Here is a 57,671-nt window from a genome sequence, read left to right as displayed (position 1 = left end):
ACATTTGTTGCTGTTCTTGCACCCTATATCAGCCTGCATGACCCGCTTGAACAAAATCGGGGAAACAGGTTATTATCCCCTTCTTTTGAGTATCCTTTCGGTACGGATAATCTGGGTAGGTGTGTTTTTTCAAGATTAGTCCTCGGTACCAGATACTCTCTTGGAATAGGAGTACTGGTAGTTGCTATATCTTCTTTTATAGGTACTACCCTGGGCATAATTTCAGGATACAGCCGGGGAATTATTGATGAAACCATAATGAGATTTGTAGATATAGTGCTGGCATTCCCAAGCATTATACTTGCTCTGGTGATTGCCGGAGCTCTTGGTCCAAGTTTATCGAATGTGGTAATCGCTCTTGCTCTGACTCACTGGCCAGCTTATACAAGACTTGTAAGAGGAATAGCGTTTTCATTGAGGGAAAAGGAGTTTGTCGAAGCTGCAAAAGCTTTGAGAGCTTCTGATATCTATATTATGCGTCGCCATATTTTCCCGAACTGCATAAATCCTATCATAGTACTTGCAACACTTGATATTGCAAATGCAATTATCTTTGCAACAGCCCTGAGCTTCCTTGGTCTTGGAATCCAGCCTCCTACTCCTGAATGGGGTTCAATGCTCAAGGCAGGAATTCCCTTTATGCGAACATCTCCGCTTCTTACGATATTTCCCGGTATTGCCATAATGACAATTGTTCTTGCTTTTAATTTTTTAGGCGATGGCCTGCGAGACATGCTTGATCCAAAAGGAAACGAACTGATGCTGGTGAATGAATGAGCTTGCTGAAAATTGAGGGACTCCGGGTATTTTTCAGGTCAGGGAATCGAACTGTTAAAGCCAACAACAGCATTGATCTGGAAGTCATGAATAATGAGACAATCGGCATCATTGGCGAGACAGGATGTGGAAAATCCATACTTGGCCGGGCAATTATGACCTTGCTTTCGGAAAACACGGAGATAAGTGGAAGGATCATCTACAAAGGTGAGGATCTGCTTTCCCTGTCTGAAAATAAATTACGGGATGTCAGGGGAAAAAACATTGGTATTATACTTCAAAATCCAGCGGCTGCATTAAATCCTGTTCTCAGTATAGGTGACCAGATTTCAGAGGTCTTCCGGTATCATGACAAAATGAGCAAGCAGGACGCAAGAATAAAAACCGCCGGCATACTTGAAATGGTAGGCATTGATCCCGACAGGATGGGTGAGTTTCCTCATCAGTTCAGCGGAGGAATGAAGCAGCGAATTATGATTGCAATGGGAATGGCTTTCAGCCCTGAACTATTGATAGCTGATGAACCCACAAAAGGTCTTGATCCTGAAACAAAGAAAAGTATTGTGAATCTTCTTCAAAATCTGGTTCGAAGCAAGAATATGAGCATGATTCTTATCACACACGATCTTGATGTTGCAGAAAAGATTTGTGATCGTGTTGCTGTGATGTATGCAGGTGAAATTATTGAACTTGCATCCGTTAATGATATCCTGGCAGAACCAGGACATCCGTATACTCAGGTGCTGTTAAGTTCTCTCCCTAAGAAAGGGTTAAGATCGATTTCTGGAGAGAGTCCCAGTCTTAGTTCTCCTCCGTCCGGATGCCGTTTTCATCCAAGATGTGAGTATGCTATGGATATATGTAAGCAAGTTCATCCGGATATGTTTTTGACAGATATTGAAACAGAGGTCAGGTGTTTCCTGTATAATGGAGGCCAGGATAAGCCATGAACTTATTATCAGTTACAGGTCTTAAAAAATACCATTACTCCGGGATTCTTAACAGAAAGGAGATAAGAGCAGTCGATGGTGTTGATTTTGAAATTGGCAAAGGTAAAGCTTTGGGACTAGTGGGAAACAGTGGATGTGGAAAAACAACAGTTGCCAGAACAGTGCTGCGATTGACAGAACCCACGGCAGGAAGCATACTTTTCGAGGGGATTGATATTACAGGGCTAAGAGGTCGAAGTCTTAAACCTCTTGGCAGGCAGATGCAGATTATTTTCCAGAATCCCGAGTCTTCTCTCAATCCCAGGATGAGGGTTTACGATGCTCTTCTGGAGCCGCTTAGAATACATAAACTGTGCAGGTCAGATGAGGAAGAACAGAAGGTCCTGGATTTGATTGAAACTGTCAATTTGAATGAAGAACTTCTGTTCCGTTATCCACATGAACTAAGTGGCGGACAATTACAGCGAGTGGTTATTGCCCGTGTTTTAAGTCTTAATCCAAAACTGATAGTTGCAGACGAGGTTACATCAATGCTTGATCCACTTGTTCAGTCGCAGATACTGAATTTACTGAAAGATCTGCAAAACAGGTTGGGTATAAGCTATCTGTTCATTTCTCACGATATGGACGTTGTGGAATGGATGTGCGACGATATTGCAGTGATGGACAAAGGAAAGATCGTGGAATGGAAATGATCATTTTATTAGTTATTTAAAAATCTAACAACAGGATGTTAAAATATGAATTCAGCAAAGGAATTGATGAAAAGGCCGGAAGTATGTTCTGATGAATTAATTAAATTTATAGACGATTCCATGAATGGTTTCAGAAAATATAAGATTCTCACAACAGCTGTAAAACTACAGCTTTTTGAATACACAAAAGATCCTGTCTCATCTGAAGAACTGGCAGCTAAGATGGGATGCAACCCGGAAATGGTGCCATTGCTTTGTGATGTTCTTTGTGAATGTGGTCTTCTCGTGTTAAACGGGGAGAAATATTCGAATACCGGATTAACCAATACTTATCTTGTCAGTGATTCACCGTTTTCCCAGTTAAATTATCTCCGGGATATGGAGCGAAGCATAGCAATGTGGGAAAAGCTGGATGAGATTATCACCAATGGTCCGGTAATCGTTGATAAACAGAGTTTCTTTGGTGACGGGATAATACATTCCATGGCAGAGAATGCAAAATGCGGAATGCTTCAGGAAGTTGTTGAAACTGTCACAGAGGACATTGATTTTGACAGTTCGAGGAAAATGATTGATCTTGGTGGTGGTCATGGACTGTATTCCATAGCTCTTACAGGTCAGAATGAAAACCTAAAAGCATTTGTTTTTGATCTTCCTCAGGTGACCGAGCATACAAAGAAGTATGCTGAAAAATATGGAACTGATCAGGTTGACGTAATACCGGGTAATTTCTTTACAGATGATATTGGTTCTGAGTATGATATTGTATTTTCATCATTAAATCCGGGAGGAAAAGTTCCGGATCTAATTCCCAAAATCGTATCAGCATTAAAAACAGGTGGAGTCTTTGTTAACAGGCAGGTGCCTGGTGAAGATGCCAACGCAATGGAAGCCCTTAACTGGAATATGTGGACATTCGATGATACGAAAAAAAGTAGTGCATTATACAGCTTTGAAAACAGTGTTTCCTTAGAAGAATACATTGACATCCTGAAAACAAATGGGTTTGATGTTTTTAAGGAACTTGATCTTACGGACGGTTCCAGAATTATCTTTTCACGAAAGGTATGATATCTTTCTATATTTTTTGTTGTAGGTTTGCCGATGATTATGAAAATCATTGGCAACTTCACTTTTGATTTAGTTTAATTTGGAAGCGTGTTTTCTACACAATTAGTAGGCAGCGCAGTTATGTGTTACGTAAAATCCCTCGAGTATAGATTCATCCATAACTTTTTCATAAACTGTTTAACTTTGACACTGAACTATATATGGTAGGCATAGGAGAAATGGCCAATCACTTGAGGTATTCAGTGAGTTGGCCATATTAACAAGTCAAACCGGCTGCCACGAGCTAACATTAAACCTATGTGAAAATGTTATTCTGGAGAACAATTAGATTACTTTTAGCATTTGACCTGTCATGTTCTAATAGATATTCTTTATATTTGAATCTTACGAAACTAGGTAAAAGTATTAATTAATAAGTAGGGAATAATTATAGTTATTACTAAAATAAGTGCATTTATCCGGATAATTAACCCAATTTTAGAATAATGGGACAACAAACCAAATTTAAGAATACAAATTAATGGAGGGACTTAAAATGTCATCTGAAACAGGGAGAAATATTGTTAAAAAAACAGTGAAGGTAACGACATGTAATACAGGAAGAGCAAAGGAGAGATTCGATGCATTAGTTGCTGATGGATTTGAATTGAATGGCCGTCAGATCTCCGTAGATCCTTTGAAAAATGAGGTCAAAAACGATAGATATGCAATGTCCTGCAAAATCTGGGGACGCGATATTCAAAAGATAAACGAACAAATTAAAACGCTTTGTGAATCAATGCTTGCTTATTGCATATCAAACAACGTGGGTTGCAGTAGTGTTCGTTTTATCAATGAGACTGACTCTTTTGTAGAAGGTCGTAGATGGATTCAGTGTGAACATCCGTTTATTGATGAAGAGAACTGATGTACTCTCGTACCTACAAAGTCGACAACTTTCCATTTTTCAGTAAAGATGCATTGTCAGGCATAAACCTGATTACCTTTTTAGTTAGATAAGGAATACTCTTTTATATCTAGAGATTTCATAATGGAAACGTTGGCGAAAAAAGTCAACATAATTGTTTCAATTAAAGATATGAAACATCTGATATATTCCTGAAATTCTAAATGAAAGAGAGGATTAATTTTGTTCCCAAGTAAAAAAGTCCAGAAATTAGTTGGATCCAAGGTCCAGGTAGAAATGAAAGGTGACCTTCACCTTCTCGAAGGAACTTTAAAAAGTGCAGACGATTATATGAATCTCCATATGGTCGATACTGTAGAGGTCGCAAACGGTGAGCGTCTGCGTTCCCTTGGTTCTGTCGTGTTGCGTGGAAACAATATCATTCTTGTTGTTCCTATGGAAGAATAAACTCTCAGTGGAAACTAGTATGAGTATCGAAGAGACTGCATACAATCTTATTCGTGACAGCAAAGAAGGTATTTTCCAGAATGAACTCTGGAAGATGCTGGAGATTGATAGTCGAAAATGCTCCAGGGTTGTCTCTAAGCTTCTTAATGAGGATCTTATTACCCGTGAGCAGGCTGTTTCGAATGGAGCCAGGACTTACCTTCTGAAAGTCAAAGAAGAGGAGAAGCCCTGCTTTGATCTCCTGTTATCAGGAGAAATGTTCTCTCCTTGCGCCGGATGCAGGGATGCATGCCAGCCAGAGATCTGTGGAAAGCTTACTGCATGGGTCGAAAACCTCAATGATGATGCAGAAACAGGTGAAATGTGCTGATTAAGGCGAAAGGTATAAATACAATATCTGCTATGTTGGAGTCGCTTCACTAAAGCGAAATCAACGTGCTCCGGTAGTGTAGTCCGGCCAATCATTCCGGCCTTTCGAGCCGAAGACTCGGGTTCGAATCCCGGCCGGAGCACCATACAATTTTTTAAATAAATTATTGAAGTTAGCATTTTCATTTTCTGTTAAGATTTTGACTGTTTAACTTTGTTGATATCGTTTGTGTAGAAATAAAAGCATAATCGATAAATTAACGGATATTTATGAATTTCACATTGTAGACGCCAATATGTCTCTTAAATCTAATTCTACTGAATTCAAACGAGGTTCACATGTCATTTGATGATCTTAATCTAATTTACCCGCTTCAGCGCGCATTAAAAGAGGAAGGGTACACAAGCCCTACGCCCATTCAGCAGCAGTCCATTCCACATCTCCTTGGAGGTAAGGACATGATAGGTATTGCCCAGACAGGTACAGGTAAGACTGCTTCATTCATATTACCTATTCTGCACAACATGTCAGGTGCTCGTAAAAAAACACGACGTGGAAGTCCACGTGTACTGGTGCTTGCACCAACAAGGGAACTTGCAGCGCAGATAGGGGATAGCTTCTCAACATATGGAAAATACACTCAGTTCAAACACACGGTCATTTTTGGCGGTGTAGGTCAGAGCCCGCAGGTCAGAGCTATCTCAAAGGGTGTAGATTCACTTGTAGCGACTCCGGGACGTTTACTTGACCTGGTGGACCAGGGACATGTAGATCTTTCTGCAGTCGAGTATTTTGTACTTGATGAAGCAGACAGGATGCTTGACATGGGATTTGTCAAGGATGTCTACAAAGTTGTTGAAATGCTGCCACAAAAGAGGCAGTCACTTTTCTTCTCAGCAACTATGTCTCCTGATATCTCTAAACTTGCAAGGAAAATGCTAACAAATCCTGTTACAGTGGAAGTTACCCCCCAGGCAACAACAGTAGAGCGTATAGATCAGTTCGTATTCTTTGTTGATTCAGAGAATAAGAACGAATTGATACTTCAGCTTCTCAGAAGCAAACATCTGGAATGTGTCCTGATCTTTACCAGAACAAAGCACAGGGCTAACAAAGTTGCCCAGATGCTTAACAAAAACAGGATTCCTGCTGATGCCATTCATGGAAACAAGTCCCAGACACACAGAACAAAAGCCCTTCAGGACTTCAGGTCAGGACAGCTTCGTGTGCTGGTGGCAACAGATATCGCAGCCCGTGGAATTGACATTGATGATATTTCCCACGTGATCAACTATGACCTGCCAAACATTTCTGAAAGCTATGTACACCGCATCGGCCGTACAGCAAGAGCAGGAGCCGATGGAACTGCATTCTCATTCTGTGCTGCAGATGAGCGTGATTTCCTCCGTGATATAGAGAAGCTCATCAGAATGGAGATCGAAGTTGCAGAGCATGATTACCATTCTGAAAAAGCAAAGAATGCCACAGGTGACGAGGCAAAACCTGCACCAAGACAATTTGGAAGACAAAGGGGAAACTCTGGTCCTAAAAGGGGACAAGGCAGAGGTAAAAAAGGCGAAGGTAAAGGCAGGAATAGTGGCAGTGGCAGGAAAAGCAGTGGTAACAGTCGAAGCAAGGGTAACAATGCAGGCAATGACACCAGCTCCAGAAAATCTGCACCTAAATCTGCATCAAATGGTTCAGGCAGCAATAAGCCAAAAAGGAATATGAAGGCAAAATCTGTCCAATCCCATAATTCAGGAAGCAATAATAGTTCTTCCAGGCAGAATAAGTCGGGTAAGGGTAAAAAGAGTGGCTCTCCTTCTAAATTTGGAAACAGGAGATGATCTGAAAACAGGTGCAAACCTGTTTCTTTGTTATTAGTATTTTAGTACCTGTTCATTCTTATAAATCTTTGAAACTTGCAGCTACTTCATGTGAACCGAAAATACTAATATCTGCTACGGACCTTATAGCGTTTCATCAGGCTGCAAAGAACGCAGCCCTTTAATGATTATAAAAAACGCAAGTGACCTTAAATGAAATATATTATCCAGTTCGCCATCATCCTGGCAATATGCTATCTTGGTGACCTGATACACAGTTATTTACCAATTCCAGTTCCTGGAAGTGTCCTTGGAATGGTTTTGCTTTTAGTACTGCTTCTTACAGGAGTTGTCAAGCTCTCTATGATTGAGGATGTAAGCAATTTCCTGCTGAAACACCTGTCATTTTTCTTCATACCGGCTGCAGTAGGACTAATTACATGTTTCACGGTACTTGAAGGAAAATGGACTGCACTTTTTATAATCTCGGTGGTTTCTACCTTTATAATTGCAGTTGTTACCGGCGCAACGGTACAGCTACTTATCAAAAGGAGGCAGTCCGTTGAGTGAACTTGTATCTGAGTTTGTGCAGTCTCCTGTATTTGGTATCGGGATTTCTCTGGTGACATTCTATGCAGGTGTCCAGATCTACAAAAAGACAGGCTCACCGCTGATGAACCCACTGGTTCTCAGTATGTTCATGATAATAGCCCTGCTTCTAAGCTTTCACATAAGTTTTGATGACTACAATAATGGAGGCCAGTTCATTTCATTCTTCCTCGGGCCTGCAACGGTTATTCTTGCTGTTCCCCTGTACCGTAAGATAACTCTGCTAAAGGAGAATGTGGTTCCGATCATTGCCGGAATAAGCATTGGTTCAGCGGCAGGAATTGCCAGCATCATTGTTATGTGCAAGATTTTCGGACTTGACGAGATACTCAGTGTTTCCATGATTCCAAAATCAGTTACAACACCAATTGGAATTGAAATATCCAACCAGCTTGGAGGTATGCCTTCTGTAACTGTTGCTGCAATCGTTTTCACAGGTATTGCAGGTGTGTTGCTTGGACCAATGGTTTGCAAGTTGTTTAAAATTGAAGATGAGGTGGCTCTTGGTGTGGCTATCGGTACTTCATCCCATGCTCTTGGAACTACAAAAGCTGTTGAGATTGGAGAGACTGAAGGTGCAATGAGTGGTCTTTCAATCGGTATTGCAGGGCTTGTTACTGTGTTCTTGGCTCCTTTACTGGCAAAGTTATTGTTGTAGTCGCTGTTATTGCTATCATTGCCGCTATAATTACTGCTGTAATTATCGTTATATTTGCAGTAGATAGAAACGATTATCTTCTGAGGATATCATATTTTTACAGGGTAATTCCTATGATCCTTATTCAAAGAAGATATCAGGATGATGTTGAGCAGATCAATGAAGCGGATGTTGACCGCGTTAAGCTGAACCTTGGTATCACAAGGAAAGTCTGCTGTGGCGGCAGGGAAAAGAAAGATTATGATCTTGGATGGATTGAGAATCCAAAGGACATGAAGCTTACCACAGTAAAGGATTATGAGATTAAGGACAGGGTACTTGAGGTCTGGATCGAACCTTAATAGCTAAAAAATTAGAAAAGAAAAAAGTGCTTAAGCTTATTGTAAATTCCTGTCAACCCGTATTTCAGTCCAATTCAATCTCCAGACCACCGGCAAATCCAGCTACAACGTTGAAGATCAATGCTGTTATTATTCCTGAAACAAATCCCAGAACTCCATAGAATATCGGTAGTGCTATTATTGATCCTACTCCGAACAACAATCCTACAAGTGCTCCTTCATTACCCATAAGAGATCCCATTCTTAGTGACATCAATGTCATCAAAGCCCCAGCGATCAATCCTATTATACCATAAAGTGCGCCAAAAATTTTTCCAAGGGATAGTACCCCAATTTTGTTAATGTAATGTGTTGCCATAAAACAAACTCCTTATGTTCTTTTAGAATTGATTGAGTTTCTATAAATAGGTTATCTCAATAATTTGCATAGTTTCAAAAAAACAGGGGATTGAATGACAGACAGTTTTCTTTTATACAAAAAAGAGAAAGCAATCCTTTCTTTCTATCATTCAAGTTACGTTAATTAAATAGTGTAATCGTACAATAAATCAGCACTTGTCATGCATCCGCAGTTGGAACAATAATAAACAACGTTCACCCCAAGCTTTTGCTTCTTAAGCATGTTCTTACACTTCTTACAGGACATTCCCGGTTGGTTTTCCATTTAGATTCCTCCCTCATAATTTAAGTTTCTTCGCACAATGCCAAAGTGTCTTTTAGTCACTTCTATCACAGGCTGAAATTCCCATTTTCTGCCGGTGCATAACTCAGAAGTAGACTTCCCACCTAATACTATATTACTATATACTCTATTTATAGGTAACTAAATGCTGATAATTATGTCACATGTATGTGATTCTACCTTCATATACCAGTATATCTACTTCTTTAACAGGCAGATAATAAAATCTGTTGAAAAGTAGTAATAACTTGTTATTAAAATTAGGTAAGATATATATACAAATACAACTCAATGTCAATTGTTTATAAATAATTATTGAGGTGATGAGAAATGTTAGAAGCAATATGGGGACTTATTGTCCTAATTTCTGTTATATGGGTTATATATGACGTAGTTACTCAGAATAAAGGTCTAACTTCTGTTATGAAAGTGGTTTGGATACTTGCAGCATTAATATTTGGTATTCTTGGTGCAATTGCATATTACTTCCTGGGAAAGAAATAATAATTTATTGAATGTAGTTACTTTTTTACTTTCTTTTTTTTAGATTTTGAACTAACTGATTTTTGTGTTTTGAGAAGGTTGACAACCTAATATGATTAAATCTCATACTAGAAAATGTTAATAAAAACAGATAATGTTGGCCATAAGGTGTTGAAGGTTATTACTGGATCGGGTTTTACCCCGTCCTGAATTTTTCTTCATTTCAGCCGTACGTTAATGAAGACTGGTTAGGAATCTGGTTTTACCCTGTCCTGATGTCCGCTTCATTAAATTACGCGTAAATGAAGCTTATTACGGAAAAGGTTTAGATTCCGTACTGAATGCTGCTGCTTCATTTTACAGCTTACTCCCTTATGACCAATTTATAGTATGTGGTTTATAGTATAAATCACTGATGGTTATATTACTGTGAATAATTTCATGAAAAGGATTCAAAACTAGAAGTTATGTATCTTAATTTTAATTATGATTGGAATGAGGTGGTTTTTCTATGGTTGATTTCTAGATGAGAAGCAATCAATTAAAACTACTATAAATAAAAAAGACAACCTCCTTTTTTCTCTCACTTTCCCATCCATTTCTCAACTTCTAACACCTTAACCGCAATCTTCATCACAGAATCCGGGTTCAGCGAAATAGAATCAATTCCCTCCCGAACCAAGAACTCCGCAAATTCCGGGTAATCGCTTGGAGCCTGGCCACAAAGACCGCTGTGCTTATTGTTTCGCTTTGCACCCTGCACAGCCATTGACACGATTTTCTTCACAGCTTCGTCTCGTTCATCAAAAGTTGATGCAAGGATCTCGGAATCTCTGTCAACGCCGAGTGTCAGTTGTGTGAGGTCGTTGGAGCCGATTGAGAATCCGTCGAAATACTGGCTGAATTTGTCTATGAGCAGGACATTGCTCGGGATTTCGGTCATCATGTAGACCTGAAGACCATTCTCTCCCCTGACAACCCCGTTCTTTTTCATCTCTTCCAGCACCTTTTTAGCTTCATCAATGCGACGACAGAACGGAATCATAAGTATAAGATTTGTCAGACCCATCTCATCTCTCACTTTTTTCATGGCCTTACACTCAAGAGCGAACCCCTCACGGTATCGCTCATCATAATAACGAGAAGCACCCCTGAAACCTATCATAGGGTTGTTTTCCTCAAACTCAAAATACTCTCCGCCGATAAGGCTCTCATACTCATTGGATTTGAAATCGCTCATACGCACAACCACAGGCTTCGGGTAGAATGCGGCTGTTATTGTAGCAACACCCTGTGCAAGTTTCTCAACGAAAAAATCAGCCTTATTCTCATACCTGCCGGTGAGTTTTTCGATTTCTTCCAGCACTTTCTCGTCCTCAACCTTCTCAGGATGGATAAGAGCCATCGGATGCACCTTGATGTAGCTTGTAATGATAAATTCCAATCTTGCCAGTCCGATGCCATCATTCGGTATCATTGACATGGCAAAAGCCTCCTCTGGATTTCCAAGGTTCATCATAATCTCTGTCCTGGTCTTCTCCAGTCCTTCAAGCTCAACAGTTTCAATATGGAACGGCAGGATTCCATCATATACCCTGCCCGCATCCCCCTCAGCACAGCTCACCGTAACATCCATGCTATCTCTCAGTTTTTCCGTAGCATTCTCCGCCCCAACAACTGCCGGGATACCAAGCTCTCTGCTCACAATGGCAGCATGGCATGTCCTTCCTCCTTTGTTTGTAATGATAGCCGCTGCTTGTTTCATAACAGGTTCCCAGTCAGGGGTTGTGGTATCGGCCACAAGAATCTCACCGGTATTGAACTCATTAAGCCGTGAAACATCCGCAACCACATGCACTTTTCCTGCTGCTATTTTGGAACCAACACTTCTTCCGGTAACAAGGGCATCGCCGCTACTGTCGAGGTAATAGGTCTCCAGCACATCCTTTCTCTTCTGCGACTGCACGGTCTCCGGTCTTGCCTGGACAATAAACAATTCCCCGCTTTCACCGTCTTTTGCCCATTCAATGTCCATGGGCACATGCTTTCCTCTCTTCTGTGAGTAGTGGTTCTCAATGGTCACAGCAAATTTTGCCAGTTGCAGCACCTCGTCATCATTTATACAGTATTGCTTTCTATCAGCTTCAGGAACCTCAACATTACGGGTAAGCACACGGGAATCCCCGCGTCCGTAGATCATCTTGATATCTTTGCTTCCTTTCTGCTTTTTGATTATAGGCTTGAAATTCTCCTTCAGTGTGGGTTTGAAAACATAGAACTCATCAGGATTTACAAGTCCCTGTACCACATTCTCCCCAAGCCCATAAGCTCCTGTAACGAATACAACATTTTCAAAACCGGACTCGGTATCAATGGTAAAAATAACACCACTGGACGCAAGGTCTGAGCGTACCATTTTCATAACACCGATGGAAAGCCCGACCTTAAAGTGGTCAAAGCCGTTGTTCACCCTGTATGATATTGCCCTGTCAGTGAAAAGTGATGCAAAACACCTGTTACAGGCATCTTTTAGTGAATGGTAGCCGTGTACGTTCAGGTAGGTTTCCTGCTGTCCTGCAAAGGATGCATTTGGCAGATCCTCGGCGGTTGCAGAACTGCGAACTGCAACATCAGTATCCTCACCATACTGCTCACAGAGCTTATCATAAGCAGCCTTTATCTCATCCCAAAGGTCATCAGGAATTCCAGAATCTAACACAAGGTTCCTTGCTTTTTTTCCTCTTTTTGCAAGGTCGGCCACATCCTCAATATCAAGTCCTTCGAGTGTTATTTTAAGTTCTTCAAGGACATCTGCTGATTTTAGCACATGCCAGTAGGCATCTGCAGTAATGGCAAAACCGTTTGGTATTTTGATATCCTTGTCTGTCAGTTCCCTGTACATTTCCCCGAGGGAAGCGTTCTTGCCTCCCACGGATGGTATGTCATCAATTGTAATTTCCGAAAACCAGCGAATGTATTTGCTACCTGTCATAATATACCCACACTACACCTAATTTTCTTTAAGTGTAAGTAGTATTGTTTTTGAAGGCTATTATTGTTTATGGGATGTGTTATAAAATCCGGATTTATGCAACAATACTATAAACCAGAGTGCCAATTGAACGGCAGTCAAAATAAATCAGAAACAAAGCAAGGGGCATAGCATGGGCACACAAATAGGAACACTACTCACAAAAAACCCGATAACCTACGAGGAACTCTCTGGAAAAGTAATAGCAATAGATGCATATAACACAATTTATCAGTTCCTCAGTGCCATACGCCAGCGTGACGGTTCAATGCTCATGGATTCCTCAGGTAATCCTGTATCACATCTCACCGGGCTCTTTTCAAGGACAAGCAGGCTCAGGGAAGCAAATATCAAACCGGTTTACATTTTTGACGGTAAGCCACCTGAGATGAAAAAAGAGACTCTTGAAAAACGCAAGGAATGCAAGGAAAATGCAGCCCTTAATTATGAGATTGCAAAGGATGAAGGCAACCTCGAGGACATGAAAAAATATGCCCAGGCAACGTCCCGTATAACTCCCCAGATACTTGCTGAATCAAAAAAGCTTCTTGAACTCATGGGAATCCCCTGGATGCAGGCAGAATCAGAGGCTGAAGCACAGGCATCCTATATGGTTTCCCGTGGAGATGTGGATTTCGTAGGCTCACAGGATTATGATGTTTTCCTGTTTGGAGCCGAGAATGTCATTCGCAATCTTGGAAGCACGGGAAAGCGAAAATTACCGGGACAGAAGAAATACGTTACAAAAACTCCCGAACACATCTCACTTTCTTCCAGTCTTGAAGAACTGGAACTGAGCCGTGAGCAGTTGATTGACCTTGCAATCTGCATAGGTACGGATTTCAACGAGGGAATGCATCGTGTGGGTGCAAAAACCGCTCTGAAACTTATCAAAAAGCACGGTGACATCGAGACACTTATCAGAGAAGAAGACAGGGATATCCGTGCATGTGCTCCGCTTGAAGAGATAAGGGAATTCTTCATGAATCCTCCTGTTACAGAGGATTATAGTTTCAAGTGGAAAAAACCTGATTCAGATTCATTGTTTGATTATCTTGTAAATGATAGGGATTTCTCAGAAAAGCAGGTGTTAAAAAATGTTAAGGTATTAGAAGAACAGACTGCTTCAGAATGCCAGTCATGTTTAGGTGACTGGTAAATTTTTATTAAAAGAATATTTTTTCTTTACCGCTGAATTAAAATATAATAGTGTTGTAGCAGTTGCGGGTATGGTAAATCTTCTCGAAGAAATATCTAAGGCTGGATATTAATGAGAGGGATATAATGACACCACAAAACTACAATATTGTTTTTGCATTTTCATGCATGAATTTGTTTTTAGTTAATGACTCATATTTGCAAGAAAAGATTTTTAAAACTGAAAATGGCATTGATTGTCAGACCTGATAATTACTAAAGAGCAAATATGAAAAAACAAACAGCTTTAGTGTTGAAAGGACTGCTTGTGCTCTCTATTCTTTACATTACTTTAGGAGTTTTACTTGCAACTTGTTGCAATCTTCTCCTATAACAATTTAGCAAAATTTCCGGTGCAGATAATTTACCTGTAAACCATATTCAGAAGCTTGACAGGTTTTTTGCTTGCACGGAAAAGGTGAAATGCCAATGGATATGCCAGAGGACCCAGTATCTCAAAGAGTTTCCTGTTTCGATATGAGTGTTTAAGTCTTTGATGAAGATTCTTTTTTATCAGATCATCATAAGATTCGCCGGTCATAATGCTCCTTGCAGCAAAACTGGCACTTTTGAATGCATATCTCATTCCAAATCCCCAGAGATAATCCTGAAGACCGCCAGCTTCGCCTATGAGCATTGCACCGTTGTCATCATACAGGGATTTCCTGATATCAAAATGCCCATAGCCGCCAAATTTCTTCCCGGTTTTGATCTCTTCCGGATCAATAAAATCTGAAAAATATTCAATGGTATTACGAAGATAATTCTCGGATTCACGTACATCCTTTCTATCAAAAACGGTTGCTACCGTTCCTTCACCATTTTTTACGAGCAGATACGAGTAGAACCCTTTTGCAATATCGCTGCCAAAAGCCATGTGGCAATTGTCAGGTCTTTTAGTATGAAATTTTATACCTTTTGCAAGGACATTTCCTGTGGGTGGTCCTGTTGCAACTATATCAAAATTGATCCCATCAGGTATTGTTCCATGGCGGATATTTACCCCAAGTTCCGATGCCTGCCTGAATAAGGTCATATCTAGACAATCTTTATCAGTACCACGCTTGACAAGATAAGCTGAGTTTACACCACGAATTGTATGGACCTTATCCGAGTAATGAATGTCCAGTTCTGAAACCGGTGCATATTTAAAATCAGTATCAATACCCAATGATCTTATCTCATCAAGTACGTCCAGATCTTCCGACCAGTTTTCAAGTCCCTGCCAGTCGCTGTTAAATCTTGCACCACTATTCTTTCTTTTTTCATAGATATTAGCGTTGTATCCGTTTTTCTGGAGGATGATAGCACATGCAAGTCCGCTTAATCCGCCACCAAGGATATTTACTTCCTTATTCATTTCAACACCCATTCACATCATCAATGTATTCTTCAGCGCTGATGACTTTCGGGTATAAGTATTTGCTCACTAAAAAGGATTTTGGGCTGTATCCTTCTCACTATTTTTCTATTCCAATTCCTACAGGATGCTCAGTAATCACAGACGTTTGCTCAATAAGCTCCATAGCATTAACAATTACAAATACCAGTCCAAGAGCAATGCCTCCAATTCCAAGGAAAGCATATGCATCATAGAGAGTTCCTGTTTTAAGGATTGGCTGGATGATTATGGGACTTACAAGCTGACCGAGGAAAAGAACAGTGGTAAATCCAGAGAATATTTTACCTCGTGAATTTACCGGTGCTATCCTCCCAAGCCAGCTGAGGTTTGTTGCATTGATGATTCCGAATGCGATTCCTGTTATTATCAATCCTGCTATGAGTGATGTCATGTCAGATTTAATGGAAAGGATAAAGATGCCAGCTCCAAGCATGATGAAAAAGAGCAGATTTGTCTTCATCTCTGTGAGGAATCCAGAGACCTTTATCTGCCCGAGTGCTCCAACCGTACCGAAGAGTCCTGGAATTGATATCAAAGCACCAATGAGAAGTGTTGATGTAATACCTTTCTCGTCAAGTACGAAAGGAAGTTTTGTAGGTACTGAAAAGAAGAGCACCATAAGTGTGAATGTAGCTACATAGATAAGAGCAATACTTTTGAGAGGCAGTAGTTTCTTTTTTCCGGAAGTCTCAGCATGTGCATTTTTGTGTCTGTTTTGATTTTCAGAGTCTTTTTTCTTAAAATCCTTAATTGAGACTAATGCTCCCGGAATTATCAGAAGTGCTATAAGGTAAATGAAAAATGGAGCATGCCAGCTTATATCTGCAAGAGCACCGCCGGCCCCTTCAAGAATCACGGCTCTTCTGAATCTATTTTTAAGTTCGCTGTTGTTTTAAAATATTTATATTAGTTATTTACATAACTTCTAGTAATAACTGGAAATTATGAATATAAGAGGACAATGTGGAAACTCTCAGAAAAGATGATGAATTCTCTTCCAGACCTATTAGCAGCAAATGCTTGCATTGAACCCGATATTTAATAATCTGGTGGAGTTTACAGAAAAGGTTCAAAGGGAGATGACTAGAGTATGAAAAGAAATACCGTATCAGTATGTTTGTTCATGTTAACATTGCTACTTATATTGACCGGAGTCACCAGTGTTCAGGCAGAGTCTTCAGGTGATGAATGTTTGAGAGCGGTGGTGGAGGATATAAGTCCAAGTTCGGTGGGCAGGGATGAGGAATTCACGGTGGGGATAAGCCTTGAGAACTGCGGTACCCAGATTCCTGAGGATATCACATTCGAGATAATCAGTGTTCCATCTGATATCATTATTACAGAGGACCTTGTCGCTGAAATTCCGGTATTTGTATATAAGAACAGTGAAAGGCAGTTGCGATACCATATGCGAACAACACCTGATGCCATCCCCGGTCCTCATATTATCAAAATGAAGCTAACTTACGGAAGCGAGGATGTAAAAAGGACAGCATACTATGAAGTTGAGATCATAGTCACAGGTGAACACGCCGAGCCCCGGATATCTTCTGTCATTACCGATCCTAAGTACATTTATGCAGGGGACACGGTTGACCTGGACCTTGAGATCGAGAATTTTGGTGACTCCATAGCAAAATCCGTAGTAGTTAATCTTGATCACGGCTTCAAAGGTATAACAAGTTCCACAATTGGTGCCATTGCACCTGAGGGCAAGCAAACCGCACTTTTCAAGTTCAAGGCAAACAACTCAGGAACTTTTGATATCCCTGTAATCATAGACTATGAAGATGATTATGGCATCCAGAAAGATGAATATTATATTAAGATAACTGTGCTTGACAGGAAAAGCAGCCTGAACCTTGCATCTGTAAAGGTAAATCCAGTTCTTCCTCAAACTGATGACACTGTGGAATTAACCATGAGGATCGAGAACTCAGGTGACAGGACCATTAATTCAATACGTGTCTATGCAGACCATCCATTCCAGGGACTAAAAGAATCCTTTATTGGAACCCTTGATCCTGACGAGGACGGGCCTGCAGTGATAACTTTTGTTGCAGATCAGGCTGGAGAGTTCGAAATTCCTGTAATCATTACATATATCGATGATTTCGGTGAGGAGCAGATCGAAACGAAGGTCAATGTCATAATCATGGAACAGAATGGCGGTGCAGGAACTATTATTATTATTGTATTGTTGCTTTTGGCTGTAATTGGTGGACTGGTCTATAATAATTACAGAACGAAAAAGTCAAAGGATGAGATCATCAAGCAGCTAATGGAAGGTAGCAGCAGCCCCGCTGAGGACACAAAAGAATAGAGGTATCCGGTATGATAGATGATATCAGGGTTGGAGCTCTCATTGCAAGCAGCAGCATAAAGCGAGGGAACAAAAAGACACTTTTATTCATTGTCTTTGTTCTTTCCCTCATTTTTATGAATCTGGTGTTCCTTCCATCAATGATAGGAGGAATGACCGTCCTCTTTACCGGTATCATGCAGGACTACCCCTATGGGGATATTGTGATCGAACCGACAGGTGATAATACCTACATCAACAACGCCGATAATGTCTTGCAGAAGGTTCGGGCTGTTGAAGGAGTAAGGGCTGCAACCAAAAGACTGGATGTTGGGGCATCTATTGAACATAAACAGAATGTTGTGGGAGTGACTGTGACAGGTGTGGTTCCCACAGAGGAATATGAGATCTCACAATATCCGTACATTATCAAAGAAGGGGATTTTCTAGGGGAACTTTCCCGGGATGAGATCATCATTGGTTCTATTATCTCAGGTACAAGTACAACATTTGGTGAAATTTATGATGATCTGGGTGAAACCAGAGTGGGATCACTTGTTGATGTGACATATAGCAATGGTGTGAAAAGGACCTATAAGGTCAAAGGTATCATGGAAGGTAATTTCGAACTTGTGGACCTGAATGCTATGGTTCATTACAAGGAGATAGAAGATGTATATGGTCTGGATAAAGGCAAAGCTACCAGCGTGGTTGTAAGGATCGATGAGCCGGGCACTGAAGATGAAATGAAGGCCAAGATAAGGGAAGCGGGAGTGAACGAGCAGGTCTTCACATGGGCTGATAAATCGGAGACACTTATCAGGCAAGCACTGCAAAGCCTGGGTGCCATTGATGTCATGTCAAAGTTCGTAGGGCTTATCGTGGGTGCAGCATTGATACTTATTATAATCTACATCAATATACTGAACAGGAAAAAAGAGATAGGAATACTGAAGGCTGTTGGTGTAACCCCAAGATCGATAGTGCTGTCATATACTTTCCTCAGTATGTTCTATGTTTCTCTGGGAATCTTTGCCGGGTTGATACTGTACCTGTCACTGATGTTTTACTTCCAGGCAAATCCTGTGACGTTCTACGGGACCATGCAGATAAGACCTCAGATCGATGTAATGCTGATTATCCAGAGTATTGTTACCATGCTTACTCTGTCAGTGATAGCTGGAACGTTGCCTGCATGGAGTGTGTCAAAGGAGAGTATACTGAAAGCCATATGGGGACGTTGAAAATGATCAAGGTAAAGAACCTCAAAAGGTATTATGGTTCAGGCAGCACGACTGTAAAGGCTCTTAATGGCGTTTCATTTGAGATCAAAAAAGGGGAGTTCGTTGCTATTATGGGTGCTTCAGGAAGCGGAAAAACCACCATACTGAGAATTCTGGCATTACTAGACGATGCAACAGATGGTGAATATACTATTCGAGGCCTGAAAGTCTCCAGCCTGCCTGAAGCGGAAAGAAGCTATTACCGGCTGACACAGGTTGGTTATGTGTTCCAAGACTATGCCCTTATCAATGAAATGACCGCCGCCGAGAATGTGTACATTCTTTCCATGATGGAAGGTAAGTCTAAGAAGGAATCCTATAAGGTTGCCCTTGAAGCACTGGACAAGGTTGGCCTGAAAGATAAACATGACAGAATCCCCGATGAGTTATCAGGCGGAGAAAAGCAAAGGGTGGCCATTGCAAGGGCCATAGCTAAAAAACCTGACATAATGTTTGCCGATGAGCCCTGCGCAAACCTTGATACCAGAAACTCAGAGCAGGTGCTGGATGTGTTCAAGGATTTGAATGACAATTACGGCCAGACCATCGTGATGGTAACTCACGAACCCTGGCATGTGAAGTATGTTGACAGGGTGATAACCTTCAAGGATGGTGTTATGGTCGGCGATGAGTGGATGGATGATAGATAATACCCAAACCAATCAAACTTTTAATGGTTAGGAAAAAATCTATCAAATTAGAAAGAAGTTAATCAGTTTCCATTCCTGTAGGATGCTCAGAAATCACAGGTGTTTGCTCTATTATTCCCATAACATTAACAATTCCAAATACAATTCCAAGACATATTCCTGCAATTCCAAGGAAAGCATAAGCATCGTAGAGTGTTCCTGTTTTCAGGATTGGTTGGATTACTATAGGACTTGCCAGTTGTCCCAGGAAGAGCACAGTGGTAAATCCGGAAAATATTTTTCCGCGTGAATCCTCGGGTGCAATTCTTCCAAGCCAGCTAAGGTTCGTGGTGTTTATGATTCCAAAAGCGATTCCTGTTATTATCAGCCCTGCTATGAGTGATAGCATATCAGGTGCTATCGAGAGAATAAATACGCCTATCCCCATTATTATGAAGAAGAAGAGATTCGTCTTCATCTCTGTGAGGAATCCAGAGACCTTTATCTGCCCGAGTGCTCCAACCGTACCGAAGAGTCCTGGAATTGATATCAAAGCACCGATTATAAGTGCTGAAGTAATGCCTTTCTCATCAAGTACGAACGGAAGTTTTGTTGGTACTGAGAAGAAAAGAACCATGAGAGTAAATGTAGCGACATAGATAAGAGCAATACTTTTGAGTGGGAGTGTTTTCTTTTTTCCGGAAATCTCGGCATGTGCATGTTTGTGTCCATTTTGGTTTTCTGAAGATTTCTTCTTTGAGTCTTTTATTGAAATAAGGGCTCCTGGGATGATAAGTAGTGCGACGAGGTAGATATAAAAAGGTGCATGCCAGCTGATATCTGCAAGAGCACCGCCTGCAACTTCAAGAACCACGGCCCCAAAACCCATACAAGCAGATTGCAGCCCGATCTTTTTCTTAAGTTCCGCACCGGAATAGTTGTCTGCTAAAAGAGCGGTGGCACATATTGTCATTCCCGCAATACCGATTCCCAGCAATACTCTGAAAGCAAGTATCATGTATAGTGAATTGAGGACTGCACCGCTAGCCCCTACAATTCCAAAGATTGCAAGTGCGATCATAAGCATGTTCTTCCTGCTGTATTTGTCAGCAAGGATTCCAATGAAAGGTGAACTAATGATAATTCCAAGTGCAGGAAGTGTGACCACCATGGAAACCAAAAGGCTTGCATCTGGTACGTCAGCAAAGAATTCCAACATCTCCGGGAGTGCTGGTGCAACAGCAGCGGAACCCATGATGGTCAGCATGGATGTACCTAGAATAATTATGAGTTTCAAAGTCTCATATTTTTTATTTGAATTTTGTTTTTGACCAATTTTTAGAGGTCTTTCGGGGGAAAATCCTTCCATTTTCTATCACCATTTTTGTATGCTGCTTCGTAACAGTTCTGTGCTATTTTTTTGAGTAATATTTTTGTTTGCTTTTTTTCATCTTCAGTGAGTCCGGAGAGTGAAGCTTCTTCCATTTCCTCTTCAAATTTTGATACTTTTGGAATAAGCTGTTCTCCTTTTTTTGTCAGATAGACACGTACAGCTCTACGATTTGTTTCATCTGTGACGCGTTTAACAAAACCCTTATTTTCAAGAACCCTAACCGCTCGTGCAATACTTCCTTTGTCTATGAGCAGTGCACATGAAAGTGTATCCTGTGTGATTCCCTGATGCCGCGAAAGTACCATGAGTACGAAGAACTGGCCTGCAGAAAGATCAAATTCTTTCATCTGATTATTTATTTTCACAAATTGACTTCGATATGTTATTGAGATGAATGCTGCGAGTGGTAGTTCGTCCATATTTACTCCTGGCTCACAGTTGTGCACACAACTGTTGTCACGACAACAATAAGTAAATCTGGTATTTAAGGGTGTTGTTGATAGAAATAGAGTACAAGGACTTTCAGTTTGATTTTCTGGCCATAAACTAGTTATTTATATCCATTGTAAATAAATTTTAAAACAATAGGATTCTGAATCGAGAATTCAAGGTGAAAAGTTGAAGTCAAAGAAAATATTTAAAGCCACAATTTTGCTTTTAGCTGCTGTTTTTTGTATTATGCTGTTTTCAGTTTTTTCAGCTGCAAATGCAAGTGATAATGCAAATAGCATATTTGAACCGGTAAACATCAATAATTCATCACTCAGGCAAAATGATTACCTCAATTATTATGAGACAGTCACAGCCAATCCCGATATATTTCTGGATGATGTGTCCGATGGAGAGGTTACTATGGATATTTTGGGTCAGCAATTCCATCTGGAACTCAATCAGACTTCCACCGTTTCTGAAGATGCTGTTACGAGCGAAAAGATCAGGACCTACGGAGGGAAGGTTGTGGGTGTTGATAATAGCAGAGCAGGTTTCACAGTAACAGAAACAATTATTATTGGCATTATTGAAGTGAATTATACTGACTACGTAATGGAACTGACAAATAAAACAAAAGATGGCAAAGTTGTTATTGTTGCCTATAGTTCAGATTGGATAAAATATCCTCCAAGCTCAGGAGAAGAATACACCGATGTAGAAAAAGATGTACTGTATGAACTGACTCCGGATGAGCTTCTGGAATATAAATCCGAAGTAACGGATTATGCTTCAGATTATGTTAAGGCTCTGAGAAATGCAGCAGAGAACAATGTATTTGATAAATCAATATTCACAGTTGGTGGTAGCGGAGAAGCTGATTATCCATCTATACAGAATGCTGTGGATAATGCAACAGATGGAGATATCATTCTCATTTATCCGGGGATTTATTCCGAAAATATAGAAGTTGATAAGGAATTGGCAATACTGTCAACGACGGAAGATCCTGCGAATTCGATTGTGGAAGCAAAAAGTACGGAAGATAATGTATTTTACGTGACTGCAAACAATGTTACAATTAGCGGCCTTACAATAAGGGGAGCTGTATATGATCAAAGTGGAGATGATAAAGCTGGGGTGTGGTTGGATAATGTAAAGGGTTGCCAGATAATAGGAAACAATCTGACAAATAATATTGGAGTTTTTCTTATTGATTCAAATGAAAACAAAATAATAAACAACATTGTTTTCAAAAGTAGCTTATATGGCATGTGGCTTCAGGAATCAAGCTCCAACGAGTTATTTGATAACACCGTAACCAGAGGAAATCAACCTGGTATTTTCCTGTATATGGGCTGTGACAACAACGTGCTGATTAACAACACTGTAACCCTGAATTATGGCGGAATTGAAGTTTATAACTGCGCTAATAATGTACTTAGCTACAACGACGCTTCAAATAACAAGAATATCTATGGTTTTTCTATTGATGGCAGCAACTGCAAACTGAACAACAATATTGCAAACTCAAACAAGGACTTCGGATTCAAGATCAGAGGAAACAACAACGTTTTAGAGAACAATATTGCAAAGTCAAATACTGATGCCGGGTTTATGGTATCAGGTAATAGCAATGTAGTAAAAAACAATAGTGCAAGTTCAAACGAATTCGGTTTTGTACTTATAGATGCTGAAAATTGTATCCTTAACAGCAATATTGCGCAAAACAACAATAGATATGGAATACATGTTGAACAATCCAGCAAGAACACTAGCCTGAATAACAATATAGCGGATCAAAACCTGGAAGAAAATGTTCTCATCGATAACCTGCAAAGTAATTCGCTCAACGGTGAAACTAAAAGTTCTCCTTTCCTGGGTGCAGTTTTTACGAGCATGATTTTAATGCTACTATTTTTTGTGGTGAATCGGAAAGAGAAATAGAATAAATTTCTTTTTTAGTCTCAGCCGTATTAAAAAGAAAGAAAAATGGGCTCTGTTGAAAGCCCATTTAAATCACCATTCAGGACAACATATAGAACTTTTATTGACTTGCATAATTGCTTCTAACAATCATCCGACTTGTTATGGTGTATACTTATTACTCACACTGAAGCCTTTTAGCATCCATATCCCTGAGCTCTTTTCGCTTGATCTTGCCGCCAATGGATTTTGGCAGCTCTTTTACAAACTCTATGGCACGAGGGTATTTGTATGGTGCAGTGGTCGCCTTCACATGGTTCTGGAGTTCCTCTATAAGTTTCTCAGAAGGTTCAAAACCATCATTCAGCACTATAAATGCCTTAACGATCATTCCCCGGATATTATCAGGAGAGCCTATTACAGCAGATTCCTGTACTGCGGGATGTTCAAGGAGTGCACTCTCCACCTCGAAAGGACCGATACGATATCCCGAACTCTTGATGACATCATCATCACGGCCAACAAACCAGAAATAACCATCATCGTCCATATAAGCCTTATCTCCCGTGTAGTAAAATCCGTTCTGGAACGACTTTGCGTTCTCTTCATCATTGTTGAGATATTTGACAAGAAGTCCCAAAGGACGCGGGTCAAGTGAAATAGCGATTCTTCCTTCCTCAAAGTTTTTTACCGGCTTTCCCTCTTCATCATGAAGCTCAATGTTCCATCCTGGAGAAGGTTTTCCCATTGATCCGGCCTTATTTTCCAGACAGGCAAATGATGCGATCGCACAGCATGTCTCGGTCTGCCCATAGCCTTCATAGATGTTAAGACCCGTACCCTCTTTCCATACCTTGATAACTTCAGGGTTCAACGGTTCACCTGCACTGCAACAATGACGGAGCTGGCTGAGATCGAACTTGCTCAGGTCGGCAAGTATGAGCATTCTGTAAACTGTAGGTGGACAGCAGAAAGTTGTAACCTCATATTTCTCAATAAGCGGAAGGATCTCAGTTGCTTCGAACTTTCCCCTGATATCATACACAAGATTGCATGAACCAGCGATCCATTGTCCGAATATCTTCCCCCATGCGCATTTTGCCCATCCGGTATCCGAGAAAGTAAAATGCAGGTCATTCTCTGTCAGGTCCTGCCATAATTCAGCAGTGACCCTGTGACCCAGAGGATATGCATGGTTGTGAAGCGCCATCTTTGCTTTGCCTGTTGTTCCCGAAGTGAAGTATATTAACATGGGATCGGATGAACGGGTTAATGCAGGAATCGAAACCGAATGATGGGACACAGGAGCAGGATACAGGAGCTCAGACTGGAAATTAATCCAATCGTCACCTTTTCCGTCAATGACCATGCATTCCTTAAGCGTTGGGCATTCGTCACGTATCTCATCGACCTTGGGCGTATTTTCTATATCAGTAATAATCATCTTGAACTTACCTGCATTGATCCTGTACTGAAGGTCGCTTGGTGTAAGAAGTGTCGGACATGGGCATACAACAGCACCTAGCTTTATGAGCGCTATCACGAAGATCCACCATTCAGGCACGCGGTGAAGCATCAGGACGACCCTGTCACCTTTGTTGATCTCGTACTTGATAAGGATGTTTGCCGCCTGGTTAGAGAGCTTCATCATGTCCCGGAAGGTATATCTTTTCTCTTCACCATTCTGATTGGCCCAGATCATTGCAAGTTTGTTACGGTCCTCCTTTGCCCAGGCATCTATTACATCATATCCGAAATTGAAATACTCAGGTACTTCATTGGTCCATTCTTCACAGGTCTTATCGTAGTCACACATGTTGCGTGGTATCTCTTTGACACTAATACTCAAAGTACCGGAACTGTTCGTAAAACAATTATCATTTGCCTGTTCCAGTTGAGTACGTGGTATTCTCCAGAGCCTACCCACTTTTAAACCGTCCATGGTTCCTTCCTGAAGCCATGTGTGAATAGTTTTTGTTTCAACCCTGAGTTTTTTGGCCACTTCATGTGGTGTGAGGTAATGCAATTCATCTGATGTCATTACAAATTTTGAAGTATTCAATGTATATTAATTTTTTTTATTGTTCTTATTTCATGTAAAATAATTTTCCTCAAGGTAGCTTTGTTTGAATAACCACAACTAGCATACATATAAAACTTCAATCAGCAGGAGGCTCTGTAGAAATCCTCGATATTCAAGCAATTATATAAGTCAATAAAAGTTCTGTATGTTGTATATATTTTATTTTCATGTTATGATGTGCATTTATACAGTTTATTTTCAGGTCTTATAAAAACAGCTTGATGCAAAATAAAAGAGAAAATAAATGGTCATAATAGAAAAAATAGTATCGGAAAAAAGAAAAGCAAGACGTTTTCAGACGTTTTACTTTTTCTGTTTACTTGATATAGCCATTATTCTTTTGGTGAGTGATCCAATTTGTCCCACTCCTTCCTTTATGGTTTTCAATGTTTTGTAGTTTATATCGCTTTCTGGAAGGTCCATGAGGAGCATTTCCGACCAACCGAGAACAGATTGCATGGGCTGGACCATTTCCTGGCATATCTCATCGATGGCATCAATGGCACATCTGTTTTTTTCAGGTTCCAGTTTTTCTTCGCTTAATGTAAGTATCCTAATTCCGACATTGACACGGGCCCGGAGTTCAAGATTTTCAAATGGTTTGATAATATAATCGTCTGCTCCTGCTTCAAGTCCCTCGGCAATGTCCTGTGGATTGCTCTTTGATGTCAAAAGAATGATATATATAGCATCATTTGGCATTTTTGAACGCAGTTTCCTGCACAGTTCCACACCATTGATACCTGGCATCATCCAGTCGAGTATGAGTAATTTTGGAGCATTATCTTTCTGCATGATAGCCCATACTTCATTACCGTCGGCTGCTGTAATAGTCTCATGTCCCCAACCATTGATAGCTGCTGACAGCATAGTTCGTGATGTAAGGCCATCATCTGCAACTAATATTTTCATTTCAGATTTCTCCAATATAATTTAACAGGATATCATACTGCATTTCCATCTCTGACAGGGTATTGAATGTAGTATCGTATTGACACTTAATGGCTGCTTCCTGCATTTTTGCAGCGGTACAACTGAGGGCCATACATCCCATATTGGCTGAAGCTCCTTTGACATTATGCGCACAGGAACTGATTTTATCATAGTCTTTTATTTGCACATATGTCCTGAGTTCGTTCAGACTTTTTGACATTTCTTCCTGATAGATTACTATAAGTTTTTGAACAAGATTTACGTTATTCTGGGTTTGCCTGAAGAGAGCTTCTCTATCAAATATTAATGGCTCTGTGTGTGTTTGATCAGCTGTTAAAGATGAATTTTCAGTTTTTTCAGTTTGCATCAACATCTCCCCTATTAGCCAGTTGTCAATGTAATGTATTCATGCAAATGTAATTGTAATTATTATTGTGCATAATCTGAACAATATATTATCCAATAATATATAAAATCTGTTATTGTATTGGCTTGTATAAGGTATCCCCTCACAATTATTTATGTATGTAACTAATCCTCTGTGAGAGATTCAGAAAATTTTATGATAGGGGGTTTAACTAAGCGACTTAACTTATTAATTTCTCAATTGTTCAACAGGTGTTTGATAAAATATATTCCATTCAATCAAAAAATCCAACAGAACTGTATATACATAAAGCATCCTGAAGCATATATTACAGAAAATAAACTTATATGAATACCTGTTCTGATTACCCAGTAAGCTTTTTTTATTAACTATTATGGATCTAAATTCAGCACAAATTTTTAATAAAATGCGTTATCTACCTATTCTGATGAACAACAACTAAGCATCCTGTTCTATTGAAAGTTGTTAGCGGTTAATCGAAGATTTCGAGTCCCGGATTTTTCCATTAAAGGAGGGCTCGCTTATGAATTTAACAGATATTATTGAGTTTACACAGAAACCACAGCTATATGCTGAAGGAAATGCGGTTATGTGGACGGATGCCCACATTTCGGAACAGTTGTTGAACATTCATTTAAATCCGGATATAGATTTGGCAAGCAGGAGAAGGTCATCGATTGAGAGTACAATTGACTGGATCTTGAATTCGGTGAATAAGGAAAAGATGACAGTACTTGACCTCGGATGCGGTCCGGGTCTGTATTGCGAACTCATTGCAGAGAGAGGACACAGTGTTACAGGTGTCGATTTCTCGAAGAATTCTATTGAGTATGCCAGAAAGCAGGCCAGAAACAAATGTTTAGATATCAAATATGTGAACCTGAACTATTTCAAACTCAATGAGGATAATAAGTACGATCTTGTGATGATGGTCTTCACAGACTTTGGTGTACTGAAACCGCATGATAGAGAAACGCTCATCAGGAAAGTCCGCAGGGCCTTAAAACCAGGTGGGATTTTTATTTTTGATGTCCTGAGTGACAATAATCTCAAAACCAAAATCTCGCAAAGGACATGGGAAATAGAAGAGAGTGGCTTCTGGAAAGACAGCTCATATCTGATACTCTCTGATTCTTTCCTGTATCCGGATGAGAAGGTGATACTGTATCAGCATATAGTGATGGACGAATCAGATAATTTTGATGTCTATCGCTTCTGGACACATTTCTTTGCTTCCAATGACCTGAAACCGATACTAGGGCCGGAAGGTTTTGAGAACATCGAATGTTTCGATGATGTGTTGCCGGAGATAGATATGTGGAACGGGAAAAATGTACTATTTTGTAAGGCGATGAAGGCTATTGAGTGAATGGATGCCTAAAGGTATCTGTCCATTCTTTTTAGTTTTTTAAAGAATATCTGAGGAAATGAAGCTTTTATAAAGCTTTATTTTCCAATTTAACCTCATAATAAATCCTTCTTTTGTTAAGTATGCTTATATTAAAGTCAGCTAATCAGGTTTTTGTCAGAAGAACACTGACTCGGACTAACATTCAGAGTTCAATGTAATCTGATAAAAAATACAAAATTACGATGGAGGAAATGTAATGAGAAATACATGGATGACATTCGTGGGTCCGATATTGCTATTGTTTGCAATGTTCAGGGCTTTGCTGCAGGTTTTGTTGCCTGAGCTACCAATCAATAATAACAAAAAAGCACTAAAAGGAGGCTATGAATGAAACACAAGATCCTGAAAGGTGTGGCCTGTATGGCTGCAACAGCCGTTGTGCTCAAGGCTGTTTTACCTAAAAAACACATTAAAGCCGAAGAATGATTGTAAGATAAACAAAAACGATTTGATGTAAACTATCCACAATACCACCACCTTGAGATAGGGTGTAAATCCTATCTCACAACCATATTTCAATCAATTTTAATATGTATTTAATTATTTTAGGTTAAAGAACTGTACACTAATTAATTTAATTCTAATAAGGAATAAAAAAAATAGGAGAATAGGAAGGTACTTGTATGAAAAATTTTAAAATTTATACACTAATGGTTTTTCTTGTATTAGTGGTTCTTACTTCCGGTTGTACCACTACTCAGGAAGAACAAACATCCAGTGATACTAATTCATCGGATGTACAAATGGAAAAAATGGAAGATGCACCAACTGGAATGGACGGAAACATGACCCCCACCTGATGGAATGGAAGGTGGTGAAATGGGCACACCTCCTGGTGGAGACAGTGGTTCTTCTAGTGTTGATACCGGCACTGGAGCATATGTCTTAGCTGATGGTGAAGAGCTAGAAGGAGGAACATACACATCTGCAAATGACGATGAAAATACGATCAGAGCTGAAGACGAAGTTACTGCAACACTCACTGATGTGACCGTTGAGAAAACAGATGGTTCTGCATCAAGCAGTGATGCATCAAGTTTCTATGGTCTGAATTCTGCAATCCTCGCACTGGATAATTCAGTCCTTTACATAAATGGAGGTTCGGTTACAGCTACAACTGAAGGTTCCAATGGTGTTTTTGCATACGATGGTGCAACAATATACATAGAAGACACTGAGATCGATGTTTCCGGAGGAAATGCCGGTGGTATCGAAGTTGCCGGTGGCGGAACAATGTATGCAACCAACCTGGATGTTTTTGCAACAGTGAAGGCTGCAATACGCAGTGACCGTGGCGGCGGAACAATGGTTGTTGATGGCGGAACATACACAACCAGTGGAAGCTCAGGTGCACCTGCAATCTACAGCACAGCAGATGTTACAGTAAGCAATGCAACCCTTACAGCAGAAACTTCTGAAGCAGTTGTTGTTGAAGGATTGAATTCCGTTACAATCAATGATTGTGATGTTACAGGAAATATGGACGGTGTATACGGCGATGAAAGTTCAGAGAACATCCACAATGTGATGCTATACCAGAGTATGTCCGGTGATGCAGAAGTCGGAACCAGTTCATTCACAATGACCGGCGGATCTCTAGTTTCCAATAATGGAGACATGTTCTACGTCACAAATACTGAGAGTGTTATCACGCTAACCGATGTTGACCTGACACTTGCTGACGATACATACCTTATATTGATAGCAGGTAACGATGGTTTAAATGGCTGGGGAACTGAAGGTTCCAATGGCGGTGTTTGCGAAGTCAACTTTGTTGACCAAACTGCAACAGGTGACATAATGGTAGATTCAATATCTGAAATGACCCTGTCAATATCAGATGGATCAACATATACCGGTGCAATAAACTCAGACGGAACAGCAGCTTCTGTGCTTTCAGTAACACTCGATGATACAAGTACATGGACGCTCACCGGTGACAGCTATGTTACAGAACTAAGTGGAAGTACCGACAACATCGAGTTGAACGGTTACACACTTTATGTAGATGGAGTTGCTTTTGAGTAAGTCTTTTAAGAACTGAGGGGAATTTTCTCCTCTGTTGTTTTTTTGTTTTTCTTTAATCTGTTCACTGATTTTAAGAATATTTAATCGTCATTTTTTGTATTCTGAGTGTTCCTTTTCATATTTTCTCAATATTTTATTTTATTTCCTGTCAAAAAGTTTATTCATCATAGTATCTTGAGTAAAAGGTATGAATGATGAATACAGGAACAAAAAAAGTAATACTTCAGATGAAAGTATGATTCCCGGATGGAATACTTCACTTGAATCTGCTTTTTCAGCCTACAAAGGCCCTTATATTCCCGGGAGGATTTCGACCCAGCATAAAACGGTCTTCAATATCCTTACTGAAAATGGTGAGATACAGGCAGCAATATCAGGAGCCATGCGTAAGGTTGGCAAACAGCCTGTTGTCGGGGACTTTGTTGTACTGCTTGACCAGAGTGACATAGGTTCATACACAATTGTTGACATTCTCCCACGAACATCCTGTCTTTCTAGAGGTTCTGCAGGTGAGTCCGGTGAAGAGCAGTTGATAGCTGCAAATATTGATACGATTTTCATTGTCACAGCAGTGGGACACGATCTTAACGTGCGAAGACTCGAAAGATATCTCACAATTGTTTATTCTTCCGGTGCAAGACCTGTTATTGTTATTAACAAGATCGATCTTGCCGGAAGCCTGCCGGATGATGTGTCAGAAACGATACAGGAAATAAGAGATATCGCAGATGATGTTCCGGTAATAACTCTCAGTGCTCTTACAAATGCAAACCTAGAAGAACTGGACTCTTTCATGAATCCCGGTGAAACGATAGCACTCATCGGTTCCTCAGGTGTTGGCAAATCCACCCTCATCAATGCTCTTTTAGGTCACGATATCCAGAAGACATTAAGTGTACGTGAAGATGATGATAAAGGAAGACACACCACCACTGTAAGACAGCTTTTTACTCTCCCAAATGGCACGATATTCATCGATAACCCTGGCATCCGTGAGATACAGCTTGGAGATTCATCCGATGGCATCGACAGGACATTTTCCGACATTGCCGAACTTGCCCAAAATTGCCGTTTCAAGGATTGTACACACCGCAATGAGCCCCACTGTGCCGTCAGAAAAGCGGTTGATGATGGCATCATATCTCAGGAAAGGTTTGACAGCTATCATAAGCTCAGCGATGAGCTGGCCTTCCAGGCAGACAAGGCTGAGATCGGTCTGAAAGGAGTTGAGAAGAAAAAGTGGAAAGGGGTAGCTATTGCAAGGAAGTATGTTAAGTCTAAGGAATAAGTGATTGTAGGTTGAGTGTGGGAATTCTACTCATATAACAACCCTAATTTTATTAATAAGCCAATACATATATGCCACCCCCACCAAAATTATTATCATGAAAACCATAACCCAACTTAGAATTCTTTATCCGGTATGGACTGTCATAAGCATGTTTTCATTGCTGTATGCACCGACACTTGCCAGCGAATCGACATTATTCAAAATTGGTCAGTTAGGCCAGATTGTTGTACAGGTGTTTCAGATAGTTGTTGCGTTATTGCTGTATAAATTATTCATGGATACCGATAAGGAACAGGCATCGCTGATAGTCATATTCGGTCTTTTAGGAGTACCTTTCTCATTGATGGCAATAATCATGCCTGAAGCAATGCACCTCGCAGAAGTCTTCTGGGGACTGTGGCTTATACCAATTGGTACGCTGGTTATCAGATCGGGAATGTTTCCAAAATGGATTGGATATCTATTATATGTCGGATCTTTGGGATATCTGGGAGCAACTGTCTCATATTTCCTGATAGGATATGTGCCATCCTTTATTGATATCTTCACAATGGGGGAGCTTATATGGGTGTTATGGATAACGTTTGTAGGTGCTAAAGAAATACGGGATTGAGTACGGGATAATAATGTCCTGCAATTTGGAAAGGCAGATAAAATCAATCATCTTTTTTCTGATTTTTTATTGTAAAAGTAAAAGTACTGCCCTTTCCCTCTTCACTTTCAAGCCAGACTTTCCCATTATGCATTTCAACGAACTGTTTTACAAGTGCAAGTCCAAGGCCAGTGCCACCATACCTTCTTTTGCTGGAAGCATCCACCTGTGTAAAAGGACTGAATATCTCATCCTGCATTTCTGACGGAATTCCAATTCCTGTATCAGTAACAGAGACCTGTATTCCATTCTCTGTTTTTTCTATGCTGATAAAGACTTCTCCGTTGTCAGGAGTAAATTTAATAGCGTTACTAAGAAGATTATACAGTATCTGCCGGATTTTAATTTTATCAGCATGGACATTTCCATTATTGATGTTGTTCCTCAAATAGAGTTTAATATTCTTTTTTCCTGACATCGGGTACATGGATTTCAGAGTTTCATCAATAAGTTCAGATACATTAAAATCTTCACATTCCAGTTCCATTTTACCAGCTTCTATTTTTGACAGGTCTAGAATATCATTTATGATCTCAAGAAGATGGTTACCACTTTTGTTGATATGGTCCACATATCCAAGTTGTTTTTCTGTGAGCTCACCTGCTACACCTTCCTGCAGGATATCGGAAAATCCTATTACAGCGGTAAGAGGGGTACGCAATTCATGACTCATATTTGCCAGGAATTCTGATTTGATACGGTTGTTGTGCTCTGCAAGCATTTTGGCTTCTATCAAAGAGTGTTCAGCTTTTTTCATTTCAGTAATGTCACTGCTAAACAGGATAAATCTATTATCTGAAAGTTTAGTACCATCTCTCCTTATCCAGCTTACACTCCCGTCCTTGTGTGTTACTTGTAGTTCAGTAGAAGTATAGCCACGGGTTTTTAGTTCATCAAAACTCTGTCCTGCGGTTATCAATGATTCGGGAGCAATAATATCACTTATATTCATCTGTGTAAGCTCATTTTCATCATAACCGGTTAATTTACAGGCAGTTTTGTTAACTTCCAGATAGTTTCCATGTTCATCTAGAATGAGGATTCCATACGGTGCATTTTCCAGATAATTCATGAATTTTCTTTCACTGTCCCTGAGCGCCTTTTCAGATTCTTTCCGCTCGGTTATATCTCTGAATTCTACAATCCTTACATTTTTTCCTTTATATGGGATGGTCTTAGCCTGAACCTTAAGTGGATACTCAGTCCTATCTTTTCTAAGTCCGATTACTTCAAATGGTTCTTCATAATCTGTGGCTATAACATCCAGGATTTTGTCTCTGCAACGCTCGGCTGCAAGTGTAATTCCTTTTTTACCTATTAATTCATCCTGTGAATAACCTGTAATTTCTGAAAGTCCCTGATTGCACTCAATTATGATATCATTTATGTGTATGAAAATCCCGCCAAAAGATCCTTGGTGCAAAGCTTTGAATCTTTCTTCGCTTTCTTTTAATGCTTTTTCAGACTCTTTCTCTTCAGTTATGTCCCTTAATTCAGTAACTCTGACTTGCTTTCCTTTATAGGGAATATTTTTTGCCTGCACTCTTATTGGATACTCTGTTCCGTCTTTTCGGCGACCTGTAATTTCGTATGGTTCCTCTGACCGGGAGGCTAATTTCTCCATTACAATATGTTTGGACTCCTTTGTAACAATAGTAAAACTATCATTTGCAAGTAGTTCTTCCTTTGAGTATCCTGTCATGTCAACCAATCCCTGATTGCAGTCAAGGATTCTTCCTTTGTCATGAATAAGGATACCCCCAAAGGTTGCATTGTGAAGTGCTCTGTACCTTTCTTCACTTTCTCTCAGTTCATTTTCGGCTTTCCGGTGGGAAATAAACTCTCCGATACCATCAGCAATCATTCGCAGAAGGTCTATATCATTTTCATCCCATTCACGGGCTTTTACACAATCATCAAAGCCGATAAAGCCCCAGAAGTCCTTACCGGCATAGATAGGGATAATAAGTACTGAAAGAATGCCTTGCTCTGAAAGGATTGTTCTCTCCGGGTCGTCAAGTTCTTCTACTAAATGTGCAAAATGCTGTCTGGATTCTAAAACAGTTAACAATGTGGGTGTAGCTTCATTATAAGAAAGATATTGCAGTTCAGGATTGTCTATCTGGGGTTCAATACCGTAAGAAACTGCTTCATATATCTGGGACATACAGAGACCGAGGTCAGGATCGAGTTCATTTTTAAAAATATAGGTTCTGCTGTTGTCTACAACCCTGTGTACAATGTTAAGTATTCTGGGTAAGATATTATCTATACTCCCAGGCTCAAGCAAAGTACGCATGCATTTGACCGAAGCACGCTCATAATTAAGTCTTCTTTCAATTGAATGTTCAATTTCATCCATATTTTTATTCTTATCAGAAGAACTCATTCGTTAATCTCCCTTTGAGATAATGTGCGTGTTCAAATCTTCTAGCTTTATTTCATATCACTCTGTTCTTTAATTTCAAAATTCAGATTAAACAATCTATATACAATTATACGTTTGATATATTTATACCATTTATTATATGGTCTGTTATGACAGACTTTTAAACAACTGAATTTGAATAAAGATCTTTCAGAATTTAATAAATTAACTATCTTTTAATGATTAAGTTCCAATACTCTTAAATACCCTCGCCTAATATCTCCTGCTAATGTCAAACACCATCACAACTCACACTGTGACTTTAGTACCCGTGTCCTTAGTAGTGGTAGTGTTAAACGCTTGAGCACGATTATCGAAACTTTTCTGGCTCATGTACGCTGTTTTTATTTCTTTCACAACCCCAATTTTATCATTAAGCCAAAATATATATGCCACCCCCACCAAAATTATTATCATGAAGACCATAACCCAACTTAGAATTCTTTATCCGGTATGGACTGTCATAAGCATATTTTCATTGTTATATGCACCGACACTCGCCAGCGAATCTACATTATTCAAAGTTGGTTAGTTAGGTCAGATTGTTGTACAGGTGTTTCAGATAGTGGTTGCGTTATTGCTGTACAAATTATTCATGGATACCGATAAGGAACAGGCATCGCTGATAGTCATATTCGGTCTTTTAGGAATACCTTTCTCATTGATGGCAATAATCATGCCTGAAGCAATGCACTTAGCAGAAGTCTTCTGGGGACTATGGCTTATACCAATTGGTACGCTGGTTATCAGATCAGGAATGTTTCCAAAATGGATTGGATATCTATTATATGTCGGATCATTAGGATACTTAAGAGCAACGGTCTCATATTTCCTGATAGGATATGTACCATCATTTGTTGATTATTTCACAATGGGTGAACTTATCTGGGTACTTTGGATAACCGTTATGGGTGCTAAAGAAATCCAGCAGTGATTGCGAATGAGGTTATGCATAATGTTCTGTGTCATGTATAACTATACCTCCATGTTAAATTTTTAACAGATTATATATAGCATTGCTTAGATAGCCAACTTATGATTAAAAGTAAGATTGTCCTATTAATTGTATGTATCACATTTGTTTTGATCAGTGCAGGCTGTATTGACAATTCTGCTAAATTTGATAATGATACCGCCTGGACTTCATATGGTCAGAGCAAATATGACTCTGGAGAGTATGATGAAGCTATAAAGGCTTTTGATGAAGCTCTTAAGTTAAATCCTGAAAATACAGATGCCTGGCTCTATAAAGGATTTTCTCACTATCTCTCTGGAGATTATGATGAATCCATGACAGCATACGATCAGGTACTCGAATTAGATCCAGAAAATATAAGTGCTTGGTATGGAAAAGGGTTGGTTTATTTTTATGAAACAAAAATATATCCAGATATTGATTCATATAATAATGCTATAAATGCATTTGATAAAGTACTCGAAGAATCACCGAATGATACACGTGTTTTGATTTTGAAAGCAGAGACTCACTCTTTAAGGTGTGATTACGAGAATGCAACAAAAGCATATGACAAAGTTCTGGAATTAGATCCTGAAAATGTTGATGTGTGGTCCATGAAAGGAGAAGCTCATTATTATCAAAGAGAGTGGAGAGAGTCCATTATAGCACACGAGAAAGCACATGAATTAGGATCATCATCCGGATTTTATATGCTGCACAGAGCCGACAGTCATTTTCAACTTGGAGAGTACGATGAAGCTTTAAAAATCTGTGACTACCTTACTGATGCTGGCTCTAGAAATTTAGATGCCTGGGAACTAAAAAGTTCAATACTATATGCAATGGGAAGGACAGAGGAAGCAGATGCTTGCTGGGATAGGGCAAATGAGATTCTATATTCTGGGTCTGATGTGCTTTAAAGAAAAATTACAAAATTTTCTGATGTACTGGATTTTGTCAGAGAGGTGCAGGAATCCTATCCATATTCTGGTTAGAAAATGTATATGATATACTTACTAAACCAAGAGGGATATAAAAATCCTTATTAAAATTACCTAGAGGCAAACATGAGCTTAAAAAATCCAAACTTCAAGAAATATAGAGTCTTAACTATTCTAATTCTTTCTATAACACTTTTCAATTCAATGATAATTGTAACATCAGCAGCTACAACCTATGAACTTCCACACCCTTCTGGAGAGTTTACTTTCAAGTTCACTTTCCCTAACGGTGATGTAGTAGGATATGACCCTGCTTATCATGTTGAAGGAAGGGGTGATTATGTCCAATTTTTAGTCGATACCACTCCGGAAAACAAGCAGAATGGTGTTTATACTATAATTGAAGTTGAAGGAGTAGATACTAAAGGATGGTCACTTCTCAAACGAGGCTACCCTATAAAACGAACATCTAATTCAACGAATGAATTCATGTTCAACTATATCTTAGGCTCAGACTATGATGAACTTAAATATGCGACACCTAATTTTTACAGTGTACAAGTGTCGAGTGAACAGATTAGAGGTTATAGATCTCTGACTTTTTTTTTGATGGCTGCAGAAGATAACAAAGAAGACTTTTTCATTGTTCCTGCAGATGAAGAGATAGAATTTGGTGAAACAATTGATTTCACTCTAAAAAAAGAGAGGAATGGAATCATTTCAGATGTCGATGATAGTGATGTTAAATGGGATGTTGCACAATCCCTATCAATTAGTGATTACAAAGATAATGTAATTATAGGGACAATTGACAACGCTGGTCTTTTTAGTTCTGACGGTGGCCTTTTTACTTCCCAGGACATCGGCACCTGTACGATTTCTGCCAAAATAGATAAGAAGACCGTAGCTAAGACTAAAGTAGTTGTGAAATGTCCCTGTGACAAGGAAGCAGATCTTGAAGAGGTGATCCGTCTCTACAAACAACGTATCCCTGAAGGACCATATCAAACAGATATAAAAGCAGGTAATGAATGGACAACTCTTGGTTTTAATCCTGGTTCTGTTAATAACATGTATTCTGTCATAAATAGTGATTATGGTGAATTTACATGTGGTGGATATCAGGCAATGGTTTTGGAATTCCTTCATAATATCCAATCAACTCCTGATGAGTGTCATCTTTTGAACGGTTATGATTTCGGCCCGATAGCAGGATCATTTTACGCACATCACGCTGTCGTTGTATATCCCGTAGGAACCTATTGGAAGAAGACTGGAGTTGTATTTGATCCATGGGTTCAGCAGAAACCGGAGGTGATGTCTATCAGTGAATGGGAAAAGATGTTTTTCGGTGCAGCAGGTGATAAATTAAGTGGTAACATGAATTCATATAATATCACCAACTCGAATGAACCTGTTTTCTTTGATGCGAGAGATTTTTTGGTAGGCAGTTTGCATTGCCCGGTAAATATTCTGATCACTGACAGCAGTGGACGACAGTTGGGTGCTGTTAGTGATAACGAAATGGCCTTTGATATCCCTGATGCATCTCTTCTAAAAATGTCTGATGGAGAAGGCGGACATCAGTGGTATTTCACTCTGCCAACAACGGATGAATACGATGTGGACATAACAGCATTTGATGATGGTGACTTTGAGTTCTTCGTAATGAATTCTAATACAGAACAGTTGCAGGATTATGGCAAGAATCCAATTCAGAAAGGGGAGACTGCAGAACTTGAATTGAGTTCAGAGGATCCAACAACTCCAATGATACTACCTGACAAAACAGAAGTAATTCCGACTCAGGAAATACTTGTAGTTCCGGAGGTATCTGCCAGTTCAACAGTGGTCAAAGAAAAAGGACTTCCGGGTTTTGAACTCTGGGTGGCTGTCTCTATGGTCTTCATGGTTATGCTGTTCAGAAGGTCATAAGTCTAAATGTGGGAAGTGGCATTTTCCCAGGCCGCTTTCCTTTTCTTCTCACAAAAAATAATTTAATCCAAATATTACAATATTTTTTTATGAGTGGTAGATTCGTTGGTATCATGCCAGTGTGATTATGGATGTAGTTTGATCGAGATGAGAAAGAAAAGTCTCAATATAGATGAAACACCATTGAGGTTTTCCAGGGACGTGTATAACAAAGTTGAGACAAGGAAAAAACACGCTTCTTAATCATTAACTCCAATACCCTTAAGTATCACTTCCACCAACCATAACCTAATGTCTAACCCTACCACAACTCACACCTTAGTAGAAGTGCCCGTAGTAGTGGTAGTGCTAAACGCTTGAGCTAACAAAAGAAACTTTTCTGGCTCAAGTGCACTGTTTTTGGTTACTTTACTGATCAGTCTATCCTGTGCCGGAATCGTTTCTTCACGGAGAATTCAAATGGAAGAAATGAATGGAGCAGAAATATTAGTAAAATGTCTGGAGGACCTCGGGGTCAAACAAATATTCGGTTATACCGGAGCGGCAATACTTCCGGTATTCCATGCCCTTGAAAAGAGTGACATCGAAATAGTTATCAATTCAAACGAGCAGTCAGCAGCCTTCAGTGCAGCCGGTTACTCCAGATCAAGCAACGAGGTCGGTGTTGCAATAGTCACATCCGGACCTGCAATCACCAACACGCTCACAAGTGTCGCCGATGCATATGGTGACAGCATTCCCCTGCTGGTCTTTGCAGGGCAGGTTCCTGAATACAAGATAGGTACTGACTCCTTCCAGCATATTAATGTTGAGAGCGTATTCGGTGAAGCTTCCAAAAAGGTCATTCTGCTATCAAGCGATGACGATGTCGAATCAATAGTCAAAGATGCCTATTACTTTGCAAAATCAGGTAAACCAGGACCTGTCGTTATAGATTTCCCATTGAACAAACAACTGAGGACTCATGAATACAATGACATAAACATCATGCGTTTTGAAGAAAGTTACAACGATGACAGGCATCTCTGCGACGACCAGTGCGAGGAATTCTTCCAGTTGTTCCTTAACTCAAAAAAACCCTTGCTCTATCTTGGAGGAGGTCTCAACTCCGAAGCCGGAAGCCATGCTATACGCGAATTTAACGAATATTTCAGAATACCAGCAGTCAACACGCTCATGGCAAAAGGTGTCCTTGACGGCCGGAATGACCTTAACCTTGGAATGCTTGGGATGTTCGGCACACCCTATGCCAATATGCTCATCCAGGAGAACGACTTCTTCTTTGCTATCGGTGTCCGCTGGGATGACAGGGTCGCTGAAAAAGTCGGTTTTGCGATTGGCACTGACGTAGCTTATATTGATATCCATCCTGAGAAAATGCATCAGATAAAGATCGAACGTTCTCCAAAGTTCACATTTATTGGTGATGCAGCCACTGCCGTAATGGACCTGCTCAACTATGCTAAAAGGCATAACATTACATTGAATATCACTGAATGGCAGGAACGTGCCAGAAAACTAAAGAGGACCTGGCCACTGGACTACAATCGTCAGTCTGAATCTATCCAGTCTGCTGAGGTCATGTCCATGCTGTCAGACTATATTGATGATAACACCAGGATAACCACAGGTGTCGGCAATCACCAGATGCTTGCAGCCCAGTATCTTCCAATGCAGAAAGCAAAATCCTTCATGACATCCGGTTCCTTTGGGACAATGGGTTTTTCCATGCCAACATCCATAGGTGTCCATTTTGCAAATCCTGATGCAAGGGTCATAGCAATAGACGGCGATGGCAGTTTGCGAATGAATCTTGGAGAACTGCATACAATCGCATCACTGGACCTGCCCATAAAAATACTCATGCTCAACAACAGGATCGATGGAATGGTACAGAACCTTCAGGATGCTGCATATGATGGTGTCAGGACAGGAACACAGAGACCAAAGGACGTTAACTTTTCAGAAATTGCAGAATCATTCGGCTTTGCTTTTGCAGAAAGGATAACTGACAGAAAAGATTTGAAAGATGGAATGGAGGCTTTCCTTAATTCAGAAGGACCTTGTTTCCTTGAGATCTGCACTGACAGGGAAGAAGTTCTCTATCCTAAGGTTCCTGCAGGCGGAGCTTACAAGGACATGATTCTTGGTCCCTATATCAAAGAGGTTACGGATAGTGCCTGAAAAAAGATATGAATACCGGAATGGAAATTGTGGGATGCGGATTAAAATGAGAAGTAAAAGAGGAATGCTGGCCTGACGTTAGCAACCTCTCGTTTTTCTTTGAGATTAAAGATAGACCTTATCGATCTTTTTCAATAGGCTTCTTCCATCATTTGTAACTGTGTATCTTTTCCATGTGGTCTTTTCAGGATTGAGACACATGATAAATCCTTTTTCATTGAACTCTTTAAGAGCCCGACTTATATTCTGTGTAGACCTGCCTGTTTCCTGAGCTATGTCAGAGGCTTTCAATATCTTATGATTCTTAATTGATTCAGCCAGAACCATACGCCTGTCAACACTGAATACCCACGCGATTAATTCATCGTCTGACATGTGGTTCGCAGCAGTTCTTTCCATATTGACTGCTCCCATCATCTTTAACAGAACAACCCCTCCTTTTTCTGTTGACAATAGCTATTTTTCAGTTTTTGACACGTTCTTAACTCAGGTTTTTTTATGATACTTTCAGTTTTTCTCATGGTTCAGGTCTCCATTTTAATTATTTATCATAATTAATAATGTGTTACACCACGAATACCTCATGATTATTCATGTAATTAAACCTTTCCCAAAGGTTTTCACTATCTTTCATAAGCTTTCATATTTTGCAACAATGCACATTTTCCTATATTTGCCATTTAAATAGAAATCTCATTTTTATCAGCATTTTTTCTATACCGGTGACTTGGGGCGGAAAGATACTTCCGATTATCTTACTTAAGCTTAAGGTTATCTGATCTATCAGAACATCTCTCTCAATTGCACAATAATAAAAAAGAAAATAGGATGGATTTCGAAATGAAGAATTGTGTGATAAGTGAAAATAAGAGTAAAAGAGGAAAGCTGACCCTGACGTTAGCAACCTCTCACTTAATTTGGATCGAAATAAACATCATCGAGTTTTTGAAGCAACTCTCTTCCAGCAGCAGTAATTGTATATCTTTTCCAGGTTGTTTTTTCAGGGTTAAGACACATAATGAACCCTTTTTCGTTGAACTCTTTAAGAGCACGGCTTATATTCTGAGTAGACCTGTTTGTTTCCTGGGCAATATCGGATGCCTTAAGGATTGGATGGTTCTTCATGGACCCCAGAATTACAATGCGTCTGTCAACACCGAGTACCCAGGAGATTATTTCCTCATCTGACATAGCATTTTGAAGTTGTCCTGGCATCTTTACCGCTCCCATCATATGGAACATAGATATTCCTCCTTTATCAGCGTACAGTAACTATCTTGTAATTTTCGACGTATTCTTAATTTAGGTCCTTTTAAGATATTTTCTGCTTCTTCCATGGTTCAAATCTCCTTATATGTGTCTTTGTAATGATTAATGATGGTATTTTCACCGCATATATCTCATGATTATTCATGTAATTAAACCTTTCCCGAAACTTTTCACAGTCCGTCATAAGTTCTCATATCTTCTAACAGCAATCGTTTTTCCTATCTTAGCTCTTTATATACTGGAAGGGGTTGCATAGAATTTGTCCTGTATGTTCCTGCGCAACATTGCACTGGTTGTTTATGGCTTCTTTAACATTCATTTGAAATTCCCCTTTGACCGTATACTTGATTTTCTCTATCGATATAGTATAGATTCAATTTAAAAAATTATTCACTTATCAGATTCGCAAATGTTGTATTCTCCATTTTATCAGAAGTATAGTCTCTGATCTCCCTGAATACCTTGATCAGTGCATCATTTTTTTCTAGCGGTGTGCATTCATAGAAGTATTTGCTCACTGAATTAACAGGTGCCAGGGCTCCATCCATGAGTCTTACTATTTCTGCCAGGGATATCTGTCCGGGTTCTTTAGCCAGCATGTAACCACCATTGGCTCCACGGCGGCTTTTCACATATCCTGCTGTCTTTAAGGTTAGTAATATCTGCTCGATATATTTTCTTGGAAGGTTTTGTCTATGACAAATATCTTCTATTTTGATGTATCCTGTATCATAGTTCTCGGAGAGGTCTATGAGTGCAAGACAGGCATATTCACTTTTTGTTGAAAGCTTCATTTGTATAATCTCTACTATTTCTATAGAGAAAGACTAGTATTGTCTGGTATATATTCTTTTTCGTCTGGGTTTAAAACTACACAAAATGGGGTGTGGTTATGAAAAAACAAATGATAACCTTTACTCAGATTCAATGACATGATAGATCTATCATCATCAATTTTTTCTAATGCCAGTAAGCAAATATAATGTAAGAAACGTAATTAGGTGTGGGGAAATTACATGCGTGATGTAATATTACTGATAACATGTAGCCTTGATGGCTATATTGCAGATGAAGATGGTAATGTTGACTGGCTACTTGGTGAAGATGAATATGATTTTGATAGCTTCCTTGCTAAAACAGATACTCTGCTGATGGGACACAAAACCTATAAGCAGGTGCTTGATTTTGGCAAGTGGCCTTATGAAGGAAAAGAATGCTACGTTTTCACAACTCAGAATCCTTATCCGGAACATGAAAAGATAAGAGAGGGTATTTTATTTTCAGACGATCCGGTCAGTGTCACAGAAAATCTAATTATTGGAACCGGTGGTAATATATGGATTGTTGGTGGCTCTTCAATAATATCTCCTCTTCTAAACAGGGGACTTATCAGTGAACTCAGGATTGCAATACAACCAATCATTCTTGGAAAAGGAATACCTCTTTTCAAGGACATTAAGAACAGTATCAGACTATATCCCATCTCATCAGAGGAATATGAATCTGGTATTGTAGAACTTGCCTACCACTTGCATAAAGAGTAATGTGCAATATGATTTTTCAGTGAATCTCATAATCTCATATTTATAATTCAGAAAATCACAAAAAAGAAAAACAAATGGGCAAAAGCCCATTTCAAACGTTAACAGTGTCAGTCTTACAGAAAAGAGGTCAGTGGTACTGTTGGAGTTTTTGACGTACCTTTATTCCTGTATCTGTTAACATATACCTTTTCCAGGTCGTTTTTTCAGGTGTAAGGCATTTAATAATGCCTTTATTCTTGAGTTCCGTCAAGGCACGGCTTATGTTTTGAGTTGATCTGTTTGTTTTCTGTGCGACATCAGATGCTTTGATCACCTGATGATAGTCTATGGACTCCATTAGTATGACACGGCGGTCAACACTGAGGATCCAGACAAGTAGTTCCTCTAATGGAGTTGAGCGTGGATTTTCCATTGTTATCTCCTGAGTATGTTTTAATCAACCATTACTCTGTATTTGTTTCTTACTTAGTATCAAATGATACTTTTTCTCTCTAAATTCAAAGTTTTTTAAACTAGCCTGTACATGAGCGAACTCATATTCAGAAATATGGTGCAGTGATAATTGCTGAGGGACGGATCAGGTAAACCCTCAACAAGCTTTCATCGCACTGATTTCATCAAATACCAGCTTAACAGTTGTGTCCAGTGAGTCCTTAACCTTTTCAGACAGATCAACTGAGATCTCGTCTGCCTTCTCAATTTCTACGGCAAAGATTGTAAGTCGGTCTGGCATTTCCTGGACTTGTTCGGCTATAGTTAGTACATCTGCAAGACTGATATCGTGAACGGAAATACATTCCTTGGATATGGCATTTTTAACATCATCAGCTGACAACCGATGAACAGAACCAACATCTCCGATACCTTTCACGGCGTCTACGATAATCACATCACTGACTCCTTCCAGCATGTTCAGTATATCGAGTCCACCGACACCGGCATCCATCAGTTCCACATTATCAGGCAATTCATCACGCATTTCACTTAAGCGATTTACAACGTGAATGCCTATTCCATCATCCCCTCTTAAGGGATTGCCACATCCAAGTATTCGGATCGTAGAATCACTCCTTTTGAGCTATAGGTTCATCATCATCTACGTTGATAAGGTCAACATAGTGATAGTCACAAAGGTCACTTGTTCCGGTCCAGAAAATTGCTTTGTGGAATTTCCATATCTTTGGATCCAGTTCAATGATACCTACGTGTACTGTTACTTCAATAATAAAGAAGTAAGCCACCAGCAGGTGTACTGTACGGATAAGTGCCAGTGTACCCAGATTAAAGTATGGGCCGATCATATCGCCTGCAAGAAGAATCCAGTGACCGATAGGTATACCCAACAGTTCCCACTGCTGATGATAAAGTGGAATTCCACTAATAAATACAAGGCCTACTGCTGCTCCTTCGAATACCAACAGGAATTTTGTCATAGGGTGGAGTTTGTCTATGTATCCTCTGTTCTTCACATCGAATACAGTGTAAGCAGGGTATGGTGCCTTACCTAGGTAGTTTAGCAATATCTGCTTCACTCTTTTGGCATCAGTAGGACCGAAGAGGTACCTTCTTGCGATGTGCATGGCCCTGTGTGAATAACCACGTATTCCACCAGCGTCACATATCTCACAGTGAGGACATTCTGTTGTAATGATGTTATATGGAATGATTATCCAGTTGGCAACCATGAAAATGATTGCAAATGCCATGTGGATATTCAGAGCTGCATGATATGTTAGGAATTCCCAGCCCATATATATCTTGAATCCTGTGATCAGCAGAACAAATAAAGCTGTGAGGTGGGCAAAATGCGCCAACCTCTCAAGGAAGGAATATCTTTCGATATGCCTCTCACCATACATCTTAATAGCTTTTCTGCTGACAAGCTTAGGACATTCTTTATCTATCTTCTTGTCTTCCATGGAATTCACCACTTTATACAATGTTAAAAGTTCGTGAAGTTCTTGCCTTGTCAGTCAGGTCAATGGTATGGACAGCGCATGCAATACATGGGTCAAAGGACCTTGCAGTGTGCAAAATACCTGTTGGGTTTGTGTTGTCAACACCAAGGGCATTCTCTGCTGCAGAGATCTTTGTACCGATGAGTGCCTGTTCAAGAGGACCTGCCACACCGTTTGCATCTCTTGGAGAGCAGTTCCATGTGGTTGGAACAACCATCTGGTAATTTGTGATCTTCAGGTCAGAACCTGCTTTCACCCAGTGACCAAGTGCACCACGTGGTGCTTCCCAGAGACCAATTCCTTTTGAATCCTTGGCATTATCCAGGTCAGGGTTGACAAAGTATTTACCGTTTGGATCAAGGTCAACAGTCACCCATTTAAGGAACTGTTCGGCAAGGATAAGAAGTTCCTGTGCCTTTGCGACCATTCTTGTAAAGCTGTTCACTGCGGAATATCCATTGTCTGCGAATACCTGCATCATGCCCATGGTCAGAGGTTCTTCCATTGCGATCAGGCGGGAAATAGGACCTACCTCACATGGTGTTCCATTGTAGCGTGGTGCCTTTATCCAGCTGTACCTGCTGTCGCTGCCACCTTCATAGGTGATCTCACTGGCGGTTGTTAGAGGTTCAGTGACTCCATCATATGGATGTAGTGCATCATCAGAACTGTAGAATCCATGGCTGGTTTCTTCAGTGACGTATTTGTGATCGAATGCTTTCTTTTCAAATGAGCTGTTAATGAATGCAGCTTGCTGGAATGCACTCTGCCCAAAGCCTACCGGGTCATAACCGTCACCATTCTCTACATCATAGAATGCGCCGTATGTCAGGAATCCTATATTTGCATCCTCTGCGTATCCTCCGGTCTTGTCTATCTTTAAGCTTGCAGGCAAACCAAGGGTCTTTTCACCGATAAGTTCGGATCCGAATGCGCTGAGTAGCTCAAGGTCACCCCATCCGGCTGAGAAGGAGAAGTCGTTAGATGAGAGGGATTTATCCACCAGGTTCTGCAGGTGTTCCAGCAGGAAGTTCACTGCTTTCTGTGGTGATGAAGCCCTGTAAGTGTTGTCAAGCCATGTCTGGGCGTTTACTCCCAGGGTTGAGCTATTCACAAAATCCATCAGTTTGTAATAATGTCCTGTCAGTGTACCTATATCTGCCAGGTTTGGACGATATGTGACACCACCGGTAACGGTTGCCATCTGGTGTGGCATCTTTCCGCCGATAACTGCCATTGCTTCTTCAAGGTTTTTCTTTTCCTTGATCGCATTAATATAAGCTGTACCAGGGGTTATGGATTCTCCATTTAATTTGTAACTGATTGGTGCAAAACGGGAAAGGAGTTCTTTCCATACAACACTGCCTGTACCTTCAACGGTTGCCAGCAGGTCTCTATATGCAGGGTTTACCAGGTCAGGTCCCCATAATACATAGATGTGTGTTGCGTGGCTTGCCATTGTGTTGATTGACTGGATGATGTTCCTTGTGACAAGGGCATCCTTTGGGATCTGGTCAGCAACTTCATAAAGGTCATCCAGAGCATTGACAGATGCCATTCCCTGGGCGGTTGGACAGATACCACATACTCTTTGTGTGAAACGTGAAGCATCCCTTGGATCACGGTTCACGAGTATGCGTTCCATTCCTCTGAAAAGCATTCCTGAACTCTGTGCATCGGTAATTTCACCATTCGCATTAACTTCAGTGGATACACGAAGGTGTCCTTCTATACGAGTTAAAGGATCTACAACAACGCGGGTCATTTTTATTCCTCCTCTTTTCTCTTGCGGTCTTCAGCATATTTGTCAAAAACGATCCTGCGTGCGGCATGTGCAGCTACACCAGCAGCAGCTACGCCTACTCCAATAGTTGACATTGTTCCGACGTTCATACCATATGCCAGTGGCTTATCTTCGATCATTTCATAGAATGGGGATGCAACGTCAGGGAAACCAGGTTCACAGCATGAGATACATGGGGAACCTGCCTGGGTACACATACTTACGGAACCGTTCCACCTGCGCAGACCACAGTCTGAACGTGTGTACGGACCTTTACATCCGACTTTCAGGAGACAACCTTCTCCTGAGAGGTCATCGTCGAGGATACCTCTGTCATAATATCCTCTGCGTGGGCAATTATCATGCATTGAGTTATCAGTTGGGAAGAATACAACAGGACGGCCGTAGGTGTCAAGAACTGCATCGAGGTTATTGATGTCTATCTTTCCAAGGATCACCGCTGCGAGGGTAAGAAGAACCCAGTCGGGGTGTGCCGGACATCCTGCAATGTTGATTACAGGCTTGTCAATTCCAAGTATGGAAAGCATGCCTTTGGAAGAATCCTCGTTTAGGTATGCAACGCCTCTGAAGTCAGTAATATCTTTAATGTCACTGTCTGCTGAATTGACACCGCCGTATGCAGCACACATTCCGACAGCCATGATTGCAGTTGCATTAGTTGCAGCCTTTTCGAATATTTCCTTAAATGTGCGTTCTCCATACATGCAGTACTTACCTGAACCATCAGGTCCGTTTGCAATTGATCCTTCGACAACAAGTATGTAGTTTCCTTCTTCAATGGCCTCATCCAGCAGTATCTCAGAGTTAAGTTCTGAGGTTGATGCCGGACTTCCATCGACAAATATACCCTGCTGTGCAAGCAGTGTCTCGTGGAAAGCAAGGTCAACACTGAGTTTATCAATTGCCTGGGAAAGGTCCGGGTTTCCACCATTTAAGAGGGATGAGGAACAACCGGTACACTCCGCTCCATGTATCCAGATGATCTTTGTTTTTGAAAGCTCAAGGGCTTTTGTAATCTTTGAACTGTGTATTCCTAAAAACGCAGACGCTCCAATAGCGCCCACCACCTTGAGGAACGTTCTTCTATCCATACTAAAAAAGTCGCGATTCTCACTTTTTTCCATAGGTTTAGGCTCCTGATACCTGATAATTTTTGATTGTGAATACTTGAACGCGAATATCATGATTTTTCATGCTAATAAAGGTTTCCGACTGTTCTTAATTTTGAATAATATTCATTAATAATTTCTAATAGATATTCAGTTTTTAAGTAAGTATCTTTTATATACCTCCAATGCTAATTCAAACTTCATGTGTATTGCAATTCCTGGCAAAGTGACTTCATTGCTGGATGAATATACTGCCATGGTCGATTTTGGCGGCGTGGAAAGGCAGATCAAGCTCGACCTTCTTGGTGGCTGCGATGACGCGCTCCTTGGGCAGTATGTTCTTGTGCATGTTGGCTATGCTATCTCTTTGCTTACTGAAGAAGAAGGAAAAGAAACCCTTGCGCTCATTGAAGAGCTTATGGAAGGAGAGTAAGGATGTCTGCTGAGTCAGAACTCCTGGAAAAGATACGTGAACTCTCAATGCCTGTCCGGATAATGCACATCTGCGGCACTCATGAGAGAACTATTTCCCGTTACGGACTGCGTGATGTCCTGCCTGAGGAAATAGAAGTGCTCAGTGGTCCTGGCTGTCCCGTATGTGTAACCCCTGAAGAGGAAATTGACAGGGCTATTGCACTGGCAGAATCAGGTATCATAATCACTTCCTTTGGTGATATGATGCGTGTTCCCGGTAGCAATGGCAGTCTTATGGATGCCAGATCAAGGGGCTGCGATGTAAGAATGGTGTACAGCATAGATGATGCCTTTGCCATTGCAAATAAAGAACCTGAGAGCAAAGTTGTCTTCTTTGCCATCGGTTTTGAGACCACAGCACCTACAAATGCAGCAGCAATCCTGCGCAATCCGCCTGAAAATTTCAGCCTGTTGCTCTCACACAAACTCACTATCCCTGCCGTTGCAGAACTCATTAAAGAGATAGAGGTTGATGCTTTCATAGCTCCCGGGCATGTTTGTACTATTATTGGTGTTCATCCGTTCCAGCAGTTTGCTGAACAGGGATTCCCTATAGTTGCAGCAGGCTTTGAAGCGGTTGATGTGCTTCTCTCCATAGTTATGATATTGGAGCAGATGAATGGTTCTGGAAAGTACTCCGCTGAGAATGCATATCCAAGAGCCGTCAGGGATGAAGGCAATGTGCGAGCCCAGGAAATGATGTATCAGGTCTTTGAGGTTACGGATTCACAATGGCGTGGCCTTGGAACAATAAATGGATCCGGGCTGAAGATGAAGCCAGAGTTTGCAAAATATGATGCAGCAGTGATCTATGAAGATCTCCTCAATGAAAAGATGAGAGATTACTCATATGAAAAATCCGCATCATCACTCTGTCGCTGTGCTGAAATTTTGAAAGGTAAGGAAAAACCTGACAATTGCCCGCTCTTTGCAAAGAAGTGCACACCATCGACTCCGGTTGGTTCATGCATGGTAAGCCAGGAAGGCATGTGTTATAACTGGTACCGATACAGAGGTGCTGATAGTGCATGAGTATTCACTGGCCTGTGAGATAATGGATAATGTGATCTCCGTTGCAGAAGAAAATACTGCAAAGGGTGTGAACTCTATAACCTTGGGTGTAGGAAGACTTACACACGTGAATCCAGACCAGATAATGTTCTGTCTTGAGACATTAAAGGAAGATAACATTGCAAAAGGTGCGGAGATCATTATTAACGAAATTTATCCGGAAATGCAGTGTGAGTGCGGATTTTGCGAAGATGCTAAGAAATTATGTTTTGTTGATGATGAAATAATCGATGACATCAGGACTTTTCTGGATGTTCAATGCCCGCAGTGCGGCCAAACTATGCATGCATCCGGAGGGCATGAACTTGTCATTGAGAGTATTGATATTGAACAGTAGCGATACTGGTTATAATGTATATTTTTTAAAACTGCTAAATTTAAGAATTATTAATAAGATTAAACAATTGGGAGACTTTTATTATGTTAATGCATGTGATCAATGTGGGCCATGATGTTCTCAAGGCCAACGATAAGCTTGCAGCCAGGAACAAGAAACTTCTAGATAAGAATGGCGTTCTGGCAATCAATTTCATGGGGGCTATAGGCTCCGGAAAGACCACTATTATTGAAAAGACGGTTGAGAATCTTGGAAGTAAATACCGTCTGGCTGTTATTGCAGGTGATGTGGTAGCTGATATGGATGCCGGAAGAATAGCAAAGCTCGGTGTTACAACAATTCCTGTGAACACCGGAAGGGAATGTCATCTTGATGCAAAACTTGTTGAGAAGGCATTGAAATCCATTGACCTCAAGAATGTTGACATCCTGCTCATGGAGAATGTTGGTAATCTCATCTGTCCTGCAGACTACAAACTTGGTGAGCACCTGCGTGTTGTGGTTGTGAGCGTCACTGAAGGTGATGATATTGTACTGAAACATCCGATGATATTCAAGCATACGGACATTGCAATCATCCACAAAAAGGATCTTGCAGAGGCTGTGTTTGCCAGTGCGGAAAAGATGGAGGACGATGCAAAGCACCTGAATCCTGATATACCAGTTCTTAAAACTTCTATTCATGATGCTGAAAGCATGGATAAGTGGTTCTCAACCATCTCATCCATGGCAGACCAGCTCAAACAGGAAAACAAGGATTGATTTCCATGTCCCAGCAGAACAGGATAAGTATGGAACATGGTGCCGGCGGAGAGTTCATGCAGCAGCTCATTGGCGGTATAATCCTGAAAAACATCTCCAGACGTTCAGCCGGAACAGTCGGTCTTGACGATCTTGATGACGGTTCAACCATTTCTATACCTGAAGAAATGGGAGATGACTATGAGATAGTTATGACAACTGACAGTCATGTTGTTGATCCTCTCTTTTTCCCGGGCGGAGATATTGGAAGAATCGCTGTATGCGGTACTGTGAACGACCTTACTGTCATGGGTGCAAAGCCGCTGGCTCTGACCTGTGCTGTCATTATTCCCGAGGGTTTTGAGATTTCCTCATTCGAAGAGATTATCAAATCTATGAACCTCGCAGCAGAAGAAGCTGAAGTTGCCATCATAACCGGAGATACCAAGACTATTCAGGGTAACAAACTGGATTCTATGATTATCAACACAACAGGTGTTGGAGTTGCTCCAAAAGTTGTCAGGGACAACGGACTCTCTCCTGATGATGTTATCATTGTTACAGGAAACCTTGGAGACCACGGAATAGCTTTACTCTCTCACAGGGAAGGATTTGATTTTGAAACAAAGCTCGTTTCTGATGTTGCTCCTGTTAACGGACTCCTGAAAGCTCCACTTGAACTTAGAACTGAAGACGGCCAGCCGGTGATTTGTGCCCTGAAAGACCCCACTCGTGGAGGTCTGGCTTCATGTATCAATGAAATGGCTCAGAAAAGCGGTGTAGGCATAATCCTTGAAGAAACTGATATTCCAGTTAACATGGCTGTGAGCACAGCCTGTGAGATGCTCGGGCTCAATCCTCTTGAGATAGCCAATGAAGGAAAAGCTGTTATCGGAGTTCGTCCGGAATACGCTGAGCAGGTTCTTGAGCTTTTGAAGTCTCACAAATATGGCCAGAATGCCAGAATAGTTGGTAAGGCTGTCAGTGAGCATAAGGGTAAGGTTCTGCTCAGGACATCCATTGGAAGCCTGCGTCAGCTTGGAATGCCAGTTGGCGATCCAATTCCTAGAGTCTGCTGAAGAGAGCAGGCTTTATTCTTTTTTTGTTTTAAATAGTAGTAATATCGCGAATATAGGAATACTCATTAATGATGAAAAACCAGAAGTTTCTTTTCCCGTTTTTTCAATATTCACTGTTTCATTTATGAAACTCTCATTTTTTGTATTTTCAATAGCTTTATCCCAGAGAAATACTGCAGGAACATCCTTTATTCCAACCATTTCTTCACAATGTCTATTGATTATTCCATACATTGCATCGACATCAGATTCAGTTATATCTTGATATTGGGTAGAATTCATCGTAATATCAATATATCCCCCACCCGTAGCTCCCAGCTTAGTGATGGGTCCACCAGATCCATCTGATTTTTGCATATATGGGCCTAAATCTGATGAAAGATTCTCAGAACTCCTAGCAACTGAAAATATCCATTCGTATCCAGGACCAGTTTCATTTAAAACAGGAAATGTGCCTCTATGACTCATAAATTCTGGTCTTGTTTCTTGATACTCAAAAATATGAGGGCCAAGATTTACCGGAGGTAAAGGGTATCCTATGCGAGAAGAAAAGTTTAGGTCTACAGAGTTATTTTCTGTTTGATTGGTAGCATTTACAGGAAGTGCTGAAATGAGTAAGATTGCTAATACCAAAAGTGTCAATTGAGTGATTTTGCTATTTTTGAACATGATGAGTAATGTATCCTGCACAAGGCATTTAGAATAATTTACTCAATAAATAAAAATATTGCTACATGTCCTATTCGAAAAATAGCTAAGTGGTGTAGATTAAACAACTTAATGCCTTCGAAGAATCTCTCTTCATATCTGTAGGTTGTTTATTAGTAAGAATTAGTAAATATGAGAAACGGTTGAAAACAAAAGATAAGTGAGTCAGAACAGGTGTTAAACTCACTTTTTCAGCATATTATTGATCTCGGCGAGGATTTCATCATCACTCTTGCCGGTAGTGTCAATTCCTAGATTTGCTGCTACCTGTTTAACATCAGCAGTCTTTGTCTCTTCTTTTGATTCTTCTGCTGGTGTTGGGTTTACTTGGTCCTTTAGGGAACGTTCGAATTCTTTTACTGAGAGCTCGGACTCTTTCTGTGCCTTCTTGAACTCACCCATGGATGTACCCATGGAACGTGCGAGTTCCGGTAATTTGGCAGCTCCAAAGAGCAAAAAGATTACTCCAAAGATCAGTAAAAGTTCAGTAGGGCCTAATCCGCCTATCATTAACTATCACTACTCCGTTTTTATGTGTTACTAGTATATAATTTATACTAGGGTTTTAATATCATTTGGCCTTTGCAGCTTCTTCCATAAGGGAAAGAAGTTCTTCTGTGCTTTTTCCCTGCACATCTATTCCTGCTGATTCTGCTATCTGCCTGATCTTGTTATCCATTTCATCCGGTTCAGGTTCTTTAGTAGCCTTAGTCGGTTTCATCATATCAAGATCGGATAGTCCAAGTTCAGCCGATAGTTGTGCTTTCTGGAAGTCACCCCATGCTTTTCCTGCAGCCCGCGCAAGTTCTGGTATTTTGTCCGGACCAAAGATAAGCAACGCAGCGACCAATATTACAACTATCTCGAGCGAACCTATCATGATATCAATAGACCCCTTATTTCTTTCTGGAATATATAGTTTATTTGTTCGCTTACTTTGAAACAAGTAATCCAATCTCAAATAACACTACCAGAAGAACTGCACAGACAAGCTGGGCAATAAAAGTAGGGTCTGGTGTAATAAATAATGAAAGTGTCAGAAGTGATGCATACACAAGAAGTCTCATTTTCTGAAGTGTCTGCCGCTTGATAATCTGCATTCTAGTTGCAAAGAACATCAGAACCGGTATCTGGAACACTAGTCCCGTACCTGCAAGAAGTGTTACAGCCACCGACACAGTCTGCTTTACAGATATCTGGTTCTCAGCCACAGTGTCTGAGGACAGAATTATGTAATTGAACATTAGTGGCAGAATGAATACCAGTGCAATTGCAGCTCCGACAATGAAAAACAGGAATGAGATTGGGACTACGCTTTTTATGAATTTCCTCTCATTTGGGTATAGTCCTCTTGATGCAAACCTGAAAAGTTCATAAAAGGTAAACGGGAACGTAAATGCTAATGCTATCAGCAATGCAATTTTCACTCTGGCAAACATCCATTCAAATGGAGTGTAGATGTTCATGCCGACCTGCTCGCCCAGAAACATACTCCATGCATGGGTAAGAAGGTATTCTGTAAATGGGTAAGCAATAAAAACACAAAGGATCATTGCGGCAATTATTACTACTAGTCGGTTGCGCAACTCCTTCAGATGAAATCTGACATGTTCGCTATAATCTCCCGATACGCCTAGTGTTGCTGAATTTATGGTTTCTGCTTTTTGTTTTCCGTTTTTGATTTGTTCGTTATCCATAAAATCAGAATAGGTTTGGGATATATAGAATAAAAACATAGTACCCGAAAAAACGTAAAGGTGATATTTTGAATTCATTTATGGAAGATATCAGTATAGTCATAGTTTCACTAAGAAAGAAACTGGCACTGCTGTTCTCAGTTTTCTTTGTCCTTTTTATGGTATCTTTCCAGTTTGCAGGCTTAATTATAAGCACTATCAAGGATGACCTTTTACCGGAAGGAGCAAAGCTTGTCTATGTGTCTCCTCTGGAAATAATGCTGCTTAAAATGAAAATAGCGCTATTTGTAGGATTGTTCTGTCTGCTTCCATTTTTGCTATATTTCGCAGTCAAAACTCTTCTGAAAAGAAAACTTGTAACTCTAAAAATAAGAAAAGGCCCTGTTGCAATCGTCTCATTCTTCGCTCTTCTTTCATTCCTTGTAGGTGCCTCATATGCATATTTCATTATGCTGCCACTCTTTATTGATTATCTCTACCTGAACGCTGCAGCTTCAGGGGTTACTGCCACTTATTCGATATTCAGTTTCATATCATTTGCAGTGCAGGCAACTCTGATATTTGGTCTTGTTTTTGAGACTCCACTCATATTGACACTGCTGACGCGTTACGATATAGTTCAGTATAAAACTCTTGTAACATATCGAAAACACATCTACGTTGTATGCTTGATAGTGGGTGCTGTGATAACACCTCCTGACATCATCAGTCAGATGATGGTTGGTGTGCCTCTGGTGGTTTTCTTTGAGTTGAGTCTTGTAATAGTAAAGATTATGGGTGCAGGAAAAGGAAAAAAGAAATGAACTAGATGGCTAACATGGCCATTCTTCTCATTTAACCCGTATTTTATCCTTTTATTCTCACATTTTATTCTTCTTTTTTCAGGCTTGCTACAATTGCCTGTCCAAGTGAGATACCTGCATCTCCACAGGGAACTTTTGAGTGTGAGATGAACTCAAGGTCATTTTCCTTAATTATATCACGTATACGGTAACTAATATGCTCGTTGTACGCAACACCGCCTGTAAGTCCAATCGTATCAATACGTGTTCTTTCTGCTGCTCTTACAGCCATCTCAGAAACTCCACGGGCAAATGCTGTCTCATAGGCCCATGCAAGTTCCGGTACTGAATACTCATTTTCATTGATCTTATTGTAAAGCTCAAAAAGCAGCATTCCGGTATCAAACACATTATCCTTGATAGTAACCGGAAGTTCCAGTGACCTTTCAGTTGCTTTTCTTGCATAAGATTCCAGTTTCATGGCAGGTTCACCCTGATAACTGCGGTATTTGCATATCCCAAGAAGGGCTGCTGCTGCATCAAGAACTCTTCCTGAGCTGCTGGACATTACTACATTGATATTCTTCTCCAGTTGCTCTCTTACCATTTTAAGCTCCATTTTACCATGTTTTAACTCAAAAGGCAGGGCAAATAACTCATCTTCATCCACATGTCCTCTTAACATAGAAATGACCATCCGTTCTGGATAATAAGAACAGAGATCTCCTCCTGGCATGGCATGGGCTTTAAGATGTCCCTGTCTGCTGTGTTCTGTATAACTTGCCTGTAAAATCTCCCCGCCCCACACCGTTCCATCCGAACCATAACCTACTCCATCAAGGGCTATGCCTATAATCTCAGCATCACGGTCAAGTTTTGCATCTGCCATCAGCGATACAAGATGAGCATGATGGTGTTGTACGGGTACAACAATATCTCCACCAGTCTCCATTGCAAATTTTGTGGTATTGAAGTGCGGATGCATGTCACATCCCCAGCTTTCAGGTTCTATGGATGTGAGCTTTGAGAACCTGTCAAAGACTTCTGCGTGGTACATAGCAGTCTCAAAATGATTTGTGTTTCCAATATGGGGAGAAATATATGCTTTGTTTCCTGAAGTAAATATCAGGGTGTTGCTAAGTTCAGCTCCAACACCTACAGATGGTCTGATGTCAAAAGGCAGTTCGATAGGTTCAGGAACATACCCTCGGGAGCGGCGGATGAAAACATGGTCCTCTTTAAAGGCTCTGATAACAGAGTCATCTATACGATTCTCAATTTTCAGGTTGTGAAGCAGGTAATTGTCAGCAATATGTCCAAGTTCACGAATAGCCACTTCATCCTCGATGACCATGGGCAAGCCGGGAATATTGGCTGATGTCATGACATAAGCATTACTTGATGTATTTTTGAAAAGCATGTGATGGATGCCTGAGTATGGTAACATCACTCCAATGTTGTGCAGTTGAGGTGCAAGTTCCTCATAATCACAGCCTGAATCAGAATCCTCATTTTTATTAAGGATAAGAACAGGTCTTTTGCTGCTCAGGAGAAGTTTTTCCTCTTTTTCATTTATGTGGACGATCTGTCTTGCGGTTTCGATGTCCTTTGTCATAATTGCAAATGGCTGCTGTGGTCTGCCAATTCTGCTTCTCAGCAGTTTTACTGCTTCATCCTGAAAAGCATCACAGGACAGGTGAAATCCACCATATCCTTTTATGGCAAGTATCTTACCATCATTGATGGCTTTTGCACACTCATCGATGGCCGCTTTTCCTTTTGAAAGGATATTACCTGTGTTATCTGTGAATGTTAGTTCCGGTCCGCATTCCTGACAACACACGGTTTGAGCATGAAAACGGCGGTCAGCAGGTGATGTATATTCATTATTACATGCTGTACATGGTTTGAAATCGAACATGGATGTGTTCTGCCTGTCGTATGGGAGCGTTCTTGTAAGTGTGTACCTTGGACCACATTCAGTACATGAGATAAAAGGGTACTCATAACGTCTGTTTTCAGGGTCAGCAAGTTCCTGAGTACAGTTACTGCAGATTCCAATGTCAGGGACAAGTATGGAATTAGGTGTTTTTTCTGTGCTACTTTTGATAATTGTGAAATCATCATAGCCGCTCGTATCAATTTCTTTAAAATCGATTGCATATATCTGGCTCACTGCAGGCTTTTCTGTTCTCAGGTCATGTATGAATGATTCAATGTTGCCGCAACTACCTTCAGCTATGATCTCAACTCTTCCTCCGTTATTTTTAACAGAACCGGTAATGTTGTGATTTTTCGCTATGCGATACACGAAAGGGCGGAAACCTACACCTTGTACAATTCCTTCAACTATAATAAGTCTGGAAACATTTGACATTGTTTTTTTGTACTCCAAGATTTGCCTGTATGCGAACAGTTCGTATGCAAGTATAATTTAAAATAGCTCTATTATCTGAGAT

The 57,671-nt window shown here is 40.4% G+C and carries 58 protein-coding genes and 1 tRNA gene (1 of these 59 running past the window's edge); 35 read left to right on the top strand and 24 right to left on the bottom strand.

Annotated features, from left to right (window positions below):
• The 12 genes from nikC to FKV42_RS10740 form a co-directional block, all read left to right on the top strand.
• On the top strand, window positions 1-777 hold the 3' portion of the coding sequence (nikC, locus tag FKV42_RS10795) for a nickel transporter permease (protein ID WP_154810248.1). It extends 114 nt beyond the left edge of the window; the window shows 777 of its 891 coding nt (coding positions 115-891); its start codon lies off the left edge, out of view; its stop codon occupies window positions 775-777.
• Entirely contained in the window at window positions 774-1,727 is a 954-nt protein-coding gene (locus FKV42_RS10790; protein ID WP_154810247.1) for an ABC transporter ATP-binding protein, read from the top strand. Before nikC ends, FKV42_RS10790 begins: the two co-directional genes overlap by 4 nt.
• Window positions 1,724-2,422, top strand: coding sequence for an ATP-binding cassette domain-containing protein (locus FKV42_RS10785; RefSeq protein ID WP_154810246.1), 699 nt, complete (start codon window positions 1,724-1,726; stop codon window positions 2,420-2,422). Before FKV42_RS10790 ends, FKV42_RS10785 begins: the two co-directional genes overlap by 4 nt.
• 45 nt (window positions 2,423-2,467) lie before the next feature.
• A complete protein-coding gene (locus tag FKV42_RS10780; protein WP_154810245.1) occupies window positions 2,468-3,493 on the top strand; it encodes a methyltransferase family protein in 1,026 nt (341 codons plus the stop codon).
• Window positions 3,494-4,028: 535 nt separating this feature from the next.
• Window positions 4,029-4,400, top strand: coding sequence for a hypothetical protein (locus FKV42_RS10775; protein WP_154810244.1), 372 nt, complete (start codon window positions 4,029-4,031; stop codon window positions 4,398-4,400).
• Between the two features lie 222 nt (window positions 4,401-4,622).
• Window positions 4,623-4,847, top strand: coding sequence for an LSM domain-containing protein (locus tag FKV42_RS10770; protein ID WP_023843753.1), 225 nt, complete (start codon window positions 4,623-4,625; stop codon window positions 4,845-4,847).
• Window positions 4,848-4,866: 19 nt separating this feature from the next.
• On the top strand, window positions 4,867-5,217 hold the full coding sequence (locus FKV42_RS10765) for a helix-turn-helix transcriptional regulator (RefSeq protein WP_196214119.1): 351 nt from the start codon (window positions 4,867-4,869) through the stop codon (window positions 5,215-5,217).
• A 67-nt stretch (window positions 5,218-5,284) separates the two neighbouring features.
• Window positions 5,285-5,362 (top strand) — tRNA-Glu (locus tag FKV42_RS10760).
• 193 nt (window positions 5,363-5,555) lie between these two features.
• Entirely contained in the window at window positions 5,556-7,064 is a 1,509-nt protein-coding gene (locus tag FKV42_RS10755; protein WP_154810242.1) for a DEAD/DEAH box helicase, read from the top strand.
• Window positions 7,065-7,256: 192 nt separating this feature from the next.
• Window positions 7,257-7,613 (top strand): CidA/LrgA family protein, encoded by a 357-nt coding sequence (locus FKV42_RS10750; protein ID WP_154810241.1) that lies wholly within the window; start codon window positions 7,257-7,259, stop codon window positions 7,611-7,613.
• The gene (locus FKV42_RS10745; protein WP_154810240.1) at window positions 7,606-8,310 is read left to right on the top strand and encodes an LrgB family protein; all 705 of its coding nucleotides are present in this window, start codon (window positions 7,606-7,608) and stop codon (window positions 8,308-8,310) included. Before FKV42_RS10750 ends, FKV42_RS10745 begins: the two co-directional genes overlap by 8 nt.
• A 113-nt stretch (window positions 8,311-8,423) precedes the next feature.
• A complete protein-coding gene (locus FKV42_RS10740; protein ID WP_154810239.1) occupies window positions 8,424-8,651 on the top strand; it encodes a hypothetical protein in 228 nt (75 codons plus the stop codon).
• A gap of 64 nt (window positions 8,652-8,715) precedes the next feature.
• Here the strand turns inward: FKV42_RS10740 and FKV42_RS10735 are convergent, their stop codons facing one another.
• Both FKV42_RS10735 and FKV42_RS10730 read right to left on the bottom strand, forming a co-directional pair.
• Complete coding sequence (locus FKV42_RS10735; protein ID WP_154810238.1) at window positions 8,716-9,009, bottom strand: hypothetical protein; 294 nt, start codon at window positions 9,007-9,009, stop codon at window positions 8,716-8,718.
• A gap of 165 nt (window positions 9,010-9,174) precedes the next feature.
• Window positions 9,175-9,315, bottom strand: a complete 141-nt coding sequence (locus FKV42_RS10730) for a hypothetical protein (RefSeq protein WP_154810237.1) — start codon at window positions 9,313-9,315, stop codon at window positions 9,175-9,177.
• Window positions 9,316-9,663: 348 nt separating this feature from the next.
• On the opposite strand from FKV42_RS10730, the gene FKV42_RS10725 reads away from it, so the two are divergent.
• Window positions 9,664-9,837 (top strand): PLDc N-terminal domain-containing protein, encoded by a 174-nt coding sequence (locus tag FKV42_RS10725; protein WP_154810236.1) that lies wholly within the window; start codon window positions 9,664-9,666, stop codon window positions 9,835-9,837.
• 562 nt (window positions 9,838-10,399) lie between these two features.
• On the opposite strand, the gene ppsA is transcribed toward FKV42_RS10725, so the two are convergent.
• The gene (ppsA, locus tag FKV42_RS10720; protein ID WP_154810235.1) at window positions 10,400-12,808 is read right to left on the bottom strand and encodes a phosphoenolpyruvate synthase; all 2,409 of its coding nucleotides are present in this window, start codon (window positions 12,806-12,808) and stop codon (window positions 10,400-10,402) included.
• A gap of 172 nt (window positions 12,809-12,980) precedes the next feature.
• On the opposite strand from ppsA, the gene fen reads away from it, so the two are divergent.
• Window positions 12,981-14,006, top strand: coding sequence for a flap endonuclease-1 (fen, locus tag FKV42_RS10715; RefSeq protein WP_154810234.1), 1,026 nt, complete (start codon window positions 12,981-12,983; stop codon window positions 14,004-14,006).
• 402 nt (window positions 14,007-14,408) lie between these two features.
• On the opposite strand, the gene FKV42_RS10710 is transcribed toward fen, so the two are convergent.
• Together FKV42_RS10710 and FKV42_RS10705 are read right to left on the bottom strand one after the other, a co-directional pair.
• Window positions 14,409-15,404 (bottom strand): NAD(P)/FAD-dependent oxidoreductase, encoded by a 996-nt coding sequence (locus tag FKV42_RS10710; RefSeq protein WP_154810233.1) that lies wholly within the window; start codon window positions 15,402-15,404, stop codon window positions 14,409-14,411.
• A 100-nt stretch (window positions 15,405-15,504) separates the two neighbouring features.
• A complete protein-coding gene (locus tag FKV42_RS10705; RefSeq protein ID WP_154810232.1) occupies window positions 15,505-16,302 on the bottom strand; it encodes an MFS transporter in 798 nt (265 codons plus the stop codon).
• Between the two features lie 234 nt (window positions 16,303-16,536).
• On the opposite strand from FKV42_RS10705, the gene FKV42_RS10700 reads away from it, so the two are divergent.
• From FKV42_RS10700 to FKV42_RS10690, 3 genes are read left to right on the top strand one after another with little or no spacing between them, the layout of a single operon-like run.
• A complete protein-coding gene (locus FKV42_RS10700) occupies window positions 16,537-17,769 on the top strand; it encodes a COG1361 S-layer family protein (protein ID WP_154810231.1) in 1,233 nt (410 codons plus the stop codon).
• A gap of 11 nt (window positions 17,770-17,780) precedes the next feature.
• Complete coding sequence (locus FKV42_RS10695; protein ID WP_154810230.1) at window positions 17,781-18,992, top strand: ABC transporter permease; 1,212 nt, start codon at window positions 17,781-17,783, stop codon at window positions 18,990-18,992.
• A gap of 2 nt (window positions 18,993-18,994) precedes the next feature.
• Entirely contained in the window at window positions 18,995-19,681 is a 687-nt protein-coding gene (locus tag FKV42_RS10690) for an ABC transporter ATP-binding protein (protein WP_154810229.1), read from the top strand.
• Between the two features lie 58 nt (window positions 19,682-19,739).
• On the opposite strand, the gene FKV42_RS10685 is transcribed toward FKV42_RS10690, so the two are convergent.
• Both FKV42_RS10685 and FKV42_RS10680 read right to left on the bottom strand, forming a co-directional pair.
• On the bottom strand, window positions 19,740-21,029 hold the full coding sequence (locus tag FKV42_RS10685; RefSeq protein WP_154810228.1) for an MFS transporter: 1,290 nt from the start codon (window positions 21,027-21,029) through the stop codon (window positions 19,740-19,742).
• Window positions 20,999-21,472: a MarR family winged helix-turn-helix transcriptional regulator gene (locus FKV42_RS10680; protein ID WP_154810227.1), complete on the bottom strand. Its 474-nt coding sequence runs from the start codon at window positions 21,470-21,472 to the stop codon at window positions 20,999-21,001. The genes FKV42_RS10685 and FKV42_RS10680 overlap by 31 nt, the downstream gene beginning before the upstream one ends.
• Before the next feature lie 199 nt (window positions 21,473-21,671).
• Between FKV42_RS10680 and FKV42_RS10675 the strand changes: the two genes are divergently transcribed.
• Window positions 21,672-23,429, top strand: a complete 1,758-nt coding sequence (locus tag FKV42_RS10675; protein WP_154810226.1) for a right-handed parallel beta-helix repeat-containing protein — start codon at window positions 21,672-21,674, stop codon at window positions 23,427-23,429.
• A gap of 157 nt (window positions 23,430-23,586) precedes the next feature.
• On the opposite strand, the gene FKV42_RS10670 is transcribed toward FKV42_RS10675, so the two are convergent.
• The 3 genes from FKV42_RS10670 to FKV42_RS10660 form a co-directional block, all read right to left on the bottom strand.
• Entirely contained in the window at window positions 23,587-25,449 is a 1,863-nt protein-coding gene (locus FKV42_RS10670; protein WP_154810225.1) for an AMP-binding protein, read from the bottom strand.
• Window positions 25,450-25,794: 345 nt separating this feature from the next.
• On the bottom strand, window positions 25,795-26,403 hold the full coding sequence (locus tag FKV42_RS10665; RefSeq protein WP_154810224.1) for a response regulator: 609 nt from the start codon (window positions 26,401-26,403) through the stop codon (window positions 25,795-25,797).
• Between the two features lies 1 nt (window position 26,404).
• The gene (locus FKV42_RS10660; RefSeq protein ID WP_196214118.1) at window positions 26,405-26,791 is read right to left on the bottom strand and encodes an Hpt domain-containing protein; all 387 of its coding nucleotides are present in this window, start codon (window positions 26,789-26,791) and stop codon (window positions 26,405-26,407) included.
• Window positions 26,792-27,335: 544 nt separating this feature from the next.
• Here FKV42_RS10660 and FKV42_RS10655 point away from each other — a divergent pair.
• The 6 genes from FKV42_RS10655 to FKV42_RS10640 all read left to right on the top strand — a co-directional run bounded on the left by FKV42_RS10655 (window position 27,336) and on the right by FKV42_RS10640 (window position 32,155).
• Window positions 27,336-28,181, top strand: a complete 846-nt coding sequence (locus tag FKV42_RS10655) for a class I SAM-dependent methyltransferase (RefSeq protein WP_154810222.1) — start codon at window positions 27,336-27,338, stop codon at window positions 28,179-28,181.
• A gap of 238 nt (window positions 28,182-28,419) precedes the next feature.
• Entirely contained in the window at window positions 28,420-28,554 is a 135-nt protein-coding gene (locus FKV42_RS14240; protein WP_268865983.1) for a hypothetical protein, read from the top strand.
• Window positions 28,555-28,873: 319 nt separating this feature from the next.
• On the top strand, window positions 28,874-29,023 hold the full coding sequence (locus tag FKV42_RS14150) for a hypothetical protein (RefSeq protein ID WP_230375639.1): 150 nt from the start codon (window positions 28,874-28,876) through the stop codon (window positions 29,021-29,023).
• Window positions 29,024-29,042: 19 nt separating this feature from the next.
• The gene (locus FKV42_RS10650; protein ID WP_230375637.1) at window positions 29,043-30,251 is read left to right on the top strand and encodes an autotransporter outer membrane beta-barrel domain-containing protein; all 1,209 of its coding nucleotides are present in this window, start codon (window positions 29,043-29,045) and stop codon (window positions 30,249-30,251) included.
• Window positions 30,252-30,438: 187 nt separating this feature from the next.
• Window positions 30,439-31,539, top strand: a complete 1,101-nt coding sequence (gene rsgA, locus FKV42_RS10645; RefSeq protein WP_154810221.1) for a ribosome small subunit-dependent GTPase A — start codon at window positions 30,439-30,441, stop codon at window positions 31,537-31,539.
• Window positions 31,540-31,636: 97 nt separating this feature from the next.
• Window positions 31,637-32,155 (top strand): DUF4386 domain-containing protein, encoded by a 519-nt coding sequence (locus FKV42_RS10640; protein WP_154810220.1) that lies wholly within the window; start codon window positions 31,637-31,639, stop codon window positions 32,153-32,155.
• A gap of 43 nt (window positions 32,156-32,198) precedes the next feature.
• Here the strand turns inward: FKV42_RS10640 and FKV42_RS10635 are convergent, their stop codons facing one another.
• Window positions 32,199-34,583, bottom strand: a complete 2,385-nt coding sequence (locus tag FKV42_RS10635) for a PAS domain S-box protein (RefSeq protein ID WP_154810219.1) — start codon at window positions 34,581-34,583, stop codon at window positions 32,199-32,201.
• Between the two features lie 616 nt (window positions 34,584-35,199).
• Between FKV42_RS10635 and FKV42_RS10630 the strand changes: the two genes are divergently transcribed.
• The 4 genes from FKV42_RS10630 to FKV42_RS10615 all read left to right on the top strand — a co-directional run bounded on the left by FKV42_RS10630 (window position 35,200) and on the right by FKV42_RS10615 (window position 40,640).
• On the top strand, window positions 35,200-35,556 hold the full coding sequence (locus FKV42_RS10630; protein ID WP_230375634.1) for a DUF4386 domain-containing protein: 357 nt from the start codon (window positions 35,200-35,202) through the stop codon (window positions 35,554-35,556).
• Window positions 35,557-35,657: 101 nt separating this feature from the next.
• Window positions 35,658-36,500: a tetratricopeptide repeat protein gene (locus tag FKV42_RS10625; protein WP_154810218.1), complete on the top strand. Its 843-nt coding sequence runs from the start codon at window positions 35,658-35,660 to the stop codon at window positions 36,498-36,500.
• 147 nt (window positions 36,501-36,647) lie between these two features.
• Window positions 36,648-38,456, top strand: coding sequence for a hypothetical protein (locus FKV42_RS10620; protein ID WP_196214117.1), 1,809 nt, complete (start codon window positions 36,648-36,650; stop codon window positions 38,454-38,456).
• A gap of 459 nt (window positions 38,457-38,915) precedes the next feature.
• Window positions 38,916-40,640 (top strand): thiamine pyrophosphate-binding protein, encoded by a 1,725-nt coding sequence (locus FKV42_RS10615; protein WP_154810216.1) that lies wholly within the window; start codon window positions 38,916-38,918, stop codon window positions 40,638-40,640.
• 105 nt (window positions 40,641-40,745) lie between these two features.
• Here FKV42_RS10615 and FKV42_RS10610 read toward each other — a convergent pair whose 3' ends face one another.
• The 3 genes from FKV42_RS10610 to FKV42_RS10600 all read right to left on the bottom strand — a co-directional run bounded on the left by FKV42_RS10610 (window position 40,746) and on the right by FKV42_RS10600 (window position 42,703).
• The gene (locus FKV42_RS10610; RefSeq protein ID WP_230375632.1) at window positions 40,746-41,039 is read right to left on the bottom strand and encodes a MarR family transcriptional regulator; all 294 of its coding nucleotides are present in this window, start codon (window positions 41,037-41,039) and stop codon (window positions 40,746-40,748) included.
• Window positions 41,040-41,552: 513 nt separating this feature from the next.
• Window positions 41,553-41,882: a winged helix-turn-helix domain-containing protein gene (locus FKV42_RS10605; protein WP_230375630.1), complete on the bottom strand. Its 330-nt coding sequence runs from the start codon at window positions 41,880-41,882 to the stop codon at window positions 41,553-41,555.
• A 413-nt stretch (window positions 41,883-42,295) separates the two neighbouring features.
• A complete protein-coding gene (locus FKV42_RS10600) occupies window positions 42,296-42,703 on the bottom strand; it encodes an RrF2 family transcriptional regulator (RefSeq protein ID WP_154810215.1) in 408 nt (135 codons plus the stop codon).
• A 222-nt stretch (window positions 42,704-42,925) separates the two neighbouring features.
• Here FKV42_RS10600 and FKV42_RS10595 point away from each other — a divergent pair, with 222 nt between their 5' ends.
• Window positions 42,926-43,453, top strand: a complete 528-nt coding sequence (locus tag FKV42_RS10595; protein WP_154810214.1) for a dihydrofolate reductase family protein — start codon at window positions 42,926-42,928, stop codon at window positions 43,451-43,453.
• Window positions 43,454-43,580: 127 nt separating this feature from the next.
• Here FKV42_RS10595 and FKV42_RS10590 read toward each other — a convergent pair whose 3' ends face one another.
• From FKV42_RS10590 to FKV42_RS10570, 5 genes are all read right to left on the bottom strand, one after another.
• Entirely contained in the window at window positions 43,581-43,865 is a 285-nt protein-coding gene (locus FKV42_RS10590) for a sugar-specific transcriptional regulator TrmB (protein WP_154810213.1), read from the bottom strand.
• A gap of 177 nt (window positions 43,866-44,042) precedes the next feature.
• Window positions 44,043-44,504, bottom strand: a complete 462-nt coding sequence (locus FKV42_RS10585; protein WP_268865989.1) for a hydrogenase maturation protease — start codon at window positions 44,502-44,504, stop codon at window positions 44,043-44,045.
• 13 nt (window positions 44,505-44,517) lie between these two features.
• Window positions 44,518-45,372: a cytochrome B gene (locus FKV42_RS10580; RefSeq protein ID WP_154810211.1), complete on the bottom strand. Its 855-nt coding sequence runs from the start codon at window positions 45,370-45,372 to the stop codon at window positions 44,518-44,520.
• 13 nt (window positions 45,373-45,385) lie between these two features.
• The gene (locus tag FKV42_RS10575) at window positions 45,386-47,176 is read right to left on the bottom strand and encodes a nickel-dependent hydrogenase large subunit (protein ID WP_154810210.1); all 1,791 of its coding nucleotides are present in this window, start codon (window positions 47,174-47,176) and stop codon (window positions 45,386-45,388) included.
• Window positions 47,177-47,178: 2 nt separating this feature from the next.
• Window positions 47,179-48,339, bottom strand: coding sequence for a hydrogenase small subunit (locus FKV42_RS10570; protein WP_154810209.1), 1,161 nt, complete (start codon window positions 48,337-48,339; stop codon window positions 47,179-47,181).
• A 187-nt stretch (window positions 48,340-48,526) separates the two neighbouring features.
• On the opposite strand from FKV42_RS10570, the gene FKV42_RS10565 reads away from it, so the two are divergent.
• The 5 genes from FKV42_RS10565 to hypE all read left to right on the top strand — a co-directional run bounded on the left by FKV42_RS10565 (window position 48,527) and on the right by hypE (window position 52,025).
• On the top strand, window positions 48,527-48,757 hold the full coding sequence (locus FKV42_RS10565) for a HypC/HybG/HupF family hydrogenase formation chaperone (protein ID WP_154810208.1): 231 nt from the start codon (window positions 48,527-48,529) through the stop codon (window positions 48,755-48,757).
• Window positions 48,758-48,759: 2 nt separating this feature from the next.
• The gene (hypD, locus tag FKV42_RS10560) at window positions 48,760-49,830 is read left to right on the top strand and encodes a hydrogenase formation protein HypD (RefSeq protein WP_154810207.1); all 1,071 of its coding nucleotides are present in this window, start codon (window positions 48,760-48,762) and stop codon (window positions 49,828-49,830) included.
• Window positions 49,823-50,206, top strand: coding sequence for a hydrogenase/urease maturation nickel metallochaperone HypA (locus FKV42_RS10555; protein WP_154810206.1), 384 nt, complete (start codon window positions 49,823-49,825; stop codon window positions 50,204-50,206). Before hypD ends, FKV42_RS10555 begins: the two co-directional genes overlap by 8 nt.
• Before the next feature lie 83 nt (window positions 50,207-50,289).
• The gene (hypB, locus tag FKV42_RS10550) at window positions 50,290-50,967 is read left to right on the top strand and encodes a hydrogenase nickel incorporation protein HypB (protein WP_230375626.1); all 678 of its coding nucleotides are present in this window, start codon (window positions 50,290-50,292) and stop codon (window positions 50,965-50,967) included.
• Window positions 50,910-52,025, top strand: a complete 1,116-nt coding sequence (gene hypE / locus FKV42_RS10545; RefSeq protein WP_230375623.1) for a hydrogenase expression/formation protein HypE — start codon at window positions 50,910-50,912, stop codon at window positions 52,023-52,025. The genes hypB and hypE overlap by 58 nt, the downstream gene beginning before the upstream one ends.
• 12 nt (window positions 52,026-52,037) lie before the next feature.
• Here hypE and FKV42_RS10540 read toward each other — a convergent pair whose 3' ends face one another.
• From FKV42_RS10540 to tatC (FKV42_RS10525), 4 genes are all read right to left on the bottom strand, one after another.
• Entirely contained in the window at window positions 52,038-52,694 is a 657-nt protein-coding gene (locus FKV42_RS10540) for a hypothetical protein (protein WP_196214116.1), read from the bottom strand.
• A 222-nt stretch (window positions 52,695-52,916) separates the two neighbouring features.
• Window positions 52,917-53,243: a twin-arginine translocase TatA/TatE family subunit gene (locus tag FKV42_RS10535; RefSeq protein WP_154810203.1), complete on the bottom strand. Its 327-nt coding sequence runs from the start codon at window positions 53,241-53,243 to the stop codon at window positions 52,917-52,919.
• A 61-nt stretch (window positions 53,244-53,304) separates the two neighbouring features.
• Window positions 53,305-53,613 (bottom strand): twin-arginine translocase TatA/TatE family subunit, encoded by a 309-nt coding sequence (locus FKV42_RS14235; RefSeq protein ID WP_154810202.1) that lies wholly within the window; start codon window positions 53,611-53,613, stop codon window positions 53,305-53,307.
• A gap of 52 nt (window positions 53,614-53,665) precedes the next feature.
• Complete coding sequence (gene tatC, locus FKV42_RS10525; protein ID WP_196214115.1) at window positions 53,666-54,430, bottom strand: twin-arginine translocase subunit TatC; 765 nt, start codon at window positions 54,428-54,430, stop codon at window positions 53,666-53,668.
• A gap of 68 nt (window positions 54,431-54,498) precedes the next feature.
• Between tatC (FKV42_RS10525) and tatC (FKV42_RS10520) the strand changes: the two genes are divergently transcribed.
• Window positions 54,499-55,233 carry a twin-arginine translocase subunit TatC gene (tatC, locus tag FKV42_RS10520; RefSeq protein ID WP_154810200.1) on the top strand — a complete coding sequence of 245 codons (735 nt, stop codon included), beginning with the start codon at window positions 54,499-54,501 and terminating at the stop codon, window positions 55,231-55,233.
• 64 nt (window positions 55,234-55,297) lie between these two features.
• Here tatC (FKV42_RS10520) and hypF read toward each other — a convergent pair whose 3' ends face one another.
• Window positions 55,298-57,607 carry a carbamoyltransferase HypF gene (hypF, locus tag FKV42_RS10515; RefSeq protein WP_230375620.1) on the bottom strand — a complete coding sequence of 770 codons (2,310 nt, stop codon included), beginning with the start codon at window positions 57,605-57,607 and terminating at the stop codon, window positions 55,298-55,300.
• Window positions 57,608-57,671 lie beyond the last annotated feature (64 nt).

The organism is Methanolobus vulcani (genome assembly GCF_006546655.1).
Lineage (GTDB): Archaea > Halobacteriota > Methanosarcinia > Methanosarcinales > Methanosarcinaceae > Methanolobus > Methanolobus vulcani_A.
Note: the sequence above shows the minus strand (reverse complement) of the source record. Positions and strands in the feature narration are given on the sequence as shown.

Bases quoted from the DNA above. Each gene is read 5' to 3' on its own strand.
- FKV42_RS10790 (WP_154810247.1), top strand. From the start codon at position 774: ATGAGCTTGCTGAAAATTGAGGGACTCCGGGTATTTTTCAGGTCAGGG.
- FKV42_RS10785 (WP_154810246.1), top strand. From the start codon at position 1,724: ATGAACTTATTATCAGTTACAGGTCTTAAAAAATACCATTACTCCGGG.
- FKV42_RS10780 (WP_154810245.1), top strand. From the start codon at position 2,468: ATGAATTCAGCAAAGGAATTGATGAAAAGGCCGGAAGTATGTTCTGAT.
- FKV42_RS10775 (WP_154810244.1), top strand. From the start codon at position 4,029: ATGTCATCTGAAACAGGGAGAAATATTGTTAAAAAAACAGTGAAGGTA.
- FKV42_RS10765 (WP_196214119.1), top strand. From the start codon at position 4,867: ATGAGTATCGAAGAGACTGCATACAATCTTATTCGTGACAGCAAAGAA.
- FKV42_RS10755 (WP_154810242.1), top strand. From the start codon at position 5,556: ATGTCATTTGATGATCTTAATCTAATTTACCCGCTTCAGCGCGCATTA.
- FKV42_RS10750 (WP_154810241.1), top strand. From the start codon at position 7,257: ATGAAATATATTATCCAGTTCGCCATCATCCTGGCAATATGCTATCTT.
- FKV42_RS10740 (WP_154810239.1), top strand. From the start codon at position 8,424: ATGATCCTTATTCAAAGAAGATATCAGGATGATGTTGAGCAGATCAAT.
- FKV42_RS10735 (WP_154810238.1), bottom strand. From the start codon at position 9,009: ATGGCAACACATTACATTAACAAAATTGGGGTACTATCCCTTGGAAAA.
- FKV42_RS10730 (WP_154810237.1), bottom strand. From the start codon at position 9,315: ATGGAAAACCAACCGGGAATGTCCTGTAAGAAGTGTAAGAACATGCTT.
- FKV42_RS10725 (WP_154810236.1), top strand. From the start codon at position 9,664: ATGTTAGAAGCAATATGGGGACTTATTGTCCTAATTTCTGTTATATGG.
- ppsA (WP_154810235.1), bottom strand. From the start codon at position 12,808: ATGACAGGTAGCAAATACATTCGCTGGTTTTCGGAAATTACAATTGAT.
- fen (WP_154810234.1), top strand. From the start codon at position 12,981: ATGGGCACACAAATAGGAACACTACTCACAAAAAACCCGATAACCTAC.
- FKV42_RS10710 (WP_154810233.1), bottom strand. From the start codon at position 15,404: ATGAATAAGGAAGTAAATATCCTTGGTGGCGGATTAAGCGGACTTGCA.
- FKV42_RS10700 (WP_154810231.1), top strand. From the start codon at position 16,537: ATGAAAAGAAATACCGTATCAGTATGTTTGTTCATGTTAACATTGCTA.
- FKV42_RS10695 (WP_154810230.1), top strand. From the start codon at position 17,781: ATGATAGATGATATCAGGGTTGGAGCTCTCATTGCAAGCAGCAGCATA.
- FKV42_RS10690 (WP_154810229.1), top strand. From the start codon at position 18,995: ATGATCAAGGTAAAGAACCTCAAAAGGTATTATGGTTCAGGCAGCACG.
- FKV42_RS10685 (WP_154810228.1), bottom strand. From the start codon at position 21,029: ATGGAAGGATTTTCCCCCGAAAGACCTCTAAAAATTGGTCAAAAACAA.
- FKV42_RS10680 (WP_154810227.1), bottom strand. From the start codon at position 21,472: ATGGACGAACTACCACTCGCAGCATTCATCTCAATAACATATCGAAGT.
- FKV42_RS10670 (WP_154810225.1), bottom strand. From the start codon at position 25,449: ATGACATCAGATGAATTGCATTACCTCACACCACATGAAGTGGCCAAA.
- FKV42_RS10665 (WP_154810224.1), bottom strand. From the start codon at position 26,403: ATGAAAATATTAGTTGCAGATGATGGCCTTACATCACGAACTATGCTG.
- FKV42_RS10660 (WP_196214118.1), bottom strand. From the start codon at position 26,791: ATGCAAACTGAAAAAACTGAAAATTCATCTTTAACAGCTGATCAAACA.
- FKV42_RS10655 (WP_154810222.1), top strand. From the start codon at position 27,336: ATGAATTTAACAGATATTATTGAGTTTACACAGAAACCACAGCTATAT.
- FKV42_RS14240 (WP_268865983.1), top strand. From the start codon at position 28,420: ATGAGAAATACATGGATGACATTCGTGGGTCCGATATTGCTATTGTTT.
- FKV42_RS14150 (WP_230375639.1), top strand. From the start codon at position 28,874: ATGGTTTTTCTTGTATTAGTGGTTCTTACTTCCGGTTGTACCACTACT.
- FKV42_RS10650 (WP_230375637.1), top strand. From the start codon at position 29,043: ATGGGCACACCTCCTGGTGGAGACAGTGGTTCTTCTAGTGTTGATACC.
- rsgA (WP_154810221.1), top strand. From the start codon at position 30,439: ATGAATGATGAATACAGGAACAAAAAAAGTAATACTTCAGATGAAAGT.
- FKV42_RS10640 (WP_154810220.1), top strand. From the start codon at position 31,637: ATGAAAACCATAACCCAACTTAGAATTCTTTATCCGGTATGGACTGTC.
- FKV42_RS10635 (WP_154810219.1), bottom strand. From the start codon at position 34,583: ATGAGTTCTTCTGATAAGAATAAAAATATGGATGAAATTGAACATTCA.
- FKV42_RS10625 (WP_154810218.1), top strand. From the start codon at position 35,658: ATGATTAAAAGTAAGATTGTCCTATTAATTGTATGTATCACATTTGTT.
- FKV42_RS10620 (WP_196214117.1), top strand. From the start codon at position 36,648: ATGAGCTTAAAAAATCCAAACTTCAAGAAATATAGAGTCTTAACTATT.
- FKV42_RS10615 (WP_154810216.1), top strand. From the start codon at position 38,916: ATGGAAGAAATGAATGGAGCAGAAATATTAGTAAAATGTCTGGAGGAC.
- FKV42_RS10610 (WP_230375632.1), bottom strand. From the start codon at position 41,039: ATGGAAAGAACTGCTGCGAACCACATGTCAGACGATGAATTAATCGCG.
- FKV42_RS10605 (WP_230375630.1), bottom strand. From the start codon at position 41,882: ATGTTCCATATGATGGGAGCGGTAAAGATGCCAGGACAACTTCAAAAT.
- FKV42_RS10600 (WP_154810215.1), bottom strand. From the start codon at position 42,703: ATGAAGCTTTCAACAAAAAGTGAATATGCCTGTCTTGCACTCATAGAC.
- FKV42_RS10595 (WP_154810214.1), top strand. From the start codon at position 42,926: ATGCGTGATGTAATATTACTGATAACATGTAGCCTTGATGGCTATATT.
- FKV42_RS10590 (WP_154810213.1), bottom strand. From the start codon at position 43,865: ATGGAAAATCCACGCTCAACTCCATTAGAGGAACTACTTGTCTGGATC.
- FKV42_RS10580 (WP_154810211.1), bottom strand. From the start codon at position 45,372: ATGGAAGACAAGAAGATAGATAAAGAATGTCCTAAGCTTGTCAGCAGA.
- FKV42_RS10575 (WP_154810210.1), bottom strand. From the start codon at position 47,176: ATGACCCGCGTTGTTGTAGATCCTTTAACTCGTATAGAAGGACACCTT.
- FKV42_RS10570 (WP_154810209.1), bottom strand. From the start codon at position 48,339: ATGGAAAAAAGTGAGAATCGCGACTTTTTTAGTATGGATAGAAGAACG.
- FKV42_RS10565 (WP_154810208.1), top strand. From the start codon at position 48,527: ATGTGTATTGCAATTCCTGGCAAAGTGACTTCATTGCTGGATGAATAT.
- hypD (WP_154810207.1), top strand. From the start codon at position 48,760: ATGTCTGCTGAGTCAGAACTCCTGGAAAAGATACGTGAACTCTCAATG.
- hypB (WP_230375626.1), top strand. From the start codon at position 50,290: ATGTTAATGCATGTGATCAATGTGGGCCATGATGTTCTCAAGGCCAAC.
- FKV42_RS10540 (WP_196214116.1), bottom strand. From the start codon at position 52,694: ATGTTCAAAAATAGCAAAATCACTCAATTGACACTTTTGGTATTAGCA.
- FKV42_RS10535 (WP_154810203.1), bottom strand. From the start codon at position 53,243: ATGATAGGCGGATTAGGCCCTACTGAACTTTTACTGATCTTTGGAGTA.
- FKV42_RS14235 (WP_154810202.1), bottom strand. From the start codon at position 53,613: ATGATAGGTTCGCTCGAGATAGTTGTAATATTGGTCGCTGCGTTGCTT.
- tatC (WP_196214115.1), bottom strand. From the start codon at position 54,430: ATGGATAACGAACAAATCAAAAACGGAAAACAAAAAGCAGAAACCATA.